Genomic DNA, 53,384 nt, shown 5'->3' with positions numbered 1-53,384 from the left:
AAATGCGCCCCTCCGACACCCCGTAAAACACGCCAGACACGCTGGCGCGCTCACGCAAGCAATTGGCGCGGAGGCGGAAAACTCCGTCCAGGGTCTGAGCCAGTATGCCCTTGTCGCCAGTCACTTCGGCGGACCGAACGGGGGGAAGAAGCATGTCGCACGTCGCGTATGGACCGGGCCGGGGGGCATCAGGGGGAAACACGAGGCTCGGTGCAGTGTCGCACGGCGACAAGGGGAGCAGGGCCACGGCTCAACGGCCGGGGCGCTTTTCCCGGGGGGAGTGGCTCGAAGCCACTGGGGGGGCTTTGGAGGGCATCGTCATTCCGGAGCTGGCCACCTTCGCGGGGGCGAAGCGGGCACAGCTGGCGGTCCTGGCGAATTCAGCCGTGACGGCAGCCATCCAAATCCAGTCGAGGGACGTAACGCGGGTGGCGTCCATGCGCCCGCAGACGTTCGGACGCGCTCAGACGCAGGCACGGCTGCGGGCCCTCTCAAGGCCCGCGGTGCCCTGGGACGCGGCAGGACAGGTGAAGGGGGGGCCTCGGCTCCCCCGAGTGACGGTGCTGGGGGGCGCCGGGCACGTACACCTGAAGGGGCCGTAAGCGGTGTAGGGGGAAGGTTTCACACGCAGTTTCGCTGGAGGGGTCCAAGGCCCTCCGGACACACACCAAGGGCGGGTAGGAGGACGGCGCCGCGGGGGCGGCAAAGTCTGTGGATGGGGGACCCGGGGTCACGCTCGCCAGAGGGGGAGGGCGAACCCGATAGATGGGTCGAAATCCGGGGGATGCTCCGAGTCCATCGGGGCATCCCTCGTTGCTTTGCGGGGTACCCGGCCCGTGTACTCACGCCGCCTGCAGCACGGGCGTGCCACGGGCGCGGAGGAGGGGGGATGCGGCGTCCGTCAGCAGGTCGGGCGTCATGATGGCCTTTCCCCCAGGCAGCGAGCCGCGCTGCCCCACCCTTCGTGCCAAACCGGCGTCCTTGAACGCAAGGACGGGCGGTGGGAGGAGGCGCTTCACCCGCCCCTCCCCGCGCTCGGGGGCTCGCTCAGCCCGCGGTGGCGGTGCCGCGCTCCTGGTGCCACGCGGCCAGCACTTCCTTCTCCCGCTCGGCGGACAGGCCGGAGCGCGGCTTCGCCTGCCGCTCGGGCGGCAGCGTCTTGAACCAGGCCAGCGTTTCGCGAATCGTCTCCGTGGCCGGGCGGAACGTGAGGCCCGCCGCCAGCGCCTTGGCGATGCTCACCTTGCCAATGCCTCCCTCTTCACCGTTGCGCGGCATCCAGGCGGGCATGTCCGACCACGCCTCCACCGTGTGCTTCGTGAGGAAGTCGGCGTCCACCCACGTGAAGCGCGCGTCGCTGCCCAGGGCCGTCTTGTTCGCCTCCAGGAAGTCCCGCATCAGCAGCTCCTGGCTGGGGCCGGTGGCGTTGAAGATGCCAGTGACGCGGCGCTCCACGGAGCGGATGACGAACGCCGCCAGGTCGTGGACGTCAATGAACTGCAGGGGGTCCTGCCCATCGCCGGGCGCCAGCACCTCACCGCCGCGGGCCACGCGCAGCGGCCAGTAGGTGAAGCGGTCGGACGAGTCATCCGGCCCGACGATGAGGCCCGGCCGCACGTTGAGGACGCGCCCCGGGAGGGCGGCCTCGGCGGCCTGCTCGCACAGCGCCTTCAGCGCGCCGTAGTGCTTGTCCACCTCTTCGTTCGCCGGGTCCTCCATCGTCGCGACGGCGGCCGTCTCGTCGAGCCCCTGCCGTGACAAGTCCTTGTAGACGGAGATGGAGGACACGAAGGTGTAGTGCTGGACGTGAGGGGCCAGCAGCTCCGCGGAGGCGCGCACGACGCGCGGCACATAGCCGGAGGTGTCCACCACCGCGTCCCACTCGCGGCCCTCCAGCGCCTTCAGGCCCGCGCCCTTGTTCGGGTCGCGGTCACCCGCGAGCTTCTCCACGTCCGGGAAGAGGCCCGGGTTCGTCTTGCCCCGGTTGAAGAGTGTGACGGTGTGGCCGCGCGAGCGCGCGAACTCCACCAGCGCCGGCCCCAGGAACGCGGTGCCGCCCAGGATGAGGAGGCGCAGCGGCGCGGCGGGCGCGGAGGCCTGCTCCCCCTGCCCCTGGGTAGACGACGCGGCGGCACCGGACGTGCCCGTGGTGGCGCACCCCATGGCCCAGAGCGAGCCGGCCGCGGCCGCTCCCTGAATCACACTCCTGCGAGACAGCGTCATGCGGGACTCCTCCTGCGTGTGTGGACTGACTGCGTGTGGATAACCGCTAGCGGGCCGCGGCCTCTTCGGACACCGGCGCCTCGGGCGCGGCGGCGGGGACCACCGGCTCCGCCTGCCGCCGCTGGTGACGCGCGAGGTACAGCGACACGCCCAGCCACAGCCCGGCCAGGGGCACCGCCGCCAACGACAGGCCCGTCATGCCCAGGCCCAGCTTCGTGAGGCCGCCCTGGAGCCAGGCGCTCACCGTGTCGCTGCCGCGGTACACCACCGTGTCGATGAAGCTCTTCGACTTGTAGCGCGCCTCGCGGTCCACGGTGGTGAAGAGGACCTCGCGCGAGGGCCGCTCCAGCGCATAGTGGCTGGCGCCGCGCACCGCCTTGAACAGGATGAGCACGGTCAGCACCGGCATGGCCGCCAGCCCCAGGAAGCCCAGGCCCGTCACCACCGGCGCCACGGCGAGCCCCGCCCCCAGCCCCAGCCAGGAGATGACGCGCCCGGTGACGAGCGTCTGCAACCCCAGCGTCGCCAGCTGCACGTAGAAGTCGATGTCACCGAAGAGGGCGGTGCGGCTGGCCGCATCGTTGCCCATGGCGGCGACGAGCCGCACCTCCTGGAAGTAGAGGAACGTGGAGGTCGCCGCGTAGAGCAGCACCTGGAGCCCCAGCGCCAGCAGGAACGGCGACGTCACGATGAGCCGCAATCCCGCGAGCACGCCGCCGCCCAACGGGCCCTGCGCCGCGGCGGGCTGATGCTGCACGTCCTGGGCCCAGCCGCTCAGCCGGCGCACGCACTGCGCGCTCACCTCCAGCAGCACCACCGAGATGAGGATGAGGTTCACCGGACCCACCGGCTCGGCGAGCCGTCCCACCAGGAAGGGCCCCACCAGCATGCCCGTGGTGCCCCCCGCGGCGATGAAGCCGAAGAGCCGCTTGCTCTGTCCGCTGGCGAAGACGTCCGCCATGAAGCTCCAGAAGATGGAGACGACGAACAGGTTGTAGACGCTCAACCAGACATAGAAGACGCGCGCCACCGTCTCCCGCGCCACCCCGAGCTTCAGCACCACGAAGAAGCCCAGCAGGTTGAGCAGGAAGAAGCGGTAGACGCGAGGAATCACCACCCGCCGGGGCCAACGCGACACCAGCGCGGAAAAGGCAGGCACCGCCGCGAGCATCACCAGGAAGGTGGCGGTGAAGAGCCAGTCCAAGCCCTTCACGCTGCCCGCCGTGCCCATCTCATTGCGGATGGGCCGGAGGATGGCATAGCCACACATCAGCGTGAAGAAATACAGGAACGACCAGCGGACGGCGCCGACCTCCTCGTCCCGAACATCCACGAATCGCCTGAGCATGGAGGAATTCACGTGAGCGGCCCAACGAGGCCCCGGGCAACGTATTCCCAGGACCGCCATGATGGAACGAGCGCGGCGGAAAGATGTTGCGAGGATTACGCGCCGGCGGAGAGGACCTCGCGGAGCGCCGCCTCCACCCGGGGCAGCGTCTCCTCGATTTCCTTCACCGACGTGGCCCCCACCGACAGGCGGAACCACCCCGTGTCCGCGTCCAGGCCGAAGGCCTGGAAGGGCACCACGCCCAGGTTTGCCTTCTCCAGCAGGAGCTTGCGGATGTCATCGTTGGAGCGCAGGCCCCCCTTGCCCACCAGGTCGAAGCGCACCGACAGGTAGATGGCGCCCTGCGGCGCGATGTGCTGGACCGGCAGCCCCGCCTCGCGCATGCGCGTGAGCCCCTGGTGCAGGGCCTCCAGCCGCGCCTCCACGGCCTTGCGCATCCCCTCCAGGAAGGTCTCCGTCGCCGCGGTGTCGTCGAGGTAGCGCGCCACCGCGACCTGCTCCGCCTTGGGGGCCCAGGCGCCCACGTGGCCGAGCACGTCCCGCATGCGGGCGATAATCGTCGGCGGCCCCACGCCCCAGCCCACGCGCACGCCCGTGGCGGCGAAGGCCTTGGAGATGCCATCCACGAACACCGTGTACGGCGCCACCTCCGGCACCAGCGACACCGGCGTGACGTGCCTGGCCGCGCCGAAGCTCAGCACCCAGTAAATCTGGTCGTACATGAGGATGAGCGGCTTGCGGCCCTGCTTCTCGCGCTCGCGGTTCTCCGCGACGACGCGCTCGCAGATGGCGCCCAGCGTGTCCGGCTCAATCATGGTGCCGGTGGGGTTGAGCGGGCTGCACAGGCACAAGAGGCGCGCGGCGCCCAGGTGCGGCGCCAGCTGCTCCACGGTGGGCATGAAGCCCCGCGCGGCGTCCGTCACCACCACCGCGCTCTTCGCGTCCATCATGTGCGCGTAGTGGTTGTTGTTCCACGAGGGCACCGGGTAGACGACCGTCTCCCCCGCGTCCAGCACGCTGCGGTACGTGCTGTAGATGATGGGCCGCGCGCCTCCCGCGATGACGATGCCCTCCAGCGGGTACTTCAGGCCCAGGGAGCGCTCGTAGAAGCGCTGCACGGCCTGGCGGAGCTCCAGCACGCCATCCGACGGCGGGTAGTTCGTCTCTCCCGCCTGGAGCGCGGTGGTGATGTGCGTCTTCAGCGCGTCGGGGATGGGGAACTCGCGCGGGTTGAAGTCGCCCACCGTGAGGTTGCACACCTTCTGGCCCTTGGCGACCCGCTCGCGAATCTCCGCCGCGATGCGGAGGATTTCGCTGCCGACGATGCCACGCGCCATCGTTCCCACGGTGGCGTCGTCCTTGGAGGGACGGGGAAGAGAGGTCAGGTCGAGGGGGGCCATGCGAGGGTGCTCTCCGGTTCGTGCGCGTTCGGGGGCCGCGCGGGCAACTTGCGGCGCGGACGATAGTCGCGGCCCCACCGTCCTGTGTCATGCATTCGTGGTGACGGAGACCCTCCGGGGCAACCGGCCCTCCGTGGAAATTTCCAGCGCTTCCGGGGCCGTCCAAAGGTGTTCGCCTTGCCCGCTTTCCCGTCGTGACACTGGCCCCCGGACCGCCGCCCGTGCGAGACGATGGGCCGAACTCGCAGGCCCTGGCAGGAGGGGAATGATGACGCGGTCCGGACGGAGGATGACGTCGCTGTGGTTGGCCGGGTGTCTGGCATTCGCCGGGTGCGCCAAGAAGGAGGAGCCCGCCGCGGCCCCCACCGGCGCGCAGCCCCAGCCCGAGGTCCAGGCGCCACCCACCTCGCCGCCCCCGGGCACCCTCCCGCGCGAGGGCGAAGCTGCCGCCAGGCCGCCCGTGCACACGGCCTCCATGGGTGACAATGAGACCGAGCCGCCTTCGCATGCGCCCGCGAAGAACCGCGAGTGGACCACCACCCCGGTGTCACTGAAGCGGCGCCCGGCCCAGTCGGTGACGCTGCGCTCGGTGCGCGCCGGCACGCATGCGGACTTCGACCGCGTGGTGTTCGAGTTCGACGGGCCACAGGTCCCCGGCTACCAGCTCCAGTACGTGGACAAGCCCATCATCCAGTGTGGCTCCGGCGACGAGACGCCCCTGGCCGGCAAGGGCTTTCTCCAAGTCACGCTCTCACCCGCGCGCGGCCATGACGACCAGGGCCGCGCCACCGTGGCCGCGCTGGAGCTGAAGCCCAGGCTGCCCACCCTGCTGGAGCTGGTGCGCACGTGTGACTTCGAGGCCGAGGTGACGTGGGTGCTGGGCACCAAGGCGCCCAACGACTTCCGCGTCATGGAGCTGAGCGAGCCCACCCGCCTCGTGGTGGACGTGAAGCACTGAAAGCCCAGGCGTCACCCGGCCCGCAGCGCGCGGGCCAGCGCGTCCAATCCCTCCAACAGGCGCTGGTGCCGCGCGCGGGCCAAAGCGCCCTGGGCCCGCAGCGCCATGGCGAGCGCCGCGGGCAGGTTCACCGCGGCGTCCGCCTTCAGCCGCTCGCGGTACTGCCGCGCCCAGTCCTGGGGCACGCGCAGGGACCAGTTGCGCTCGTCCACCGTGCCGGGCGCGTTGTACGTCTCCGGCATCCCGAGCAGGTCGGTGAAGAACATCATCACGTTGCGCGCGCGGCTGGCGAACAGGTCCGCCACCTTCGCCTGCGCCAGCCGCCCCGGGCTCGTGGACAGCTCGCGCGCGAAGGCCTCGCGCTCGGAGGGCTCGGGGCACAAGCGCGCGGCCAGGTACTCCGCCTGCGCGCGCAGCGTGCCCTTCCATTGCCAGTCCGCCACCAGGCGCCACAGGGACTTCGTGTCGTGGTTGCCCACCATCACCCAGTCCTCCGGGCCCACGTTCTCACTGCGGTACACGTCCGCCGGGTCGTGCAGGTCCGCCTTCTGCGTCACGCGGAAGCGGCCCAGGCCGTACTGCGCCAGCACGCGCTCCAGCGGGTACGGCAGCGTGCTGAGCACCTCCGCGAGCAGGTCCCCCAGCTGCCGCCCATTACGGCGCGACGCCTCCACCACCGTGTCGAAGAGGACGCTATAGCGGCGCACCTGTTCGGGCGAGAGGTCCTTCACCCAGCGGTCCGCGTAGCGCGACACGGCGCGGTCCACCTGCTCCGGGTGCACGAGCGCGAAGCGCGCCAGCGCCGGGTGGTCCGGCAGGTCCGGTGACGAGAAGAGCCGCGCGCCATGTTGCACGGACCACAGCGCGTCCGGCAGGTCCGCGCGGTACACCCACGGGCACACCAACCCGTGCGGGTGGTCCAGCCGCAGCCCGTCGTACTCGCCGAGCATCTTGTCCATGCGCGCGTTCATGAAGCGCAGCACGGGCCCGTTGCGGCTCCCGGCGTTCGCTCCGGCGTCGTCCGGCTCGAAGTACTGCTCCGGGTCCATCACCGGATAGTTCCACGGCTGGCCGTCCGGGTTCGTCCGGCTGGGCGGCGCGCCCATGAGGTAGGTGCGCAGGAAGAGGCCCTGCCAGGCCCACGCGTCGCGCGGAGACAGGCCAATCTGGAGGTCGCCGTACAGCTTCAGCCGCCACGCGGCCACGCGCTCGCGCAGGCCGTGGTGCTGCGCGTGGACCAGGAACTGACAGAAGGCGTAGCGCTCCAGCGTGTCCGCGTAGCGCAGCTCCAGCTGCGTCAGGCGCGCGACGGCCGCCGCTTCCTCCTCCGGGCGGGGATTCCACAACCGCCCGTCCAGCGAGTCCGCCCAGCGCCGCCAGTCCGGCTCGCGCTTCTCCTCGCACAGCACGTCGAAGAGGGCGTCCCGCACCAGCCAGGCCCGGTGCTGCTGACGGAAGGTGTCGAAGCGCGCGGCCAGCGCCCGGATGGACGGAGCGGCGTCCGGCGCCGCGCGCTTCTGCTGGAACGTGCGCCACGCTTCGTTCAGCAGCGTGGTCTGCGCGCGGAAGGCCTGGCGGAAGCGCTCGCCGGGGGGCAGCGCCTGGGGACGGCTGGCGGCGAGCTGCGCCACGCGGCCCGGGGGCAGCAGCGCGCCCCAGGGCTCGGCGGCCTCCAGCGGCGCGAGCGCCACGTTGAGGAGGTTTCGCGAGAAGAGCGTGCCGTCATACGGCGAGGCGTTGAACTCCGTCACCTGCCCCTGCGGCCCCAGTTGGATGCCGTTGAAGCCCAGCTCCCGGGAGAACGCGAGGAAGCGCGCCGCTCCTTCCGAGTACGGCGAGCCCCAGCCCGTGTCCTCTTCTGGAAGGCTGGGGAAGCTCGGGTCGTGGATGCTGAGCACCCAGTTGCGGACGTCGAGCGCGGCCAGGGCTTCAGTGACGAGTCGATGGTGATTTTCAGGCAGCAAGGCGCGAGACATGGCGGAAGGGGCTGACCCTACGGCCCCTGGCGCGCTGCGCCAACCGTCCTGTCGTCCTGAGTCCGCCCGTTCGTTGCCGAGCCCTCAATCGTGCCGGGCCTGAGGGGCGGGCCGGGGCTCTCCACGGCCGCCGCCTGGGGCGTGGGGCCGCTGTTCGGGAGGCTTCATCCGGAAGAGCTTGCGCAGCACGCGGGTGGCCCACGTCCGGCCGTCCACCAGGATTTCGTACACCGTGGGAATCACCAGCAGCGTCAGCAGCGTGGACGTCACCGTGCCGCCAATCACCGCGCGTCCCAGCGGCGCGCGGAAGTCGCCACCCTCGCCCGCGCCGATGGCCACCGGCACCATGCCCGCCACCAGCGCGAAGGTCGTCATGATGATGGGGCGCAGACGGATGCGGCCCGCTTCGATGAGCGCCTCGCGCAGGGGCATGCCCTTCTCGTGTGACCACTTGGCGAAGTCGATGAGGAGGATGGCGTTCTTCGCCACGATTCCCATCAGCAGCATGATGCCGATGAGGCTCATGAGGTTGAGTGTGTCGCCCGTGAGCAGCAGCGCCAGCACCACGCCGATGAGCGACAGCGGCAGCGAGAGGAGGATGGCCAGCGGGTCCAGGAAGGAGCCGAACTGGATGACCAGGATGAGGTACATCAGCATCAGCGCCATGCCGAGCGCGATGAACACGCGCATGAACACCTCGGCCTGGTCCGCGGACTCGCCGCCCGTCGTCAGCGTGTAGCCCGGCGGCAGCTTCACGCCGTCCAGCCGCTCCTGGATGTCCGCGCCCACCTCCGACAGCGAGCGCCCCTGCACGTTCGCCTGCACGTTGATGACGCGCTCACGGTTCAGGTGCGTCACCTGCGCCGGGCCCAGCGTCTGGCGGATGTCCGCCACCTGCCCCAGCGGCACCAGTCGGGGCGGTCCGCCCGCCGCCGCGCCCACGGAGATGGGCAGCCGCGACAAGTCGTCGGGGTTGTCACGCGCCGTTGGCGCCAGCCGCACCATGACGTCCCTTGTCTCGCCAATGGGGTCCACCCAGTCGCCCACGTCCAGGCCCGCGAAGGCTGGCCGCAGCACCTGGGCCACCTGCCCCACCGTCACGCCGAGCTGTCCGGCGAGCCCGCGGTTCAGCTCCACCTCCAGCTCCGGCTTCTGCCCTCGCGTGGACAGGCCCACGTCCACCGCGCCGGACACCTGCGCCACTTCCTCCTGGACCTGCTGCGCCAGCTGCGTGAGCACCCGCTGGTCCGGTCCGCGCAGCTCGTATTGGAGCTGCTTGAAGGCGCCGCCGAAGCCCGAGGTGAAGACGGAGACGGTGGCGCCGCCGATGCGCTTCATCTCCTCGCGGAACTGGACGCCCAACGCGTCCTGGCTCACGTCGCGCTCCGCCTTGGGCGTCAGCCGCACGTACACCAGGGCCTGGTCCACGCCGGGCGCGCTGAGCGCCAGGGGCACGCCGATGGTGGCGTAGGTGTAGTCCACCTCGGGATGGGCGCGCAGGGCGCGCGTCACCTCGTCCACCTTGCGCCGGGTGTACTCCAGGCTGGAGCCCGGCGGCGTCTCCACCAGCAGCTCCACCTCCGCGCGGTCGCTCACCGGTACGAAGCCCGCGCCGCCCACCGTTCCCTGGAGCACCAGCGCGCCCACCAGCGAGCCCACCGCCACCAGCACCATCACCAGCCGGTGGTCCAGCGCCCAGGCGATGACGTGTTTGTAGCGCTCCGCCTGCCGGTCGAACCAGGCGTTGAAGCGGCTCAGCGTCCGGGTGATGAAGCCCGGGTTCTTCTTCGGCGGCTCCGGCCAGTACGCGCTCAGCATCGGGTCCAGCGAGAAGGACACGAACAGCGACACCAGCACCGCGCAGGCGATGGTGAGGGCGAAGGGCTTGAACCACTGGCCGGCCACGCCGTACATGAAGGCCACCGGCACGAAGACGGCGACGATGGAGAAGGTGGTCGCCGACACCGCGAGGCCAATCTCCGAGGTGCCCTCGCGCGACGCCGTGTAGTGGTCCTTCCCCATCTCCACGTGGCGGACGATGTTCTCCCGCACGACGATGGCGTCGTCGATGAGGATGCCGATGGCCAGCGTCAGGCCCAAGAGCGACATGGTGTTGAGCGTGAAGCCAAAGGCCCACACGCTGATGAAGGACGCCAGCACGCTCACCGGCAGCGCCAGGCCGGTGATGACGGTGGAGCGCCACGAGTTGAGGAAGACGAAGACGACCAGCACCGTGAGCAGCGCGCCCTCCACCAGCGCGGACTGCACGTTGTCCACGGCGTTCTCCACGCGGACGCCGGCGTCGCGCACGATTTCGAGCTTCACGCCCGCGGGGAGCCGCCCCTGGAGCGCCCGCACCCGCGCACGCACCGCGTCCGCGACCTCGGTGGTGCTGTAGCCCCGGGTCTTGAGCACTTCGATGCCCACCGCCTGGGCGCCGTTGAAAAGCGCCAGCGTGCGCGGCTCCTCGGCGCCGACGAAGACGTCCGCCACCTGCTCCAGGCGGATGGCCTGACCGTTGCGCGAGGCCACCACCATGCGCCGGAAGTCCTCCACCTTCTCCAGCCGGCCCTTGAGGCGGATGGACTCCTCCCGCAGCGGCGCGTTGATGCGGCCCACCGGCGCCGCCAGGTTCTGCGCCTGGAGCGCCGCCACCACCTCTGCCACCGACAGGCCCGCGGCCTGGAGCGCCGCCGGCTTGAGCTGCACCGTCATCTCCCGCGCCACGTCACCCACGACCTCCGCCTGGGCGACGCCAGGCACCGAGCGCAGCTCGCCCACCACCGTCGGGTCCGCCACCAGCGACAGCGCCGCGACGTCCAGCCCTTCCGACGTGAGCGTCAGGGACACGATGGGCTGGTCCGCCGGGTCGAAGCGCGTGAGGATGGGCTCCTCCATCTCCTGCGGCAGGTCCGCGCGCTTGCTGGAGATGGCGTCCCGGATGTCCTGCGTCGCCTCCTGGATGTCCTTCTCGAAGTCGAAGAACACCGTGAAGGACGCCAGGCTGTCGGTGGCGATGGACGTCGTCTCCTTCGGGTCCACGCCGCTGATGGCGAAGATGGCGTCCTCGATGGGCTCGAGGATTTCCCGCTCCACCGTCTCCGGCGAGGCGCCGGGATAGACGATGGTGACGCTCACCACCGGGGGCTGGATGTCGGGGAACTCGTCGGTCTCCAGCAGTCCCAGCGACACGAGCCCGAAGACCACCAGCGCCAGCATCGAGGTGATGGTGATGATGGGACGCTTGATGGCGAAGTCGGAAATGAACACGGACGTGACTCCAGGCTTGGAGCAAGGGTGGGACGGCGCGGCCTCACGGCGTGGGCTGCCGCGCTCCAGACGAGGGCGGCGGTGCCTCCGAGCCGCCAACGCCGGGCCCCGGCTCCCCCACGGGCTTCGAGTCTGGACGCGGGGGCGACACCTTCACGCGCGCGCCCTCCGTCACCTCGCTCCGCGCGGCGCCCAGCAGCACCACGTCGCCGTCCTCCAGTCCTGAGCGGACCTCGACCTGACGCGCCACCTCGTCGCGCAGGCCCAGGGTGACCTTCACCCGCTGCACGCGCCCCTCCTGGATGCGCAGCACGGCGAGCTCGGTCCCTGTGTCGTCGATGGCGTCGATGGGAATCGCGACCGCCTGCGTGCCCTCCGAGGCGACGCACCCCTCCGCGAAGAGCCCCGCCAGCAACTGGAGGTCCGTGTTGGGGATGGCCACGTAGAGGCGAACCTGGCCGGTGGCCGGGTCCACCACCGGGTTGATGCGCTCCACCGTGCCGCGGAAGGCGCGGTCCCCGTAGCCCGTGACGCGGAACTCCACCGGCGTGTCCACCCGCACCTGTTCGAGCTGCGCGGCGGGCACGGAGGCCTCCAGGCGCAACGTGCGCGGGTCCACCACCGTGAAGAGCGGCGCGCCAGGCTGGACGACGTCGCCCGCGCTGGCCTGCCGCTCACTCACCACCCCCGCGAAGGGCGCGGTGACTCGCGCGCGGTTGAGCTGCTCCCGCGCCAGGGCATGCCGGGAGCGCGCCTCCGCGAGCTGTCCCTTGGCCTGCTCCATGGAGAGCTCCGCCCGCTCGAAGTCGCGCTGGGTGATGACCCCCGCCTTGGACAGCCTCGCGGCGCGCTCCTGCTCGGCCTCGGCCACCCGGAGCGCGCTGCGGGCCGTGCGGACCGCCGCCGACGCCGCGATGAGCTGGTCCTTCAGCGTGACGTCCTCGATGCGCGCCAGCTCCTCGCCCTTCTTCACCACCTGGCCCTGCTGGGCCTTGATGTCGAGGACGGTGCCGCCCACCTCCGCGCGCACCGCCGCCGCCGTGCGCGCCTGCAGGTTGCCGGAGATGCCAGGGCCGGAGCGCAGCTGCCGCACCTCGGCGCGGGCCACGTTCTCCTGGCCCAGCGTCACCTTCAGTTCCTCTTGCTGAGGCGCGGGCGCGGCTTCCTCGCCCTTGCGGCAACCGGACAGGGCGCAGAGCCCCATCAGCATCCCCGCCGAGGCTCCGCCGAAGACCTGTCGTATTCGAGCCCGTCTCACAGCGCGTCTCCCATCTCCGCCCCCCAACGGCGAGCCGCCTAACCATGGTGTCGGCCCCCTGCCCCCGGTAGCCGTTGACAACGACGTCTACCGCCAGCAAGCAGGCCGGGCTGACGGGCTGGCGAGCCTTCTCAGGCGCGCCAGGGCGGACCGTGCCTACGGCGCGGGAGGCACCTCGCTCATGATGAGCGTGCCGGCCTGGAAGTGGGCCCACTTGCCGCACTGGGTGCGCGGCGTCTGCTCCGGGCAGCTCACGGCCTGCGCCGCGCGCGTCGTCTGCGTGAAGCAGCGCGCACCATTGGCGTCCCACTCGGCCTCGTGCAGCCACGCCTCCGTATCCGTCTGCACGTTCACGCCGTCATGGAGGTTCACCCACTGGCCATCCGTGGTGTGTGACGTGCCGTCGCCGCAGAAGTCCGCGCGCACCATGCGCGTGCACGCCTGGTGGTGGTCCGCCAGGCTCAGGCCGTCCGCCGTGGTGCCCCAGGGCCGGTAGCCGAAGCGCACGCACTTGGCGATGGCCGCCCCCTCGCAGGCGAAGGTGAAGCGCGCGGCGTCATCCACCTTCGCGCCGCCGCCCGGCTCGCCCTCGCGATAGTCCCACCGACCCGCCACGGGGATGGCGCCCAGCGCGGCGCCGTCCGCCGCCGCGCACGCGGGCCTCCAGAGCGCATCCGCCGCGTCGTAGTAGGAGACCTGGTACGCCCAGACGTCCGCGTCCGCGCCCGCGCCAGGCTCGATGCCGTCGACGCGCAACTCCACGGTCTCCCCACTGCCCAGGTTGCCGATGAAGCGCGCGCCCAGGAAGGCCTGGCCGGACACCGGGCCGCTGGAGGCGACGCCGTGGAAGACGCTGCCCTCCAACCGCACCGCGCCCAGCACTTCCTCCGCGATGCGGGCACCCGCCAGGTCCACGGACACGAGCAGCTGTCCCAGCTCGGGGGTGTTCAGGTTGCGGCCATTCAGGTTGCGGCCATTCAGGTTCCGTCCGTTCGGTGCCGCCAGCTCCGCCACGCCTGAGCGCAGCGCCACCGGCTCCGACTCCGTCACGTTGCCCGCACACCCCACCATGCCCACCGCGCTGACCAGCGCAGCCACCGTCTGCTTCCAAGCGCCCATCACCGACCACCCTCCCGGCCCGACCACGACGGCAATGTCCGCAGCGGCCCCCCGCCCAGCAACTTGCGCGAGCCCCCGCAGGCACTTGCTTCGTCCACTGCGCATCACCCGCCCAAGACGTCAGGGCGGACACAGGGTTCCTCCGTCCGGTAGCGCGCGGAGCGGATGTAGGGCAGGCAGGCGGGTTTATGGGTGCGCGGTGGATGCCACGTCCGCGCACACCCGCATGCCCACCGTCACGTCACGCAGGGACGGCTCCGGCAGCTCGCGGTTGGAGACGCGCGCCGAGGTCGCCGCGAAGGCGAAGCTGCCCCCACGCGCCACGGCCTTGCCCGGCTCCAGCCAGGAGCGGGTCCACTCCCACACGTTGCCGGACATGTCGTCCACGCCGAAGGGACTGCGCGATGCGGGGTGACTGCCCACCTCGTCGGGGCCGAAGCCTCCGGGCTGCTTGCCGTAGGTGGTGTCGATGTTGGCGTCGTCCGGGGCCAGGGTGTCGCCGTGCGGGTACTCACGCCCGTCCACGCCGCGCGCCGCGCGCTCCCACTCCAGCTCCGAGCAGAGCCGAGCGCCGGGGACCCGGCCGCTCTCCGACAGCCACACGGCATAGGCCTCCGCGTCCGCGAAGGTGATGCCGCTGACGGGGAAGCGCAGCCAGTCCTGCGCCGCGCGCGAGGTGCGGCGGGCGTAGCGCAGCGGCTCCCCGGCCCGCGCCACGTAGGGCTCGCTCCCCGGCTGGAAGCGCAGCCGCCAGACGCCGTCCACCTGTCCCAGCGCGAGCAGCCCCGCGTAGCCGCCCGTGCCCACGCGCGGTAGCCGCTGTGCGCGTTGCTCGGACGGCAGCGACTCCACGTAGGCCAGCCACTCCGCATACGTCACCTCGTGCCGGGCCATCAGGAACGCGGGGACGTCCACGGGGTGCAGCGGGACGGCGTTGAAGAACTCACGCACGCTGGCCTCGGCCGCGCTGCCGAACTTCACCTCGCCCGGCGGCACGAAGACGAAGCCCTCCGGCACGCTGCCCACGCGCGGCAGCGGCACGCCGAGCCGCCGCGCCTCGCCTCGCCGCAGCAGCACCCACTGCACCACCGGCTCGTAGCCGAGCGCGCGCGCGGAAATCTGGTACGTGCCCGGCGCCACCTCCGCGTCCAGCCAGCGCCCCGGGTCCGCTTGCAGGGGCGCTCCCAGCCGATACGCGCCCTGCGCAGCTCGCGTCAGCGGGCGCAGCTCCACCTCCGCGCCTGGAACGGAGGTCTCCAGCGTGAGGCGGGCCGCTTCGTTCCAGCGCCGCCAGCGCGTGCCCGCCGTGTCGTAGAGCCGCAGCCGCTGGAGCAGCGCGGGCAGCGTCGCGGCGTCTTCGGCCTGCTCGGCCCACAAGGCGCGCTCGTAGAGGAAGTCCGCCAAGGCCTCGCGCACGTCGGCGCGGCCGGGCGCCAGCGCCAGGGCGCGCTCCAGCCGTCCGGCCACCTCGTCGAAGCGGCCTCGAAGCTGTCCCGCCTGCGCACCGGCCAGGCTCCAGTGCCGGTCCGCCTCGGCGCGCTGGCCGGTGTCGTAGAGACGGAAGGCCGCGGCGCGCTCGGCGCTCAGCGTGGCCCAGTCCTGACGGACGGCGCTCAAGGCCTGGGCCGCCTGGCCGAGCTCGTCGCGCACCTGCTGGTCCAGGCTCCACCGCTCCCTCAGCTTGAGCCCGCCGTAGACGAGCCCCAGGGACACGACGAAGCCCACCACCAGCGCATGCCGCGTCCGCCGGCTGCGCACCATGGTGCGGCGCGAGGCCTTCAGGAAGTCGCGCTCGCGGCGGGTGAGCTCTCCCGTGTCGAGCACCTGCGTCTCCTCCAGCTGACGCGGGCCCCACAGGGCTTCGCTCGGGAAGCCCAGCTTCTCCCAGTGCGCGGCGGCGGCCTCCAGCCGGGCTTGGACTTCGCGGCGCTCGGAGGCTTCGGTCAGCCAGCGCGCCAGCGTGCCCCAGCCGGAGAGCAGCGCCTCGTGGGCCAGCTCGTAGGACGTGCCCTCCTGGGCCTCGCGCGCCACGAGCAGCCGCGCGTGCACCAGCGCTTCCAGGGCGGCGCGGTAGCGCGCGTCGTCGCCCACCAGCTCGCGGTCCGTCTTGCGCGCGCGGGTGCCGTCCGCGGTGACGAGCCGCAGGAGCACGCCCCGGGCCGCCACTCGCTGGTCCGGCAGCAGCCGGGCCACCGCGGCATCCGCGTGCCGCGCGAGCGCGCCCTCCACGCCGCCCAGCGAGTCGAGCACCGCCTGCGTCATGACACCGGCCGCCGCGTCGCGCGCCTCCCACAGCTCGGCCAGCGCGAACTGGAGCACCGGCAGCCCGCCCTCCGCCGCGGACAGCGTGGAGGTGACGAGCGCGTCCACCAGCGCGTCGGACTCGAAGCGCACGCCCTTCACGCGGGCAGGGCCCGTCACCGCCTCCCGCGTCTCCTCGGGCGACAGGGCGCGCAGCAGGTACAGCGCGCGCGGCACCTCCGCGCCCAGCCCTGGCACGGCGGACAGCCGGGTGAGGAAGTCGCTGCGCCCCGTGGCGAGCAGGCGCACGCCGCTGGCACCCTCCGCGAGCGCGCCCAGGGCCTGTCCCGCGGCTTCCGCCTCGGCCCGCGGCGCCAGCGTCACCAGCTCCTCGAGCTGATCCACGTAGACGAGCAGCCCCTCCTGGGCGCCCAGCTTCACGCGGAGCCGGCGCACCAGGGACGTGGGCTCGGCGCGCAGGGCCTCGGCAAGGGGCTCCTCTTCCGTGTCCAGCACGGGCGCGAGCGCGGTGGCCAGGGCCGCCAGGGGCCTGCGGCCCGGCACCAGCCGCACGCCGCGCCAGCGACGCCCGTCCTCCAGGCCCCCTTCGGTGACAGCGGGGAGCAGCCCGGCGAGGCACAGGGAGGACTTCCCCACGCCCGAGTCGCCGGTGATGAGCAGGAAGGGCTCCGAGCGCATCCGCTCCAGCACCGCGCGCTGCTCGCGGCGGCGGCCGAAGAAGACGGCGCGGTGCTCCGCCTCGAAGGCCTGGAGACCACGATAGGGATTGCCCTCCGGCACCGCCTGGACGGTGTCGTCGCGCGTGAGTGCGTCCAGGGCGTCGAGCAGCTGCGAGGCGGTGGCGTAACGCTCGGCGGGCTCGCGACGCAGACACTTGTCGATGACGGCGGCGAGGTCGGCCTCCACGCCGGGCACCACCCGGGCCAGGGGGCGCGCATCCCGGTGGCGCACCCGCTCAGAGAGTTCGCGCCATGGCACGTCCCGGAAGGGGCCCTTGCCCGCGCACAGCTCGTACAGGACGACGCCCAGGGAGTACACGTCACTGCGCGCCGTCAGCGCCTCGCCCGCCCAGGCCTCCGGGGACATGTAATACGGCGTCCCCACCAGCGAGCCGCGCGGCAGCGAGGGAAGGAAGACCCCGTCCAGCGAGCGCGCGCCCAGGTTGGGGCTGGCCTCCGGGTCCAGGTCGGGAGGCAGCTCGGGTGGCGGAGTCCCAGAAGCGGGCGTCGCGACCTCCCCCGCCCCCGCGGCCCGGTCCAGGAGCTTCGCGAGGCCGAAGTCGAGCAGCTTCACCTCGCCAGCCTCGGTGAGCACGGCGTTGCCGGGCTTGATGTCCCGGTGCAGCACCCCGCGCCGGTGCGCGGCGCTCAGGCCCCGCGCCAAATCCCGCCCCATGGCCAGCACGCGCTCCCAGGGCTGGGGCTTGGGCAGCCGGTCCAGGCTCATCCCCCGGATGAACTCGGAGACGAGGTAGGGCTGCTCCTCCAATTGCCCCACCCGGTAGAGGGTGACGACATTGGGGTGCTGGATGCGCGCCGCCGCCCGGGCCTCCACCAGGAACCTCGCCAGGGCGTTGGGCCCCAGGGCGGGGATGAACTTCACGGCGACGGGGCGCTCGAGCAACGTGTCATGGGCCAGGAAGACCCGCCCCGTCCGCCCACGCCCGATGGCCCGCACAAGGCGGTACTCGTCGAACTCCTGGGGAGGAGTCCACGCATCAGGAGGCGGCGAGGCGGCCGGAGAGCCCACACCCCGTGCCTATGCATCCGTCCGCCAGGGGTCAACTGAACGGGCCGCGAGGGAGGAGACTCCAGGACGCCAGGGCCGCTGGAGTGTCCGTTGCCGAGCAGTGGCGGTGTCCTTGGGCGCTAGCCGCCCCGGACCTTCCCCTTGCTCGGCTTGAGCATGTTTCGGATCTTGTTCTCCAAATCCTGCGGCAGGCAGGGCTTGGCGACGAACTCGTCCGCCCCGGCGTCCCGGGCGTGCTCCGCGTTCCCCGCGAGCACATGGCCGGTGAGCGCCATGACGGGGATGTCCCGGGTGCGGGAGTCCTGTTTGATGCGCCGCGTCGCCTCCCAGCCGTCCATGACGGGGAGGGACAGGTCCATCAGGATGATGTCGGGCTCGCCCTCGCTGGCCTTCTCCACCGCCTCCACGCCGTTGCGGGCGGTGTCCACCTCGAAGCCGACGAACTCCAGGTACTCCGCGTACATCTCCCGGGCGTCATCGAAGTCGTCCACCACGAGCACGCGCTTCTTGTTCCCGCCCGCCGCGGGCTCCTTGGCGGCTGGCAGGTCTTCTGCCTGGACTGTCATCGCCGTGCTCTTCATGGGACAGACGCCTCTCGGGGTTGGAACGGGCGTTAGGCAATCTATACACGCCCCTCCCGACGTGCCCACCCCACCCCGCTCTTCAACGAATGCGGACCGGAGTGCCAGCGCGTGTTCATTGGAGGACAGGTGGAGTGGACGGTGGAACGTCGGCTGGGGCTCAGTTGTTGGAGCGGTAGACGTAGAGGTAGCTCTGGCCGGGAGTGCCTTCGGACTCTTCGATGCGGGCCAGGACAAGTTGGCCCTGAGCGTCCAGCGCGACGACACTGTGACCGACGGGGACCCTTCCTGGCACTGGGCGCAGCAAACCACCCAGTGGTCCCCAGGCAACGCCGTCCCAGCGGCGGACGTAAGAAACCCAAGGCCCATCGGCAATCTCAGGCTCGCCGAGCACCGCAAGCAACCGGCCCTGCACATCGACACTGAGCCCCCCGATCAGGGCATCCGTGGCACCAGGAAACAAGCCGCCCGCATGCGTACCAAGACGAGCCCACTCAGTCCCATCAAGTCGCTGGACGCCTCCAGCCCGAGCTCCATGCATATCCGAATACGTGACGACCTGAATCAGGTTGTCCTCCCCATCAAGGCCGTGTCCGCGGAGCAGCCCATTGGTGGGCGTCACCAGGGACTCCCACGCGCCGCCATTCCACCTGTGAATGTACGTCTTCGTATCGATCCCGCCCGGATTGGACTCAGCCCAGACAACGATCGGCCGTCCCTGCGCATCCAGCATCAACTCCACATGAGAGACATTCCAGGCGGCGTCGACCTTGAGAGCCCCTCCGAGCGGCACCCAATCAGTTCCTCCCCAAGCCAGGACGGAAACCTGGGATTCCTGATTCGATTTCTTCTCCCGGAAAGCCATCGCCATGTCGCCACGGGCGTTCGCCTTGAACTGTAGAATTTCGATGATTCCCTGCGACAGGCGCGCCTCGACTGGCCTCCCCACGAGAGTCCACTGGCTTCCCGACCAGTGGCGGACATGAACATTGACATACCCGGCCGCCGTCCCTTCCGTCCAGGCTACGACTGGGTTTCCGTCCGGAGAGCTCTGGAGCACATATGAGTAAACATATGTCTCACCGCCATTCGCATCCAGTACATCTCCCAGCCGCTCCCATGAAGTCCCATTCCACCGCCTGACATGGACGCCCCAATTTCCTGGCCTGGCGCCACTAACAAACGAAACAATCGAGCTGCCAGTTGCGTCAAACGCAAGCGATGGAAAATACACAGTGGGGTATTCAGCAGGCTCAGCAACAAGACCGCCACCCATGGAGAGATAGGCCGGGTACGTCCAATCCCAGGAGTCCACAGGGCCAACAAGTGCGTTTCCTGCTACGTCCGCCACCGAATCAGTGAGCGTCACGGACATCGTCGTATCGACCGGAACCGCGTCCAGAGGCCGCAACGTCAGCGAAGTACGTTCTGCAGAAAGCAGCAATTCCACAGGAACCTCAATGCCATTCGACCAGAGCTTCACGGACTCGGTCGTGACAGAGCCAGGCTCAATAGGCTCGGAAAATACGGCCTGGATGGGATGGCGAACCAAGGCCGTCTGAGTCCCTGGCAAGGGTGATTGTAAAAGAAGCCTCGGTGCCTTCCGGTCCACGGTGAGCGTGCTCGCATCGCTCATGAGCCTGCGTTCTCCGATGGTGACCCTCGCAGCGAAGCTATGAGTCCCCTCGTCCAATGCCTGCGTGCTCCAGCGCAGTTCGTAGCGCGGTGGAGGCAGCAAGGCGACCGGATTCCCGTCGATGAACAGCTCAACAGCGTCCGGAGCATCCCCTGTCACGGAGGCACGAACCCCTACGTCTCCATTCGTCACGGTCCGCGACAGCTCAAGCGTCACTGCGGGAGTGGATGACCCCGCATCCGCCACAGGACCTGCGTCAGGCGAGTTAGCAACAACATCGACTTCAGGCACATTGATACATGCCAAGAACAGGGAACTGAAACACACTGCCCAAATTCGTATAGAGCCCATTTGTCCTACTCGGGCATGCAGCAGCCATTCCCAGGAAAGGCGGGCTTTGCTGCCCCAAAGGCTTGGATATTCGATGACTTACAGGGCAGGAGCCGTCCGAGCCCACCCGAGGCACACCACACCTTGGACCCTGGGTCCGGGTAGGTGGACTCTTTCTCCGACCGGTGTACTTCAAAGCCGAAACACAACACCCCCGCGGGGCAATGCCCCACGGGGGTGTCTGTTCAAGCCCAAACGTCTAGCGAAGCAGACGTGCCTGAGAACTCACGGCAGGGCGGGAGGAGCAGGATGCACGCCAATCCCCGTGATGGCCACATCGCTCGCAAGAGGCTGGCCCCAGACGTTCTCGTAGGTCCCGCTGATCCCGCGACTCCCCAGCTTCGAGAAGCCCACCGTAATCTCGGTTCCAAGCAGATTGGGGTTGTTCGGCCCAGCATAAATGAAGCGGAACCGAGAGCTGTATCCCGACCTGATGATTGGGAACACAGGGTTTTGGATAGGCGTGGTGGTATACAGCGGGACTATCGGCTCGGCCTCGAGCAGGTCGAATCCCGTCAGGAAGCCCTTTTCACCTTGCGAATCGCCGAGCGTGCCGCTGTTGTTCAAGTCGATGTTGAAAAAGACTTGAACGAGCTCCCCAGTCGCGACTTTGCTCGCAATTGGATGCGTGAAGTAAACATAAACATATTCACCGACATTCAATTGACCCGAAGTCGGGAGTGTCAGTGATGTTTCATGGTACCGCACCTCCGCGATAGCCGTCGGCTGCTGCGGTCCACGCGGCTCACCCGCGAAGAAGAAGCCCCGCGAGCTGAACAGTGAGCCGCCCTCGGCGGACACCGCGCGCACGTCCAGGTTGTACTCCTTCCCCTCGACGATGGGCCCGGGGTTGACAGTCGCGCTGTATCCGCCGTTGTTCACGGTCGCCGTCACGCCCAGCGATTCACGCGCATCCTCGTTGGTCATGCGCACGAGCAGCGAGTCCTGCTGGATCGGCTGGTTGAAGAACACGTGGATGGGCTCGCCGGGGCGGACCAGGTTGCGCAGCGGGTGCAGGTCAGCGGCGGCGCCCCGCAGGCTGGCCACGTTGCTGCTCTCGATGCTCAGCGGCACGTTCTGCGGCCGCGAGTACGGCAGGCTGATGAGCCGCGTGGTGCCGTTGGCCACCACCTCGGCCCCAGAATACGTGCTGACGTAGCCGCCCGTCTCCGGGACGCCGTCGCCGTTGCTGTCCATGGGCGACACCCACAGCTTGTACTGCCCGGCGCCGTTGCGCAGGCGCGCCAGCTCCGACGCGCTCGGGATGCCCGTGAAGGAGAGCAGGCCCTGCTCGTTCGCGGTCGCCTCCACCACGACGGAGCTCACCATGGACGAGGATTGGTCACCGTTGTTGATGGACCCCGCCGGCGTGGCCTCCAGCGTCGCCCGGGTCCCCGCCGCGGGACGGCCCGTCGGCGTCACCACCAGGAAGTTCAGCGTGCCGTCCAGCCGCGTCAGCGTGATGGGGCCGAAGCTCGCGTTGCCGTTGTTGATGGGGACATTGCCCGCCGTCGTCGGCACCGTCGCCTGCGCGCGCAGCGTGGCGTAGCCCGCCTTGGAGAACGTCAGCAGCACCTGCGCGCCGCCCGGCACGTTCGTGTAGGTGAAGTTGCCCTTCGCATCCGAGAGGGCCGCCACCGGCTCCGCGGAGCTGCCGATGGTCATCTCCACCGTGACATCGCCCAGGGGCTGCAGGTTCGTGCTCAGCACCTGACCCGACACCGTGCCCTTGGGATTGGCCGGCGTCACCACCGTCACCGAGTCAGGTTCACGCACGCCGTCCGCGATTCCGTCTCCGTCCGCATCAACCAGGTCGTCGCCACAACCGAACGCCAGGAACGGAACCACGGCCATTACCAGATGCTTCTTCATCTTCCCCGCCTTGAAAGAAAAGTCCCCAAGTATCACCGCCTCGACATTCCACGAGGCACCAGCCGGACACTCTCCGACACTTGCCCGTTCCGTCAAGAAGCCCCCCTTGATTCAGGGCCGGTTCTCATCCGCCGAGACGCCCGGGGCCGGGTGTGTCACGGATCACTCGGAGAACCCCGTATGCCCTCAGCGACATGAGTCACCGTTGACCCAATCGCGTGACCCACCCGGGCCTTCCCCGGGCTGCTAGCGTGAGCCCATGCCGGATGTCTTGGATGTGAATGCCCCCTGTCTCGGCTGCGCCATCGTCCGCGGCGCGACGAGGCCCGTGGGAGGCGTCATCGCGCGCGCGCCGGGGCTGGTGCTGCATGGCGTGGCGGGCCCCAGCCCCGTGCCCGGCTGGGTCGTCCTCTCCAGCGCCCGGCATGCGCGCGCCTGGTATGACCTGGAGCCGGACGCGGCGAGCGAGCTCGGCCCCTTCGCCGCCCGGGTCATGCGCGCCCAGCGCGAGGCGCTGGGCGCCGAACACGCCTACGCCTTCGCCATTGGCGATGTGCTGCGCCACTTCCACCTGCACCTCGTCCCCCGCTATCCCCACACGCCGCAGCGGCTCTGGGGCCGCGCCGTCTTCGACGCTCCCTCCGCCGACCACCTCCCCGCGCGGGAGCTGGAGGCCGCGGCCCAGTCGCTCGCCGCCGCGCTGGCGGAATGAAGGCCCGGGCCCAGGGCCACCCTCGCGTGATAGAGAGAGCGGCCTCCCCTCCCGTCGAGAGGTGCCGCCTTGTCGCCCGAGCCCCGCAACCGCGTCCTGGAAAAAATGCTCGAGCGGCTCTACGCCGCGCTCGCATCCGGCCCCAGCCTCAACAGCCGGCCGCACAACAGCCGCCAGCGCGTGGACCTCGCCACGCTGAGCCGGCTGGATGGCACCGCGCCGCACACCGTGCTGGCCGCCCTGCTCGGAGAGAAGGCCCAGGCCCGGCTCGGCGTGAAGCCGCCCCCGCCCGAGGCCCGCAAGGGCTCCGCCCAGGCCCGCACCGCTCGCTCCCGGGACGACGAGGCCACGGAGACGGATGCCGACGACATGCTGGACGCGGCACCCACGGCCGCGCACGCGCTGGACGACGATGGCGTCCGTTCCCGCGACGTGCCCTCCGACGCCGCGCTTCCGCTGAACGCCCCCCAGGCGCCTCCTCGCGACGTGGCCTCCGACGCCGCGCTTCCGCTGAACGCCCCCCAAGCGCCTCCTCGCGACGTGCTCTCCGACGCCGAGGCACCGCCGCTGGACGAGGCCCACGCGACCTCCCGCGCGGAGGAGGAACAGCAGGCCCTGCTCCGCAAGCTGGCCGCCATCGTCGAGGACGCCCGCACCTTCGAGCAGGACACCGGCGCCCACGTCCTCCACGTGGGCTTCCCCCTGCTCCACCTGCCGCCGGGCGCCAAGGACAAGCGCGGCTTCGGCACCCGGCGCATCCTGGCCCCCATCGCCTTCATCCCCGTGCGGCTCACCCTCAAGAAGGGCCGCATGCCGTCGGTGGAGCTGGAAAGCGCCGAGGCCGGCGTGGACCGCGTGGCCCCCAACACCGCGCTGCTCGCCTGGCTGGAGCAGCAGACCGGCCAGCGGCTGGGTGACCTCTTCGCGGATGAAGCAGGCGCGGACCCGTGGCGCGAGCTGAACGAACTGGTGGCCGCCGTGTGCAAGGCCCTGGAGCTGCCCGCGCCCTCGCCGTTCACGCCGGAGACCCTCCTGGCCGCCGTTCCGCGTGGCGACGATGCCCAGCCCCAGGCCGCCATCCTCCCCAGCGCCGTGTTGGGTCTGTATCCCCTGTCCAACCAGAGCCTCGTGGACGACATGCGCGCGCTCCTGGACGGCGAGCCCATCTCCGGCCCGCTGGAGAGCTTCCTCCGCGTGGACGTGTCGCTCGGCCTGCCCCCGGGCCACGGCGGCGGCGAACCCAACCTGGAGGGACTCAAGCGCGCGGACGAGGAGCGGCTCGTCACGCTCGCGGACCCGTGCCAGGCGCGCGCGGTGCGGCTGGCTCGCAGCAGCCGAGGGCTCGTCATCCATGGGCCTCCGGGCACGGGCAAGTCGCAGACCATCGCCAATGCCATTGGCGACCACCTGGCGCGCGGGGAGCGCGTGTTGCTCGTCTGCGACAAGCGCACCGCGCTGGACGTGGTGAAGCACCGCCTGGACCACCTCGGCCTGGGGCACCTGTGCGCCGTCGTCCATGACGCCCAGCGTGACCAGCGCGACCTCTACATGGGCATCCGCGAGCAGCTCGACGCGCTGCCGGAGACTCGCACCGACGCGGCCGTGGCCAAGGAGCTGGCGCGCATCGACACGGAGCTCCAGTCCCTCCACGACGAGCTGACGTCCGCCGACCGCGCCCTCTCCGAGCGCCCCGACGGAGGCACCGCGCCGTCCTTCCACGAGCTGGTGGGCCAGTGGTTCTCCGTGGAGGCCCCCGACTCGCTCACGCCCGCCGTGTCGAGTCTCTCCGATGCGCGGCTGAGCGACGTGACGACGCGCGAGCGCGAGGTGCGCGAGGTGCTGGAGCGCGGTGGCAAGGAGGGCTACCCGGAGAACCCCTGGCGTGAAGCCCTGGGCGGAGACCTGGCCAGCTACCTCGCGACGCCCCTGGCCACCTATCGCGAGCGGCTGAGCGACATCGACAGCGCGGCCCAGGAGGCGGATGCCCTCGTGTCACCGGACGTGCCCGTCTTCGGCGCGGACCCTCGGGCGGAGGGCGCGGCGCGCGCCGCCTTCGCGGAGAAGCTGGCGCCGCTGCTGGAGTCGGCCCGCCCGGACGTCCTCGCGCGCTGGGGCTCGGCGGCTCCGGACGGGGTCCAGGCCGCGCGGACCCAGCTCGACGGGCTGGCGGCGCACCGGCAGGTGCTCGCGGAGGGGCCGCTGGACGCGGAGCTGGCGCTGGTCCACCGCGAGCAGCCCCAGGCCTTGAGTGTGCTGGCCCCCGCGATGGCCGCGCTGGGCTCGTACCTGGACATCGCGCGCAAGTGGTACGCGTTCTTCTACTTCGCGCGGAAGGCCGGGGCCCGCCGGGTGCTCCAGCAGTTCGGCCTGACGCTGAGCATCCTCGCCGCCGAGCGCGTCACGCGGTTCTTCACGGGCGTGAAGGCCCGCGCGCTGCTCACCGAGTACCACCGCGCCACGCTCGTCCCGGGAGACACCTCGACGCTCACCGACGAGGCCCTGTCCCAGACGCTTCGCACCCACGCGGCCCTCTTCGAGTTGCTGCAGGAGCTGGAGCGCACGCCCTTGCTCGCGTCGTGCCGGGACGCGGTGCGGGCTGCCTTGACGGCGGACGCGGGGGCTCGCGCGGCGCTGCTGGCGGGCCTGCGACTGTCCGCGGCCCGAGGCGACGCCGTCGCGCGGCTGGAGGTCCGGCTCGCCGAGGCGGGGCTCTTCTCCGCGCCGTGGTTGGACGCGCGCTCGCGCGGGCTGCGCTCGGGCGAGCGCCTGGCCTCGGTCACCGCAGCCCTGGCGTCACGGCTTCCCACGGTGGAAGGGCTGCTGCGCATGCGCGCGGTGCTGGCGGCCATGCCTCCGGCGCTGGAGGCCGCCGTGGAGCGGCTTGCACGTCAAGGCGCGGAGACCGAGGCGGGCTGGCGCGCGGTGCTGAAGGCGACGCTGGCGGCGGAAGCGTCCGCGAGACTGAGGGAGGCCCCGGCGCTCCAGCACATCGACGCCGAGCGCGTGCGCACCACCCATTCGCACTACCGCGCGCTGGAGGAGAAGAAGCGAGTCCTCGTGCGCGACGCCCTGGTCCACCGCTGGACGCAGCGCCAGCGCGAGCGGCTGCTGGCGGGCACGGGCGGACGGCTCAACGGACAGGGCGCGGAGCTGCGCCGGCGGCTGATGCTGCGGGGCGAGCGCGCCATGCGCGTGCGGCAGGTCATCGCCACCGGGCAGGGCATCGAAGGAGGCGACCCGCTCTTCGACCTCCGCCCCGTGTGGATGGCCAGCCCGCAGACAGTGGCGCAAATCTTCCCCCGCCGCCCCATCTTCGACGTCGTCATCTTCGACGAGGCCTCGCAGTGCCGGTTGGAGGAGGCCCTGCCCGTCCTCACCCGCGCGCACCGCGTGGTCATCGCCGGGGACCCGAAGCAGCTGCCACCCACCCGCTTCTTCGAATCCGCCGTGGTGCAGAGCGCGGAGCTGGAGGCCGAGAGCGAGCAGGGCCTCTTCGAGGAGCAGCAAGCCGAGGTGGAGGACCTGCTGTCGGCGGCGCTCAACCTCGACATCGACCAGTGCTACCTGGACGTGCACTACCGCTCGCAGAACGCGGACCTCATCGCCTTCAGCAACGACCACTTCTACGACAAGCGGCTCCAGGCCATCCCCGCCCACCCATCCCACCAGGTGCCCCACGCCCCACTGCGGCTGCTCCCCGTGGGCGGCACCTACGAGAAGCGCACCAACCTGGTGGAGGCCCGCGCCGTGGGTACGCTGGTGAAGGAGCTGCTCTCACGGCCCGAGCCGCCGTCCATTGGCATCGCGTGCTTCAACCTCACCCAGCGCGACACCCTCAACGACGTCCTCGACGAGATGGCCGCCAGCGACGCGGCCTTCGCGTCGCGGCTGGCCGAAGCGCGCGTGCGCCGGGGCTCGGGCTCGTTCGAGGGGCTCTTTGTGAAGAACCTGGAGAACGTCCAAGGCGACGAGCGGGACCACCTCATCATCAGCACCACCTACGGCCCGGACCGGCACGGCCGCTTCTACCGGCGCTTCGGTCCGCTGGGCAGCGCGGGCGGCGGCCGGCGCCTCAACGTGCTGGTGACGCGGGCGCGGGAGCAGATTCACCTCGTCACCTCGATTCCGCGCGAGTCCTACCTGTCCGCGCCCCCCATGGAGGCGGGCCGGCAGCCCAACGGCGGCTGGCTCCTCTTCGCCTACCTGCGCTTCGCGGAGGCCCTGGAGTCGGCCTACGCCCAGGCGGCCCAGGGCCAGCCCGAGGACACGATGTCCCAGACGCCGCGGCCCGCCCAGACAGCGGAGGTGTTCGTGCGGCCCACGGACGCGGGCTCGGCCTTCGCGCGGGCCCTGGCCGGACACCTGGCCACGCAGCACCGCGTGTCTTCGGACGTCCACTGGGGCAATGACGGCTTCTGCGTGGACGTCGCGCTCCGGCACCCCACCCGGCCAGGCGACGTCACCGTCGGCGTGCTGTGTGACGGCACGCGCTACCCCAAGGCCGCGGACCGCGTGGAGTGGGACCTCTTCCGCACGGGCGTGCTGGAGGGACAGGGCTGGCGGCTCGTGCGGATGTGGACGCCCTCCTTCTTCCGGGACCCCGAGGGTGCCACCACCCAGGTCCTCCAGGCCGCGGGCGACAAACTGATGCGCGAGCCTTCCGCCTCCCCCGAGGCGGCCATGTCCGCGCGAGACGTGGTTCACTGAGGCGCAGGCGACGTCACTTCGCCTTCGCCTCCGGCAACCACAACACGCCGAGTTCCAGCTCCAGCGCCTCGAAGGGCTCGGCGCGGACGCGCTCGTCACCCGACCACGTGCCCTGTTCGAGCCACTGGCCACCGCTCAGGCGGAACACCTCCAGCGTCCGCGCCTGGGGGTCCACGAGCCACACGTGCCCGACGCCCTCCCGCGCGTAGATGCGCTTCTTGCGCGAGCGGTCCAAGGAAGCCGTGGAGGGCGAGAGCACCTCGCAGACCCAGTCCGGTGCCAGCGTGAAGTAGGGCGTATCCGGGACCTCCGGCATCCGGTCGCGGCGCCAACCCGCCAGGTCCGGCACCAGGACATCCGCGCCGAAGTGCAGCTCCGGCTCATCCAGGAAATACCAACCTCCAGGTCCGCCGCGACCCCGTTCGAAGGGGCTGTACAGCTCTCCCCCCAGCCGGGAGCTCGCCCGCGCGTGCCGGCTGGCCGGACGCGGCTGGGCAATCAGCTCCCCGTCGATGATCTGCCCCACCTGATGCTCCGGCAGCGCCACCAGGTCCTCGTAGGTCGCCGGGCGCTTCGTCTCGTGGCCCATTCCCGTGTCCCGTTCCTCTCTCACCGTGATGACCGGCTGCACCTGAATCATGGCCCCCGCCTCCCCGGAGTGGAACCCCACTCCTCGTTGCATGTCCAGACCCGACATTACCTATCAGGTCTGACACCCAGCGCCCAACCTTCAAGCCCCCATGGACCTCACACCCCGGAGAGGGAAGAATGCTCGGCGCCCCATGCGTGCCTCCCGTTCTTTCGCGTTCGTCCTCTCGCTGTTCCTCCTGTCCGCGCCCGTGCTCGCGGACAACAACGCGGATGAAGCGGACATCGCGTTCGAGCTCGGCAACGATGCCTATTCCAAGGGGCAGTACGCCGAGGCGCTGCGCTCCTACTTCACCAGCTACCGGCTGGTGCCCAACCGGAACGTCCTCTTCAACATCGCCCGCTGCTTCGAGGCGCTGGGCAAGTTCAACGAGGCGTACCGCTACTACAACGACCTGCTCGCCGAGGACCTGCCCAGGGACGACGCCGCCGAGGTCTCCCGCTCCGTGGACCGGCTCCGCCCCAAGGTCGCGCTGGTGCGCGTCACCACCACCCCCAAGGGCGCCGACGTCTATGTGGACCGCATGGACCTGGGCAGCCGGGGCCGCTCTCCGCAGACGCTCGCGCTGACGCCCGGCCGTCACAAAATCATGGTGAAGAAGGACGGCTACCGCCCCGCGGAGGCCACCCTCACCCTGGTGCGCGGCCGTGAGACGGACCAGACCTTCGACCTGGCCCTCATCACCGGCGGCGTGGAGGTGACGGGCACGCCGGCGGGCGCCGAGATTCGCGACGCGCCCAACGGCAACATCCTGGCCCGCGTGCCCGGCCGCGTGCGGCTGCCTCCCGGTCAGCGCGTGCTGTACGTTCGCGCCCCCGGCTACGCACCCGGCCAGTACGTGGTGGACGTCCCCGCCGACGGCAACGTGCCTGTCGCCGTGGCGCTGCGACCCCAGGACCGGCCCACCGGGCGGCTCGTCGTCACCGCCAACCGCGACGGCGCCACGGTGCGCGTGGATGGCAAGCCCGCGGGCTTCACCCCCACCGTCGTCACCCTCCCCGAGGGTGAGCACACGCTGGAGGTGGAGAGCCGCGAGGTGCGCCCGCTGCGCCAGACGGTGAAGGTGGTGGCCGAGGAGGAAGTGAAGGTCCACGCCGAGCTGCGCTACGCGCCGCCTCCGGTGCGCGCCGCCTCCAAGAGCCTGGTCGCCGTCGACGAAGCGCCCGCCTCCACCACCGTGCTCTCGCAGGAGGAGCTGCGCGCCTTCGGCTGGCGCACCGTCGCCGAGGCCGTGGCCGGCGTGCGCGGCTTCTACCTCACCGACGACCGGACCTATACATACATGGGCGTGCGCGGCTTCTCCCCGCCGGGGGACCTCAACACGCGCATCCTCATCCTCTGGGATGGCCACGCCATGAACGACGTCTGGGCCGGCCAGGGGTTCGCCGCCCGCGACCTCAGCGTGGACATCCAGGAGGTGGAGCGCATCGAGGTGGTGCGTGGCCCTGGCAGCGCCCTGTACGGCACGGGCGCCTTCTTCGCCGTCATCAACGTGGTGCCCCGCGAGTCCCTGGGCGCGGACAAGCACCTGGAAGTCACCGGCGCGGTGGGCGCGCTCGGCACCACGCGAGGCCACGCCGCCGCGTCGTGGGAGGACGGCAACCGGTCGGTGCTGGTGAGCGCCGCCGCCTTGACGGCCACGGGCGCGGACACCACCCGGCTGGGCGCCAACGGCCCCATCATCACCGGACTGGACGCGGAGCGCGCCGCGGGGGGCTCGCTCCGGGCCCGCGTGGGCGACCTGTCCTTCCAGGCCCAGTTCAACGTGCGCACCAAGGAGCTGCCCACCGCGCCCTACGGCACCGTGCCCGGCACGGAGGGCAACGTCGTGGAGGACCTGCGCGCCTTCGCGGAGGCCCGCTACGAGCGCCAGTTCACCGAGCGCTTCAGCCTGTCCGTGCGCGGCGCGTTCGACATGAGCCGCTACGAGGGCACCTACGTCTACCCGGAGGAGGACGGCGGCGCCCGGACCGAGGGCGGCGCGGCGGACTGGCTCACCGGCGAGGCCCGCGCGCGCATCGGCCTGTTCGAGGGCAACGTCTTCACGCTCGGCGTGGAGGGCCAGGCGCAGCTCCGCGTCCGGCAGGACGCCGGCGACCTGCCCCTGGAGACGCAGGCGCGCACGCTGCTGTCCGCGTACCTGCTCGACGAGTGGAAGCTCCACCCGCGGCTGAGCGTGTCCGCCGGCCTGCGTCTGGACAAGTACGTGGACCTGGACAGCACGCCCATCACCCCGCGCCTGGCCGTCATCGCCCGGCCCTACGAGCAGGGCCTCACCAAGCTGGTGGCCGGTAACGCCTTCCGCGCGCCCAACGTCTACGAGCTCTACTACGCGGACGGCATCTCCCAGGGCGCGGCGCTGGGCCTGCGGCCGGAGACCATCACCACCTTCGAGCTGGAGCACTCGCACGACCTGACGGACGAGCTGCGCCTCACCGTCGCCGGCTACCACAACCGCATCTCCAGCCTGGTGCAGCTCAGCGCGGAGGACGCGCCTTCAGGCGACTGCGGCACCGCCGCCTGTCTGCGCTTCATGAACGACGACGGCACCACGCTGGCCTGGGGCGCCGAGGCCGGCGTGCACTGGCAGCCGGGGCGCTGGCTGCTGGTGGACGTGAGTTACTCCTACGTGACGCTGCGCAACGCCTCGGAAGAGGTGGCCTCCGCGGCGCCCGCGCACCTGGTGGCGGGCCGGATGATGCTGCCCATTGGCGCTGGCGACATGCGCGTGGCCACCCAGGCCATCTACCAGAGCGCCCGGCCCACCGGCCCGGGCGGCGCGGACAGCGGCGAGGCGCTGCTGGTGGGCTTCGGCCTGTCGGGTGACTACGGCCCCCTGCGCTACTTCGCCGGCGTGCACAACCTCCTGGACGCCCGCTACGCGCTGCCGGTGTCGGACGAGAACTCCATCGCCCCCGTGCCGCAGTACGGCCGCACCTTCACGCTCCAGCTCACGGGGACCTTCTGACGTGACGGCCGGCGCCACCTTCACCTTCATCTCCCCCGGGCATCCGCTCTACGCGGGGGAGCTGGAGCTGCGCTTCCGCGTGCTGCGCGAGCCGCTCGGCTACACGCGTGACGACGTGGCCTTTCCCTTCGAGGCGGACAGCCTGCACCTGGTGGCGCACCAGGAGGAGGCGGTGCTCGGCTGCGTCCTCTTCAACCCCGAGGACGCCCACGGCGGACGGCTGTTCCAGATGGCCGTGGCCTCCCACCTCCAGGGGCAGGGGCTGGGCGCTCGGCTGGTGCGGACGTTGGAGGTGGAGCTGGCGCGGCGTGGCTTCACCCATGTCCACCTGCACGCGCGCGAACCGGCGGTCCCGTTCTATGAGCGGCTGGGCTACGCCGTCTTCGGCGACCCCTACACCGAGGTGGGCGTCCCCCACCGCAACATGCGCAAGACACTCGGGACCTAGCGGACCTGCGAGCGCCTGGACCTCCTCGAACGCTGCTCCCGTGACGTTCGCGCGCGCCATCGCCGTCTTGAGGTCCTCATTCACGCCTCGGCTGATGTGATTGGGTTCCAGAGAGCCGAGAAGCTTGAGCACCGCCTGGGGCCGCGACGCCCTCAGCCAGCATCTTCGAAGCCACCCGGGACGCCCCTGCAAGCCAGGACCCGATGCTATGACAGACGCATGACGACGCTGAAGGAGTGGCTCCTGGCGGTCCTGCCGTTCACGGCGCTGGTCCTGCTCTGGCGCTTCTCGGTGTCGCGCGAGAAGCGGCACACCCAGACGCTCTACCGCGCCGTCGACGAAGGGGCCGTGAGCGAGGTCCAGGCCATCCTCTCGAAGCAGGCCTTCCCGAACCTGCGCTCGGTGGTCGTCGCGAGCGCCATCGTCAGGGCCGTCGAATCCAGACAGGTTGCCGTGCTCGACTTCCTGCTCAGCCCCGAGCTGAAGCCCGTGACGCCCACCCAGAAGCTCGATTCCTTCCTTCACGACCAGGCGATGAAGGGTGGCTGGAGGGGCGTGGTGCTCTGGCGCTCGCGGAACTCGCACCTGTTCTTGCCCTGGAGGGACCTGAGCAAGCGGGACAAGCTCCGGCTGAGGGCCATGGCCACCCGCGTCGTCGAGGCGGAGCCGTCGAAGGTCTTTCTTCGCCACGACGTCCGAGGATGGACCGTCGCCTGAAACGACGAAGGGCCCGCGCGTGGGCACGAGCCGTCGTGGAACGTCACCCGCGCGAGGCGAGGCCCTCGCGTCGCCGCTCCTCCAGGGTCATCGACTGGACGCGGGCTGCAGGAACAGCAGGTAGTGGTCCGGAAGGCCGTCGTACTCGGACACGATGGAGTAGCCCGCCTGCTGGGCGGCGGCGACGAGCGGCGGGCGCATCGCCCGAAGGTGCGTCACCGCGATACGGCCATTCGGGGTGAGGGCGAGACGCAGCCTGGTCAGGTAGGCCACACGGTCCGAGAGGAAGTGGTCCACCTCGGAGAGAAGGATGAGGTCGTACGCGCCGGGTTCGAGGCCTGGCTCGTCCGGTTCCACCTTGCGCACCACGACGTTCTTCCGCTCGGACATCCGTGCGCGAAGCCGCTTGAGGGCCTCGTCGTTGATGTCGGTCGCGACCACCTGTCCCGCCGGACCAACGGCCTCCGAGAGTCGCTGCGTGAAGTAGCCCAGGCCCGCTCCGACATCGGCAATCCGCTGTCCCGGCGTAATCCCCAGCGCGGCGATGAACCTGGCAGGCTGACGGGACTGGTCATACGAGGCCCGCGCGCCTTCGACCCCTCCGAGGCCATGGAGGTCGGCGGGCTGCTCCGCCGCGGGGGCCTCCGTCGGCGTCCGGGATGGCTCGGGGCGCTTTTCCTCTCCGCCCTCGGAGCGACATCCGCCTGTCGCGGCCGTCACCAGACAGAGCAGCAGCCGCGCGAGACGACGGGGCGTTGCATGGGCACGAAAGAGAGTCATTCCGGGCGGCCTCTTCGGAGAGGGAGGAGCAACGGGTGCTCCTCCGAGGATAGCACCCGTGCCGCCGCGTAGGCCTCGAGCTGGAAGGCCGTGTGTCCCGGCTCCAGGCCATGCCGCTCCATGCGCAGGTGTCTTTGGGCTTCGCGTTCTCCAAGGACTCCGCGTGACCGCATGGACAGGACTGCCACCTTCTTTCAATCCCACCCGACGGTCCCAGCCGTTTCACGGCAGCTTTCCCGTGTCATGACAGTCGCTTGCGCTTCTCGCTTCGGGGTCCATCACATGGCCGATTCCCGGACCTCCAGTCCGGTGAGTCGGCACCCGATCGAAACCCCATGACCCCACTCCGAAGCCTGTGGATCGCGGCCGCCCTACTGATGGCCGCCTGTGGAACGACTGAGCTCTCGCAGCCCGACGACGTACAGGATGCGACGACGGCCCAGGGCCTCTCCACGCTCTCCGTGCGAGGAACCACCAGCGCGAGCGGCCTGGCCATCACGGCCCTCTCCATCCCCACCCCCGTCGGTACGGCCGCCGGAGATGTGCTGGTGATGCAGCTGAGCAATCGCGAGGCCGTCGCCGCCGTCGCCACCCCACCCGCTGGCTGGACGCTGCTGCGCTCCGAGCAGAGCGCCTCGGCCATCAAGTCCTGGCTCTTCCTCCGCGTGGCCAGCGCGGCCGAGCCGAGCAGTCACACCTTCACCCTCGACCTCGCCAGCGCCATGGCGGCCACCCTGGTCGCGGTGTCGGGCGCGGATCCGCTCCAGCCGATCGACGTGCACGTGGGCCAGAAGAATGGCAACAGCGCGAGCCTCGCGCTGCCCGTCGCCACCACGTCGTCCGCGAACGGCCTCGCGGTGTGGTTCTCGGCCCAGGTCTGGGGAGGCGCCGCGTGCCCCGCGGTCCACACCCCTCCGACGGGCTTCACCGAGCAGCTCGACACCTGCCTCGTCTCGTCGTCGCGCGGCGTGCTGCACAGCGCCGCCACCTCGGAGCTCGGGGCCGCAGGTGCCCAGCCCGCCTTCACCGGCAGCTCCACGCTCCCCAACACCAACATCACGCACGCGGTGGTGCTGCGTCCCCTCCAGCCGCCAGCCACCGGGGAGATCTCCCTCGTCGGCACCACGCACGCGAGCGGCAAGACGGTCACCAGCCTGACGCTCTCGACCCCTGCGGGCGTCGCCGCCGGTGACGTGCTGCTGGCGCACCTCGCGAACCGGAACCAGATCGGCGCCGAGCTCACCCCGCCTGCAGGTTGGACGCTGGTGCGCACCGACATGAGCACCTGGAGCATCCGCGGCTGGGTCTTCGTCCGCGTCGCCACCGCCAGCGAGCCCGCGAGCCACACCTTCCAGAGCTCCATCGCGAGCTACCTCGTCGGCAACCTCGTGGCGTATGCCGGCGTCGATCCGGCCAACCCGATCGACACGCACGCCGGCAAGAGCAACAGCGGCTCGACGGCCTTCACGACTCCGCAGCTGAGCACCTCGACCGCGGGCGGGGCCGCCGTCTGGTTCGGCGCGCAGGCGTGGACCGGCGCCGCGTGTCCGACCTCGGCGATCGAGCCCCCCGTGGGCTTCGCCGAGACCTCCGACACCTGCCTGGTGTCCTCGTCCCAGGGCCTCGTCTTCAACGCCGCCTTCATGCCCCTCGCCAGCGCCGGCCTCCAGGGACCGTTCAACGGGAGCTCGACGTTCGCCGAGACCAACGTCGCGCAGGTCGTCGCCCTTCGCCGCGCCGAGGCCGCGCCGTCCTCGGGGGTCGCGTTGCGTGGGAGCTCGCACCACAGCGCCTTGTCGGTCGCTTCGCTGTCGATCCCCAAGCCGTCGGGGACCGAGGCCAACGACGCGCTCATCGCGCGGGTGAGCGTGCGCAACAACATCTCCGCGACCGTCACGCCGCCCGCCGGCTGGACGTTCCTGCGCTCGGAGCAGAGCGCCTGGGCCATCCGCACCTGGCTCTTCTACCGCGTCGCGGGCGCCTCCGAGCCTGTGAGCTACGCGTTCGAACTGGACGCGACCACCCACATGGCGGGGAGCGTGGAGGCCTTCAGCGGCGTCGATCCGGTCCAGCCAATCGACGTGCACGCAGGCCAGAAGAACGGCGACTCCGCGTCGTTCACCGTGCCCGACGTGGTGACCGGCAGCGCGGGTGGCCTCGCCGTCTGGTACGGCTCACAGGTCTGGCCGGACGCCACCTGCCCTGCCACCGGCATCGAGCCGCCGCTCGGCTTCACCGAGGCCTTCGACGCATGCCTGGGTCACACCAACGGACTGCTCTTCAACGCGGCCTACCGGTCGCTCACCGCGCCGGGCCTCCAGGCGGGCCTCTCCGGCAGCTCCGCGTTCGTGCAGACCAACACCGCGCACGTGATTGTCCTGCGCGCCGCCAACGCCCCCACCTGCATGGTCGGCGACACGTACGCGAGCACCTTCACGCTTCAGGGCACCGTGACCGCGCCGGAAATCGTGGAGCCATCGGGCCTGGCCGCGAGCCGCGTGGTCGGCAACGCGCTCTACGTGCACAACGAGGACACCACCGCGATCGTCGCCATCGACACGCTCAACGCGAGCACGATTGGCACGTTCAACGTGACCAACGTGACGCCGGCCGACTGGGAGGACCTCGCCACCGGGCCCTGCCCGAGCGGCTCGTGCATCTTCATCGGTGACATCGGGAAGTGGAGCGCCAACTTCCCCGCGGGTGGCAGCCCCACGTCGTTCACGATCTACCGCGTGCCCGAGCCGGATCTCGCCAACGGCCAGACCTCGGGGGGGCTCGTCGCCGAGGCCTTCCCGTTCGTCTATCCGGACGGCGCGAAGGACGCGGAGTCGCTGATGGTGCACCCCACCACCGGGGACATCTACGTCGTCACCAAGAACGGGGGCACGGGGCAGAGCGGCGTGTACAAGTTCCCCCAGCCGCTGACGCCGGGCGTGCAGGCCACGCTGATCCACGTCCACACGATCCAGCTGCCGCTGAACGGAGACGCCAACTTCTCGGCCGCGACCGCGGCGGCGATCCACCCATGCGCGGATCGCTTCCTCCTTCGCACCTACCGCACTGTCTACGAGTTCCGTGCGACGCCGGGACTTGGCTTCGAGTCGGCCGTCTTCGCGACGCCCGTCACGCTGACCGACACCACCGAGGGTCAGGGTGAGGCGATCGAGTACGAGGCCAACGGCGCGAGCTACTTCACGATGAGCGAGAGCCCCTCGCCCTTCAGGCTCAAGCGCGTGCCCCTGCGGTAGGACCGCGTCGACCCGCCGAGGAGCAAGGCCGGTCGTGGGGCACGTCCCCATGGCCGGCCTTGCTGTTCCGAGCTGGGAGCTCGCGCTCGGTGCCGCCGTTCACGCGGTCGTACACACGGCGTCCCGCCTGAAGCCCGGGCACCCCCGCGGGCCGGAGCATGAGCACCGGTCCCCGCGCGCATCGCCGGGCCTGATGCCTCTCCTCGGACGCGACGTGCGGCACGGAGGTCTCCGCGTCAGACTCCTTGCGAACCCGCGGGGCAGCTGCGCCCGCTGCGAGGGAGTCCACGCGATGGAGACCATGGCCACGGCGCTGCGACGCTACTTCGACGAGAGCGGCTTCGGAGAGGACGGCGGGTACGCGTCCGATTGGGTCGACTTCAAGCTCGGCCCCCTCCCCTTCCCGCTCCCCAACACCGAGGCTCGCAAGCGCGCGGTGCGCTTCCACGATCTGCACCACGTCCTCACCGGCTATCGCACCGACCTCACGGGCGAGTTCGAGATCTCCGCGTGGGAGATCGGCGCGGGCTGCGGCGACTTCCACGCGGCCTGGGTGCTCAACCTCTCGGGCATGACCGGGGGGCTGCTGACGGCCCCGGTGCGCACCTGGCGCGCGTTCGTCCGGGGGCTCGCCGAGCAGTCCACCTACGGGCGCGACTACGAGGCGCTGCTCGAGCGCAACGTCGAGGACCTGCGCGCGGAGCTCGGGATCGGAGCGGGTCCCCACCGAGCGGGCCTCGGCGCCGCGCTTCGCTTCGCCGCGGCGCTCACTGCGGGCGCGGTGGTCGGCTCGCTGATGATGCTGGTGCTCGTCTCTCCCATCACCCTGGCGCTCTGGTGGCGGGGCCGAAGGGCCAAGGCCCAGGCGCTGGCCGCCGCGCCCTGAGGGAGGGTGCAGAGGGGCCGAAGAGGGCCGCTGACGGGGCCGCCCGGGCGATGCTCCCGGCTGGTGGACAGGCCGCTTGAGCCCCCTTGGGGCACACGCCCTGCCCAGGCCGCGCTCCCATCAGGTGCGTGGCAGGAGCCTTGGCTTGTTGGCTGTCTTGAGGCTCAACACCACACGGCCTGGGGTGGCCCTCGTGCCAGGGCCAACCTCGCACATGCCGTGGGCAAGCCCAGGTGCTCCAGAATCGCCCGCACCCCGGGGGCTCCCTTCACCGACGCCAAGACCCTTGAGCCTGCCTCTACACCTCACGCAGGCGAACACGTCGAAGTCGAACGTCCTCCTGAGCAACTCGGCGAAAGTCCACTCGCGGTGTCCTCTCCTTCACCCGCTCATTCCCGGCCGCTGCCTCAAGCCCCGCGCTCGCCTCCTGCGCACCTGCTTGAGGGAGCGTTGACGTCCAGCGCCACCCGCGCGGGAGGGATGCCCCTCCTTCCCGCGCGGGCATCGGTGCCGGGGTGTGCCGACCCGGCACCATGCCTCTTTGGTGCAAACCCTCCCAAAGCAGCAAATCCGTATTATTAGAACTTGAAGACTTGTCCTATATGGGCTCCAAATCCTGATTTCGAACAGGAGGGGTCCATGACAGCAGCTCGGCTGGGACGCGTCGCAGCGCTCGGCATGGCCATTGGCTGCGCCGGGGCGCCTGAGCCGAGTGGCACGCGGGACTATTGGCGCTCAGGCCCCCACGTCTACGTGCGCGGCCCCTGGGAAGCCGTCACCCCGTCTTCCGACGTGGACGAGGTCATCGACCAACTCTGCCCTGCTGTCATGGAGTTGCCGCGCGCGATGGAGCGCGACTACGGGCAGGAGTATTGCGGCGCCATCTACTCGCTGGGAGACGGCACCTACTACGCCAGCATGCCCTCCCCCCTGGGTGAGCCTGTCCCCGTGGGCCCGTCGAAGAAGAAGAAGTGCATCCCCCCGCGCTACGTCGTTGACGACAGAGGCCGGGCGATCGTCCTCGGGGACTTCCACAGCCATCCGTGGTCCCCGTCGTCCATGTCGCCCACGGACCGCTTCGCGGCGATGCAGATTTGGAGCATCCGCATCCAGTTCGACCGCGCCTGCACCATCACCAAGCTGGTGCCGAATCTCGGCAGCGAGCAACCCGGAGAGGTCTACCTCCGACAACACAAGCGCTGGAAGTTGGTGGGCATCATCAAGCACGAGGACAAGGGCCTCGGGTTCGTCACTGCGGTGGATGACTGAGGGCTGAGCGTGTCGATGCACATTCGGATTCGTGGCCCGCACGGAGGCCCCATGAAGCGCGTTCTGCTGCCCCTTTTCTGCATCCTCCCGGCATGCGCCCTATTCCAGAAACCGCCGCGCCCGGTCCACGCCCCGCCGGAAGAGGCCGCCGCCGTCGAAATCCCGCTCGCGTTTCCAACTGAGGGACGGCAGGTCATCAACGGAACCACCCTGCGCGCCATCCAGCTCGCCATGGAGGACTACCTCCCATGGGACCGGAAGCTGCCCAGCGACGCCACGCCGCTCTATGAGTGCCTCAACCGCCGCGAGTCCTATGTGGTCGCCGCGGCACCCGCCTCGCCGGGCGTCGTGCTCGTCAGCATCCTCCCGAACCCGGATGCATGCGACATCGCCACGGCACCCATCCTGGACGTGGGCGCCACCTATGCGGTTGATGTGAACGGCTGGCGCATCCTCGCGGTGCAGGAGTAGTCGCGCGAGGAGTCGCCGCCGGGAATGTCGGCATGGCCCGGCGAGGCAGCCGCATGCAACCGCCCCGCCAGATGCGCTACGCGACCTGGTCCTGCCCCTCGCGTAGCGCCCGCACCGTAACCGACCGGATTCCGCTGTCCTGAACGAGGAAGAGTTCCGCTCCGGACCATCAGCCGGGTCGCGACCATTGCGCTTGGCTCAATCCACCCTGGCCCGTACCCGCTGGCACTCGCCGCGTCGACTTCGCGCCAACTTACGCGCCGCCTCCCGCGCCACGCACTCCCAAAGGCGCGCGGCGTAGACCGCCGCGCTCGCTCCCTCGCCCCAAAAGGGCGAAAGTCGAGTCTGAGCAGCTCGCTCCTCGTGGCGCGCGCCGAGCACGGTCCTCGTCGGCCATCAAGCCTCTCGGCACGACGTCCACCGAACGGTTACCAATGGGCCACGTCTCGGCCTACAGCGTGCCGTGCGTCAGCGGGGCGTTCCTCTGGGGCTGCAGGGGGTACCGCTGAGCGGCGAGGGTGTTAGACCTCGACTTCGTGGCAGCTGTAGAAGTCAATGAGCCTGTAAATGCGCTCGGCATACACGATAAATTGCCCGATGTTCGCCAAGATGACGCCCTTGTCCAAGTCAGGCACAATCTGCGGATGCCCGACAAGATTTCGAGTATGACGATAAAAGTTAAAGGCGCCATCAAGGAGCTGTTCTAAGTCCTGTGCCAACGGCATATCCGTTGGCTTTGGTTTCGCTGATTTGTACGAACGCTTGAACTCGTCGTACTTGGCCGAGACCATGCGGTTATTGACACGTGTGAAGAACGCTTCTCGATTCTTCTCTTCTTTGATTCGCCTGCCATAGCTTTCAATCAGGATAAGTATGATTTTTTCACTTGCCGCGCCTAGCATAAACGCAGCGCCTGCTGGGCTGCCTGCCTTGTAGCAACGCAGCGCCTCTTGAAAAAACCACAGAACAACACCGTCGCAAGCTGGAACGCGCTCCTGAAGAGTCTGCGGAAACTTCTCGATTTCGGCTGGAAGGAGGATCCCTGGCGCAGCGTTTCCCCCTTCGATTGATGCTTTGAGCTCCTGTAGCCACTTCTTCAGCGAAGAGTCTGCGCCTTCAACGTGCATCTTTCCTGAGTTAAAGACGACGAGTCCTGCCTTGTTTGATCCTGACTTGGCGATAAATTTCGTAGCGTGCTGAATTTCTTGCTCGCCATCCAAAATAGCGTTCTTCATGAGCGCCTCTCGGACGCTTGTGCAAGCTTTTTCGTCGCCATTCGGCATGAACGGTCTCCCAACGCGGATTGTTGACGCTTAAAGTTCGAAGTGCAGCGGTGCCGACAGCGTAGGCCCGCGAAGTGCAGAGTAGACCACGGCGCTTCGCGGGAGAACAATATGAAAGGCTTGTAAAGGGGTGGCGGGATGGAGCGCAGAGGCCAAAGAGGACCGCAGACGGGGCCGGTCGAACAGTACGCCAAAGGAAGTGCACAGGTCGCGCAGCATCTTGGGCACGTCGCGGCCTGCTGCGTGCCGCGCGTTCCTCTGGGTGGCAAGGTGTATCGCTGGCGTGTCTGGGAGGGATCTAGGCCGGGCGGCTGATCTCCCGCGCGGGCGATAGTAGCCTGCTTATCTAGGAGGTCATGCACCACTGCTGCAACCTATGAGATTGGCCCTTGTGCTCGCGCTGTTAGGGGCAACTGCGCCGCGAACCGAAGAGGCCCCGGCGCGCACGAATGGGAACGCCTTACTCAGCCAATAACAGGAGGTAGGAACTGCGCCTCTGCTGCGCTATAGGGCCGAGCTGGCGCGCCAACGCCCGCCACACTGCGTCAGCCGCACAGCGCTCTGGGTGCGAACAAACCCCCTTTGCGCTGCGCCCCTTATAGGCGATGATGCCTCGCATAGCTGCTTCTTCTTGACTTCCCCAAGCATCGCATCCTCCCAATGATGCACGAGCAACTTGACCTTGCGAATGTCAAGCCGTCTGAGACGGGAGGGCCTCGTGCCTCCAACCGACTCGATTTCCAGAAAAACTGGACCCTTTGCCATCTAGTAGAGCGGCACAAGGAGGGCGCAGACTACGTCGTCGTCTGCGACTACCACGATGACGTTGTCGTACTTATCGGGGTGCCCTCGGCCGCAAAACTTCACTTCTACCAAGTGAAGACGCGTGACGGGAGCCATTGGACAATGGCCCGCCTCACTTCTTCCAAGAAGAAGAGGAAGAAGAAGGGCAAAGCGTCGGCAGAAACAGCTAAGTTGGCCGATGACGTAGTCGATACCAGCACCGCGGATGAAGAAGAAGGTGGGTCGATTCTAGGGAAACTCTACAAGCACAAACTCGGCTTCCTCGATCGTCTAGGGAGCCTAAACCTCGTGTCGAACTGCTGTTTTAAGTTGAGCCTGTCGGACGGGACGAGCAGCGAGTCGAAACCTCACTTCACCTTCGTAGAACTTGACGTCGACGAGAAGAAGGCCGCAGCCGAACGAGTCCAGGCAGAGCACAACCTCACCGAGCAAGCCGAGTTCCCTGAAGCCACGCACTTTATTGTGTCTGACATGACGACAACGGGACACGATAAATCCGCCATCGGCGTCATCGCCACATACCTTGAGTATCGCTATGGCACTTCGGAGAGCTTTCCAGTGGCCGCGATTCACCGGTCACTCTTCGATGAGATCCGCCGACGATCCAACAGGGAAGGAACCTGGGACGATCTTGACCTTCTTTTAAAGCAGAAGGGCGTAAGCCGTTCCGATTTCGAAAAACTGCTGAGCAAGGTCCATCCAAGACGCGACGCCGAGAGCCAGTGGTTAGAACTAAGCAAGGAACTTGAGTCGGCAGGAATTTCAATTCGTCGGCGAATTCGCATCAGCAATTCCTGGCACCGCTATCGCGTCGATCGAATTGACGAATCGAACGAAATCCTTCAGCGACGCAGAGATGCTGTTGTAGCCGTTATTGAGAAAATGATTGCGGACGGTATTGAGGACGTATCGACGGTATTGTCAGAGGTGTCCGTCAAGATTCCAGCGGACCAGGCTTTTGACCCCGAATACACCTGCGCCATGGCTCTATATGAATTCTGCAACATTGAAGACCCGGTCGTACAAAAGACTCATTCGCAACCTCCGGAAGAAGCGCCATGAAGACTTGGAAGCTGCGCGAGATGCTCGTGGTGTCGCCAGTCCAAAGGGCGGCCAGACGCCTAAAGTTCGACCCCGAACTGACAATAATCCGAGGCAAGAATGATACGGGCAAGTCCTCCCTTATCAAGACGATCTTCAATACATTTGGCGCTCGCCCGGCCAGAATAAGCGACCGGTGGAAGGCGCTAAATGTAACGTCACTCGTTCGATTCTCTGTAGGGACCAAAAACTATTGCATCCTGCGAGCAGGAGACCTCTTCGGGGTCTTTGATGACGAAGCAAGGCCGTTGCACAGAGCTGCATCGGTGGGCGAGCTTTCGCCCTATCTTGCTCAGCTTTTTGACTTCAAGCTGAAGTTGCCGGACAGAGCTACCGGCAAACCTGTCGTGCCCCCGCCAGCGTTCTACTTTCTGCCCTTCTATATTGACCAGGACGCTGGCTGGACCGCCACTTGGTCTTCGTTTGCCAATCTCCAGCAATTCCCCGGCGCAAAGAAAGATCTAGCTGAGTATCACGTCGGCATCTTCCCGAACGAATATTACCAACGAAAAGCAGCAAAGGCCGAGTTCCAGCAAAAACTGGAAGAACCTAGAGTAAAGGAGCGCGTGCTGCGCGGCCTTCAGGCCGACATCGAACAAAGGACAAAAGAGACAACCATTGAGTTTGACATTAAAGAGTTCAAGCTCATCATCGACAGACTACTGAAGCGAGCTGAGTCTCTCAAGCAGAGGGAGGACGAGTATCGGACTAACATTGTTGAGCTAAGGAACCGCCTCGACGAGGTGTCAGCACAGCGAGCAATCGTCGAAAGGACTCGCGACGAACTCAGGCTTGACTACAACTACGCCAACGCGGCGCCAGATGAGGTCCAGTGCCCGACATGCGGCGCCGGATATTCCAACCACATTTCAGAACGATTCGAGTTTGCAAACAATGAACAGCAGTGTGTTGACTTGCTTACGGGGCTTGTGAACAAAGCAGCAAAGCTGGAACGAGAAATTTCCACGACGCAGGAGCGATTGACACAGTCAACGGCCGAACTACGTGAGGTAGAGGAACTCCTCGAAGCGAGGAAGGGCGAAGTAACACTCGGCGAACTCATTGAGAGCGAAGGCAGAAAGGGTTTTAGAAAAGCCCTCGAAGCCGATGCATCTATCGTTCAGAAGCAAATCGGAGAACTCGAAGCGACGGTCCGGGGACACGACGAGGAGATGAAGAAGTTCGCGAGCAAGGAGCGTCGACAAGCCATTATCGATAACTACCGGCACCGCATGGAGCACCACCTTATGTTGCTGAACGTCAACAGCAATCACTCCACGCTGCTCAAGCGAATAGACGCAAAGGTCAACGAGACAGGGAGCGACCTGCCACGCTCCATTCTGGCCTACACAATGAGTATCTGGGGAGTAATGAGCAAATACGGATCATCCGAAGCCTTCGCCCCGACGGCCATTGATGCGATCAATCAGCAAGAGCAGGACGACCAGAATCTCGTCAAAATGCTTACGCTTATCCGAGACCATCGTCCCCAGGGCACCCAGTTGGTTATGGGCGTAGTTGACACTAAAGACGTCGAGTTCCCAGGCACGGAAGTGCGCATGACAAAGACGTACAGCGCCCTGCTGGCAAGCGAATTCCAATCCGTCAACGATGAACTATCTCCGTATTTGAACGCTCTTATTGCGAGCCCTCAGTTTTAGCAAGCCGTTGAAGAAGGCTGCGTTGAGGCCCGATAAGCAACCTCGTCGGCACCCGTGGCCCCCCCAGTGGGCCGCCTGCGGCAGTGGCGGACAGCCCCCTTGCCGCATATGCTGCTGCCATCCGAGCCATCCTCAGTAGGTTTTTAGGGCAGCTCCAACGAAGTGGGCGACCATCTGTGTCCTCGTGCAGTACCCCGATGGCCGCGTCACGCTCAGCGATGGAGCCGCGACACCCGCAACTGGACGCCCGCTGGCCCCGTCCGCCTCGGCCCCTCTCCCAACCTCACCCCCGCAGTGCAGGAGTTGAAGCGCATCGGATGAATCCTTTCACGCGACATCTACCTTGACGCTCACCGTTGGGGCAGGGCCTCAATCGGAGTTGCGGCATGGAGTTCCAGGCATGATCAACGCGGGCTGTGCGCCGACATGAACTGAGCGATGCCGAGTGGAGCCGCATCGAGCGCATAAGAGGAATGGGGGCCCTGTTGAGGGGAGGGAGAGTGCAGAGGGGCCGAGGAGGGCCGCTGACGGGGCCGCCCGAGCGATGCTCCCGACCAGTGGACAGGCCGCTTGAGCCCCCTTGGGGCACACGCCTGCCCAGGCCGCGCGCCCATCAGGTGCGTGGCAGGAGCCTTGGCCTGTCGGCTGTCTTGAGCCTCAACACCACACGGCCTGGGGTGGCCCTCGTGCCGGGGCCAACCTCGCACATGCCGTGGGCAAGCCCAGGTGCTCCACAATCGCCCGCACCCCGGGGGCCCCTTTCACGTACGCCAACACCCGCCGCCTGCCTTCACACCTCACGCAGGCGAACACGTCGAAGTCGAACGTCCTCCTGAGCAACTCGGCGGAAGGCCACTCGCGGTGTCCTCTCCTTCACCAGCTCCTTCCTGGCCGCCGCCTCAAGCCCCGCGCTCGCCTCCTGCGCACCTGATTGAGGGACCAGAAATGGCCGCAGTCTGGCGCCTGGAGCGAAGACGCCGTGGAATCTCGTGAGGTTTGCCCCGAGGCGGAGGTACCAGGGACGCTACACGCCGTAGCAGTTCCAGCCCGGTGAAGAGCAGGTGCGTGGTGCCGTCCGGCAGCGGGCGCTTCATCCGATAGGCGATGCGGCCGTCCTCCGCTCGTGACAGCCGCTCCAGCGCCAGCGCACCGCGCGCCCCGTAGCGGCATCGCCGTTCCAGTCCCTGCCTGTCGTTGGCATGCAGGTCCTTGCGTGGGCGGCGGCAACGCCTCGAAGCGCATGCCGCCCTCCCCCGGCACGAAGACGCCTTCCGGCACCAGCGCATCCTACCCCCGGGTTCAAGTCCCGTACTCGCACCAAGCCCCGCGCGCGGCTGTTGCCCGGCAACCAGCCTGGAAGGCCCTCTTCCGCTCCCCGCCTCTGGAACAGCGGGGTTGCTGGTAACCTTGGAGAAGCCGAAGAGCCCGCCAGCTTCAGGAGACCCGATGAACGGAGCGAATGACGGACGTTCCCCGCCCTCTTCCCGTGAATCCGAGCCCGAGGACGAGCACAGTGATGCGGGTCCGGAGCCCCGGCGGCCTCCGATTTATGTCCTGGAAGGCAACACCCTGCACACACGGCTGACGCGCGAGCTGGGGGTGAACTATCCGTTCGTCAGCGATGGCATGCCCTACGTGTCGCTGCCGCCGCTGGTCATCGCCGTGTCGGAAGCGGGCGGCGTGGGCATGCTCGGCGCCGCGCCGGAACCGGCGGACATCCTGGATGTCCGGCTGCAAACCCTCCAGGCAGGCACGCGGCGGCCCTTCGGCGTGAACTTCCTCATCGCCCCGCGGGACGGCCGGCACTCCACCACGCGCGAGCACATCGAGGCGTGCATCGCCCGGCGCGTGCCCATTGTCTCCTTCCAAGGCGGCCTGCCGCCCTCGGAGTGGGTGGCGGCGCTGCGGGCCGCGGGCAGCCGGGTCTGGGTCCAGGCGCCCTCGGGCGAGGTGGCCCGGCAGGCCCTGGCCCTGGGCGTGGACGGGCTCATCGCGCAGGGCCGGCAGGCGTCCGGACTCAACCAGAGCACCACGCCCACCCTGGCGCTGGTGCGTGAGCTGCGCGCGCTGACGGACTCGGTGCCGGTGCTGGCCGCGGGCGGCATCGCCGACGGGCTCAGCGCGGCGCGGGCCCTCTTCCATGGCGCGGACGGCGTCTGGGTGGGCACGCGCATGGTGGCCTCCGTGGAAGCACACGCCCACCCGGCCTACAAGCAGCGCATCGTCGATGGGGACGCGGGGGACACGGACGTCACCACGGTCTTCGGCCTGGAGTGGCCGGGCCACCGCATGCGCGTGCTGCGCAACCGCGTGGTGCGCGAGTGGACGGGACGCGAGGGCCGCGTGCCAATGCCCATGGCGACACCGGAGCGCATCGGCACCACCCGGCTGTTCCCCGGCATCCCAGGCGGCGGCCCCCTTGTCGACGTGCCACCACACAGCGCCTTCGTGCCCACCCCCGACACCGAGGGGGACCTGGAGGAGATGGCCATGCCGGCCAGCGGCGCCAGCATGGCGCGCATCGAGAGCGTGCTACCCGCCGGACAGATTGTGGTGGAGCTGATGGAGCGAGCGCGCCGGGTGCTCGCGGATCCGCATGGCCTGGACGCCGACGCGGATGAGGACGGGCGGGGCTGAATTGGAGTAGAGCGCCCTCATGGGTGCAAGGTGGCGTCGAACGGCGCAGGTCGGCTGGCTGGCTTTCGCGCTGTGCGGCGCCACCGCGGTGGTGCGCGCCTCCACGGCCGAGCTGCCGCCGCGTGAGCGCGCCCTGAACGCGGCCGAGCGCGAGCAGGTGGGCCGCGCCGCCGCGAGCCAGGAGCCGGAGTGGCGCCGCAAGTCGCGCCAGTCCTTTCCCGGCGACCGCTGGTCCCAGGACGATGACTTCGGCGCGTCCGAGCGCCAGTGGGCGCTGGACGAGGCCCGCCGCCGCCGCGTGCCGGTGACGGACGTCCTGGGCGCCATCGACGAGGAGCTGCACGGCCAGCCCGTGTTGCCCCCGCGCAAGGCCACCGCCAGCCCCTGCAAGCCCCGCCCCTTCTACGACTGAGCTCCGGCGCCCTTTCGCCCATGATGCCTCCTCCCCGCAGGCTGCTCCGCTTCTCCCACCGCGCCGCCACCCTCACCAGCGTGCGGTTGGCCCTGTTCGCCGCGCTGGCGCTGGCCGCCGCCTGGCGCCCGCTGCAGCAGGCCGGGGGCATGAACGACTTCCGCGACGCGCACCTGCTGCACTCGTACGAGGACGCGGGGACGCGCACGGTGACGCACTACGGGCAGCTCCCGCTGTGGAACCCGTGGGCCTGCGGCGGGCAGTACGCGCTGGGCAGTCCGCAGACGCGGGTGGCGTCTCCCACGCTGCTCGTGTCCGCGCTCATGGGCGCGCGGACGGCGGAGCCGCTGCTGCTCTGGGCCTTCCTCGTGCTCGGCATGGAGGGCTTCTTCCACTACGCGCGGCGGCGCGTGGGCTCCGCGCTGGGGGCGCTCGGCGCGGCGCCGCTGTTCGGCCTGGCGGGCTTCACCGCGCTGTCATGGTCCATCGGCTGGCTCAACTTCGCGGGCTTCCTGCTGCTGCCCTGGCTGCTGTGGGGCACGCGCCGCGCAGCGGAGGGACAGGTTCGCGGCGCCGCGGTGGTGGCAGGCACCTTCGCGGTGCTGCTGGGCTTCGGCGGCACGTATCCCGTTCCCATGGGCGCGCTCTTCGTCGCGCTGGAGGCAGGGCGCACGCTGTACGGACTGCGCGGGACGCCCCGGCGCAAGTCGGCCCTGTGGGCCCTGGGCGCCACCGCCGCGTTCATCCTGGGCGCCTGCGCGTTCCGGCTGTGGCCGCTGGTGGAGACCATGCGCTCGGCGCCGCGCATCATGGCGGGCACGCCGGGCAACTCCGCGGAGGAGCTGGCGCGCATGCTGCTCCAGATGCCGGCGCGCTCCGGCTACAGCGACCCGGGCAACTTCTTCCTCGCGCCCGCGGTGCTCGCGCTGGTTCCGCTGGCCGCGTGGGCCTGGCGCCGCGCGCTGTACCCGGCGGTGCTGGCGGCGCTGTGCGTGTGGATGGCGGCCGGATACGCCGCGGTGCCCTCGTTGTTCGGCGCGCTGCGGCTGCTGCCCATCTTCGGGACGCTGCGCTATCCGGAGCGCTTCCTCGTGCCCGCCGGGCTCTTCCTGGCGGAGCTGGTGGCGCTGGGGCTCGCCGTGCTGCTGGTGCGCGTGTGGCGCGTGCCGGCCGCGCGCGCGGGGACGTCCTGGTGGCCCACCGCGGCGGTGGTAGCCTGCGTCGTCATCGCCGTGGGCTGGGGCTTTGAGGTGCGCGCCTTCGACCGGCTCAGCCGCTGGTCGCAGTTGGTGCCCTCCCCCGGCCCCGTTCCCGAGGAGGCAGAGCGCCCCTTCGCCCAGGCGCGCGGCAACCGCTGGGCCCAGGGCTACTTCCTGGCGCTCAACCGGGGCTCCATCGCCTGTGGCGAGGCGTGGCCGGTGCCCATGTCCGAGCGCCTGCGCGGCGACCTGCCCCAGGAGGAGTACCTGGAGGACGCCTCCGCGGGCACCGCGCGCCGCGTGGAGTGGACCCCCAACCGCGTCACGGTGGACGTGACCGCCACCCGTCCCACGGTGCTTCTGGTGAACCAGAACTGGCACCCGGGCTGGAAGTCCTCGGAGGGCCAGGTGGTGTCCCAGGACGGGCTGCTCGGCGTGCGCGTGGCGGAAGGGACGCACCGCGTGGTGCTGCGCTTCCTGCCGCGCTCCGGTCTGGGCGGCGCGGGGGTCTCCGCGCTCGCGTGGCTGGGCCTGGGCTTCGTGGCCTGGCGGCTGCGCGGGCGGCTGGGGCCCGCGGCCATCGGCGTGGCCACCGTGCCGCTGGTGGCCTGGGGCGTGCTGCTGGCGACGTCCCCCGAGCCGCTGGCGCGCGCGGTGCCCCTCAACGCGGATGGCTCGCCGATGCGCGTCGCGTCGCTGCCGCCCACCGCGAAGCCCGTGGGCGCGCGGTTCGACGTGCCGGTGGAGCTGGTGGGCGCGGAGCTACCGTCGGCGCCGGACGCGGAGGGGCTGCTCCACCTGGTGCTCTACTGGCGCGTCACCGGGCCGGTGCCTCGCTCCGCGGGCATCTTCGTCCACTTCCCCGGCCCGCCGGGCAGCAAGCGGAAGAACGCGGACCACCCGGTGCTGGGCGGCACCTACTTCTTCGCCGAGGCGCCCCGGGACACGCTCGTGCGGGACGCCTTCTCGGTGTCCACGAAGGACTGGGACGCGGGCGAGCGGAAGGTCCTGGTGGGCCTGTGGCACGCAGGGGGAGATGGCTCACGCATCAACGGACGGGGCGCGGACGGAAAGCCGCTGACGCCGGACCATGTCGAGCTGGGCACACTCACGGTGCCGCCCAAGGCACAGTCCGAGGAGAAGCCCTGAGTCCCCGGGGCAGCGGGCGGCGGGGACGCATGACGCGACGCGATGATGGCGTTATGAAGCGCGCATGCGAATCCTGCACACCATGCTCCGCGTCGGTGACCTCGAGCGCTCGCTCGACTTCTACACCCGGGTCATCGGCATGAAGCTGCTGCGGCGTCACGACTACCCCGACGGCAAGTTCACCCTGGCCTTCGTGGGCTTCGGCCCCGAGGACACCCACCCCGCACTGGAGCTCACGCACAACTGGGGCGTCGAGAAGTACGAGCTCGGCACGGCCTACGGCCACATCGCCCTGGGCGTCAGCGACATCCATGGAACGTGCGAGGCCATCCGGCAGGCCGGCGGCAAGGTGGTCCGCGAGCCCGGCCCCATGAAGCACGGCACCACCGTCATCGCCTTCGTCGAAGACCCGGACGGCTACAAGGTGGAGCTCATCCAGAAGGACCGCTGAGCCCACCGCCGCGCCGTCCCAGGCTCGAAGCTCACGCAACGCCTGCACATCCGGCCCAGGCCCGTTAGTGTGGCGCCGTGAGCTCCGCACCCCTCTTCGTCCCTGAACACACCCCACCCGACCGGCCACGCGAGGGCGCCCTGCTCTTCCTCGCCCGGGGCATGGACGTGCTCGTCCAGGAGCACACGGACGGCATCACCATCCCCACCGGCGCGGCCTTCCCGGAGCTCGCCGCCGCCGCGCACTACCTGGGGGCGCTGGACGGCGTGGACTGCTACGCGGCGGGGTTCGCCAAGGACTTCGCCCCGCCCGACGGCTACAAGGTCGTCGCCGCCCGCTCGCTCTTCAAGCGCGTGGATGACGCCCGCTTCGCCGTGGCGGGCCGCGCGCTCGCGATTGTCGAGTGGGACCTCACCCACCGCTTCTGCGGCCGGTGCGGACAGCCCACCCTGTTGGTCCCGGGAGAGCGCGCCCGCCGCTGCCCGGTGGACAAGACGCCCTTCTATCCCCGCATCGCCCCCGCCATCATCGTCCTCATCACGCGCGGTGACACGATGCTGCTGGCGCAGAACGCCCAATTCCCAGAGCCCATGTTCAGCACGCTCGCCGGCTTCGTGGAGCCGGGCGAGTCGCTGGAAGAGTGCGTGGCGCGCGAGGTGAAGGAGGAGGTCGGCATCGACGTGAAGAACGTCCGCTACTTCGGCTCGCAGCCGTGGCCCTTCGGCCGCTCGCTCATGGTGGGCTTCACCGCCGAGCATGCGGGCGGCGACATCATCGTGGACCGCAAGGAAATCTCCGAGGCGCACTGGTTCAGCCCGGACAACCTGCCGCGCATCCCCCCGAAGCTCAGCATCGCCCGGCAGCTCATCGACGCCTTCGTCGAGCGCGTGAAGGGCCCCGCCGCCCCTTGAGTGCTCCTCGGGCGAGTCAGCAGGCCGCGCTTGACCTGGCGCGGCAGGTTGGGGTTGAAGCGCCCCTCCCCCGAATCAGCGAAGACGCCATGCCCGCAGCGCGCCCACACATCGAGCCCCGACGCGTCCCCACCGCGGACTCCGTGGTGGTGAAGGAAATCTACCTCAGCGTCCAGGGTGAGTCCTCCCACGCAGGGCTGCTGTGCGCCTTCATCCGCCTCACGGGCTGCCACCTGCGCTGCACCTACTGCGACAGCGAGTTCGCCTTCCACGGCGGCGCGCGCCGGAAAATCGCGGACATCGTCAGCGAGGTGCGGGGCCTGCGCACGCCCATGGTGGAAGTCACTGGCGGCGAGCCCCTGCTCCAGCCCGGCGTCTACCCGCTGATGGAGGCGCTGCTCGACGCCGGCTTCAAGGTGCTGCTGGAGACGAGCGGCGCCATCGACGTGCGGCTGGTGCCCCCGGCGGTGCACAAAATCGTCGACATGAAGACGCCCTCCTCCGGAGAGCACCTGCGCAACGACTACCGCAACTTCACGTCGATGAACGCCAACGACGAGCTGAAGTTCGTCATCGGCTCGCGCGAGGACTACGACTGGGCCAAGGCGCTCATCGCCGAGCACCAGCTGCTCCAGAAGCCCTACGGCACCCTGTTCTCCACCGTGTTCGACAAGCTCCACCCGCGCGAGCTCGCCGAGTGGGTCATCGAGGACAGGCTCGCCGTGCGCTTCCAACTGCAGATGCACAAGTACCTGTGGGACCCGAACGCGCGCGGCGTGTGAGCGCGGCGCTGGGGCCCTCAGGCCCCGAAGCCAAAGAAGACGACGGCCAGCCAGCTCGAGGCCAGCCCCAGGTTCAGCCAGCCGAGCCCCGTCGTCACCCGCGCCAGCGTCCTGCCGCGCTCGGCGCCCTCGCCCCGGGCAATGCGGCGCAGCTCCCGCATGCCCAGCACCACGCCGGCCAGCCCCGCCACCAGCGTGGGCAGCGGCAACGCCAGCGAGCACGGCAGGCACACCAGCCCCGCCACGTTGAGCGCCAGCGCCACCTGAATCACCCGCGACGGACGCGCCTCCCGGCGCAGCACCGCCACGCAGGGCGCGCAGTAGGGGGTTTCGCCCACCAGCTCCGTGCAGTCCCCGCACAGGAAGCCGCCGCAGCGCGTGCACGTGGCCACCGCGGCCTCGTCCGGGTGGGTGGCGCAGACGGCGCCGACGGGTGTGCGCACGCGGCCTTCCACGCCGGGCGCCCCGCCGTCAGAAGCCCGTGGGCGGCGTGCGCGAGGCCAGCGCCGACAGGCTGTGCAGGCCCAGCCCCAGGAACACGGCGGCCAGCACGGTGCTGGCCATGAAGCCCGCGACGATGAGGCCCTTGCGCCGGTGCTCGAACTGGCTGAAGGCGTAGAAGGGCATGTAGCAGGGAATCAGCAGCACCATCACCCCCGTGCCCACGCTCCGCCGGAAGGCGTGGACGAGCAGGGTGGCGGCGCAGCCCAGCGCGAGCGCGGCGAACAGAATGGCGAGCGGGAGCAGCGGCACGTTTCCCCCCTTAACACGTTCCACGCTTTGCGGCGCTGGCGTGCACATATTAAGCACGCCCCGACGTCAACCAGCCGAGGTGCCTGCCGATGAACGCCGCCAAGACGCTGCTCAACTTCGTCCTCGCCGGCGCCCTGCTGGGCGTCGTGGTCGCCTCCTGGCTGGGGCCCCACTACCTGGGCTGGAACAACGAGACGCCCTACGCCACCCAGACGATGTGCAACCTGCCCGAGGTCATCCGCCAGACGTCCGCGGACCTGATTTCGTACCAGGTCATCGGCGGGGGCGCGGGCGCGGGCCTCTTCCTCATCCTGGGCGGGCTCTTCGTGCGCCGCACACACCAGCGGGCGCGGGGGCAGGCCGGCCAGACGCCGCCCCCCACGGAGCCGCGCGCCACCTCCTGACGCGCGGCCCGCGGCGCTCAGGGCGACTGGGACGCCGCCGCGTGGACGATGACGCCGGGGCCCTGGGCCACGATGCCACCCCCCTCGCTGTCCAGCACGGTGACCATGATGGCGAAGTTCGTCGTCTCCGACACATCGGGCGCCACCCAGGTGGGGTTGCGCGCGTTCACATCGCTGAAGGTGCCCGCGGGCTCCGCCGGAAGCTGCTTCCACTGGTAGGTCATGGCGTCCCCGTCCGGGTCTTCGACCTCGAAGACGAAGGACACCTCGCCCCCCGCCGCGACGACCTGCGGCGAAGGCCGAGGCCCCGTGGAGACCGCGGGCGGGTGGTTGGCCCGGCAGGACACCCCGAGCCCCAACAGCACCAACGCCCCGAACACCTTCGAGTACGAGTGAGACATGAGCCGGCCCCTTTGCATGGTGGCGCCAGAGTAACGCGCCTGCATCGGGGGAGGTATTGCCCCACCGGCGTGATACAGCCGCTCAGGGGCGCCCCAGCATGCGCAGCTTCTCCGCGCGCGACAGCCGCTTGATGGCGGCCTCCCGCCGGAGCGCCGCGCCGCGGTCCCCCGCGGCCTCGCTCCACACCAGGGTGACGGGCAGCCGCGCCCGCGTGTACGCCGCCCCGCGCCCCCGGCCGTGGGTGGCCAGCCGGCGCGCCAGGTTGCTGGTGGCGCCGGTGTACAGCGTGCCGTCACGGCAGCGCAGGATGTAGACAGTCCACGAGGGCGATTCGTCCGGCACGGCGTGCCGCACTCTACCGCCCCCGGGGACCGCCGTCTCACCCCGCGCCGCGAGCCCGCAGGCCCCGAAGCCGCAACCGCGGCGCACGCGCCCACATCGCTCCGGGAGCCCCCGCCCGCGCCATCACGCCGGACACCGGCGCCAGCGGATCCCCCCTCCAGGCCGCGAGGATGTGCTCCTCGCTGACCAGCCC

At 69.5% G+C, this 53,384-nt stretch carries 39 protein-coding genes and 1 pseudogene; 19 read left to right on the top strand and 21 right to left on the bottom strand.

From position 1 onward, the window contains the following. Window positions 1-842: 842 nt before the first annotated feature. The 4 genes from HV826_RS25540 to HV826_RS25525 all read right to left on the bottom strand — a co-directional run bounded on the left by HV826_RS25540 (window position 843) and on the right by HV826_RS25525 (window position 4,971). A complete protein-coding gene (locus HV826_RS25540; RefSeq protein WP_176419555.1) occupies window positions 843-1,019 on the bottom strand; it encodes a hypothetical protein in 177 nt (58 codons plus the stop codon). A 28-nt stretch (window positions 1,020-1,047) separates the two neighbouring features. Continuing rightward, complete coding sequence (locus HV826_RS25535) at window positions 1,048-2,223, bottom strand: SDR family oxidoreductase (protein WP_176419586.1); 1,176 nt, start codon at window positions 2,221-2,223, stop codon at window positions 1,048-1,050. Between the two features lie 46 nt (window positions 2,224-2,269). After that, entirely contained in the window at window positions 2,270-3,571 is a 1,302-nt protein-coding gene (locus HV826_RS25530; RefSeq protein ID WP_255208341.1) for an NTP/NDP exchange transporter, read from the bottom strand. Between the two features lie 95 nt (window positions 3,572-3,666). Continuing rightward, window positions 3,667-4,971 carry a pyridoxal phosphate-dependent aminotransferase gene (locus HV826_RS25525; RefSeq protein ID WP_176419584.1) on the bottom strand — a complete coding sequence of 435 codons (1,305 nt, stop codon included), beginning with the start codon at window positions 4,969-4,971 and terminating at the stop codon, window positions 3,667-3,669. A gap of 265 nt (window positions 4,972-5,236) precedes the next feature. On the opposite strand from HV826_RS25525, the gene HV826_RS25520 reads away from it, so the two are divergent. Then, window positions 5,237-5,929: a hypothetical protein gene (locus HV826_RS25520; RefSeq protein WP_176419583.1), complete on the top strand. Its 693-nt coding sequence runs from the start codon at window positions 5,237-5,239 to the stop codon at window positions 5,927-5,929. An 11-nt stretch (window positions 5,930-5,940) separates the two neighbouring features. Here HV826_RS25520 and HV826_RS25515 read toward each other — a convergent pair whose 3' ends face one another. The 9 genes and pseudogenes from HV826_RS25515 to HV826_RS25480 all read right to left on the bottom strand — a co-directional run bounded on the left by HV826_RS25515 (window position 5,941) and on the right by HV826_RS25480 (window position 22,042). Next, window positions 5,941-7,905, bottom strand: a complete 1,965-nt coding sequence (locus HV826_RS25515) for a 4-alpha-glucanotransferase (protein WP_176419582.1) — start codon at window positions 7,903-7,905, stop codon at window positions 5,941-5,943. A gap of 84 nt (window positions 7,906-7,989) precedes the next feature. Then, window positions 7,990-11,175 carry an efflux RND transporter permease subunit gene (locus HV826_RS25510; protein WP_176419581.1) on the bottom strand — a complete coding sequence of 1,062 codons (3,186 nt, stop codon included), beginning with the start codon at window positions 11,173-11,175 and terminating at the stop codon, window positions 7,990-7,992. 43 nt (window positions 11,176-11,218) lie between these two features. After that, entirely contained in the window at window positions 11,219-12,433 is a 1,215-nt protein-coding gene (locus HV826_RS25505) for an efflux RND transporter periplasmic adaptor subunit (RefSeq protein ID WP_176419580.1), read from the bottom strand. 156 nt (window positions 12,434-12,589) lie between these two features. Next, window positions 12,590-13,660: an ADYC domain-containing protein gene (locus HV826_RS25500; RefSeq protein WP_176419579.1), complete on the bottom strand. Its 1,071-nt coding sequence runs from the start codon at window positions 13,658-13,660 to the stop codon at window positions 12,590-12,592. A 78-nt stretch (window positions 13,661-13,738) separates the two neighbouring features. Next, window positions 13,739-17,563 carry a protein kinase domain-containing protein gene (locus HV826_RS25495; protein WP_176419578.1) on the bottom strand — a complete coding sequence of 1,275 codons (3,825 nt, stop codon included), beginning with the start codon at window positions 17,561-17,563 and terminating at the stop codon, window positions 13,739-13,741. Between the two features lie 119 nt (window positions 17,564-17,682). Beyond that, entirely contained in the window at window positions 17,683-18,144 is a 462-nt protein-coding gene (locus HV826_RS25490) for a response regulator (protein ID WP_176419577.1), read from the bottom strand. 160 nt (window positions 18,145-18,304) lie between these two features. Beyond that, a complete protein-coding gene (locus HV826_RS25485) occupies window positions 18,305-19,780 on the bottom strand; it encodes an Ig-like domain-containing protein (RefSeq protein ID WP_255208340.1) in 1,476 nt (491 codons plus the stop codon). A 45-nt stretch (window positions 19,781-19,825) separates the two neighbouring features. Continuing rightward, window positions 19,826-20,131 (bottom strand): annotated as a pseudogene (locus HV826_RS38130) (hypothetical protein); the annotation flags it as partial. A gap of 264 nt (window positions 20,132-20,395) precedes the next feature. After that, complete coding sequence (locus tag HV826_RS25480) at window positions 20,396-22,042, bottom strand: carboxypeptidase-like regulatory domain-containing protein (protein WP_255217408.1); 1,647 nt, start codon at window positions 22,040-22,042, stop codon at window positions 20,396-20,398. Window positions 22,043-22,301: 259 nt separating this feature from the next. Between HV826_RS25480 and HV826_RS25475 the strand changes: the two genes are divergently transcribed. Together HV826_RS25475 and HV826_RS25470 are read left to right on the top strand one after the other, a co-directional pair. Beyond that, a complete protein-coding gene (locus HV826_RS25475; RefSeq protein ID WP_176419575.1) occupies window positions 22,302-22,754 on the top strand; it encodes an HIT family protein in 453 nt (150 codons plus the stop codon). Window positions 22,755-22,823: 69 nt separating this feature from the next. After that, complete coding sequence (locus HV826_RS25470) at window positions 22,824-27,461, top strand: AAA domain-containing protein (protein ID WP_176419574.1); 4,638 nt, start codon at window positions 22,824-22,826, stop codon at window positions 27,459-27,461. A 13-nt stretch (window positions 27,462-27,474) separates the two neighbouring features. On the opposite strand, the gene HV826_RS25465 is transcribed toward HV826_RS25470, so the two are convergent. Further along, window positions 27,475-28,101, bottom strand: a complete 627-nt coding sequence (locus HV826_RS25465; protein WP_255208319.1) for a Uma2 family endonuclease — start codon at window positions 28,099-28,101, stop codon at window positions 27,475-27,477. Window positions 28,102-28,243: 142 nt separating this feature from the next. Between HV826_RS25465 and HV826_RS25460 the strand changes: the two genes are divergently transcribed. The 3 genes from HV826_RS25460 (at window position 28,244) to HV826_RS25450 (ending at window position 32,243) form a co-directional block, all read left to right on the top strand. Then, window positions 28,244-31,078: a TonB-dependent receptor domain-containing protein gene (locus HV826_RS25460; protein ID WP_255217407.1), complete on the top strand. Its 2,835-nt coding sequence runs from the start codon at window positions 28,244-28,246 to the stop codon at window positions 31,076-31,078. 1 nt (window position 31,079) lies between these two features. After that, window positions 31,080-31,526, top strand: coding sequence for a GNAT family N-acetyltransferase (locus HV826_RS25455; protein ID WP_176419572.1), 447 nt, complete (start codon window positions 31,080-31,082; stop codon window positions 31,524-31,526). 219 nt (window positions 31,527-31,745) lie between these two features. Then, window positions 31,746-32,243, top strand: a complete 498-nt coding sequence (locus HV826_RS25450; RefSeq protein WP_176419571.1) for a hypothetical protein — start codon at window positions 31,746-31,748, stop codon at window positions 32,241-32,243. 87 nt (window positions 32,244-32,330) lie between these two features. Here HV826_RS25450 and HV826_RS25445 read toward each other — a convergent pair whose 3' ends face one another. Continuing rightward, window positions 32,331-33,023 (bottom strand): class I SAM-dependent methyltransferase, encoded by a 693-nt coding sequence (locus HV826_RS25445; RefSeq protein ID WP_217917700.1) that lies wholly within the window; start codon window positions 33,021-33,023, stop codon window positions 32,331-32,333. A gap of 335 nt (window positions 33,024-33,358) precedes the next feature. Between HV826_RS25445 and HV826_RS25440 the strand changes: the two genes are divergently transcribed. From HV826_RS25440 to HV826_RS25425, 4 genes are all read left to right on the top strand, one after another. Beyond that, the gene (locus tag HV826_RS25440) at window positions 33,359-36,274 is read left to right on the top strand and encodes a cell wall anchor protein (protein WP_176419570.1); all 2,916 of its coding nucleotides are present in this window, start codon (window positions 33,359-33,361) and stop codon (window positions 36,272-36,274) included. A gap of 292 nt (window positions 36,275-36,566) precedes the next feature. Continuing rightward, window positions 36,567-37,160, top strand: coding sequence for a Coq4 family protein (locus tag HV826_RS25435; RefSeq protein ID WP_176419569.1), 594 nt, complete (start codon window positions 36,567-36,569; stop codon window positions 37,158-37,160). 639 nt (window positions 37,161-37,799) lie between these two features. After that, on the top strand, window positions 37,800-38,429 hold the full coding sequence (locus tag HV826_RS25430; RefSeq protein ID WP_176419568.1) for a hypothetical protein: 630 nt from the start codon (window positions 37,800-37,802) through the stop codon (window positions 38,427-38,429). 51 nt (window positions 38,430-38,480) lie between these two features. Next, the gene (locus tag HV826_RS25425; protein ID WP_176419567.1) at window positions 38,481-38,900 is read left to right on the top strand and encodes a hypothetical protein; all 420 of its coding nucleotides are present in this window, start codon (window positions 38,481-38,483) and stop codon (window positions 38,898-38,900) included. A 521-nt stretch (window positions 38,901-39,421) separates the two neighbouring features. Here HV826_RS25425 and HV826_RS25420 read toward each other — a convergent pair. Next, window positions 39,422-40,183 (bottom strand): hypothetical protein, encoded by a 762-nt coding sequence (locus HV826_RS25420; protein ID WP_176419566.1) that lies wholly within the window; start codon window positions 40,181-40,183, stop codon window positions 39,422-39,424. 660 nt (window positions 40,184-40,843) lie between these two features. On the opposite strand from HV826_RS25420, the gene HV826_RS25415 reads away from it, so the two are divergent. Together HV826_RS25415 and HV826_RS25410 are read left to right on the top strand one after the other, a co-directional pair. Continuing rightward, entirely contained in the window at window positions 40,844-42,049 is a 1,206-nt protein-coding gene (locus HV826_RS25415; protein ID WP_176419565.1) for a DUF4297 domain-containing protein, read from the top strand. Next, entirely contained in the window at window positions 42,046-43,749 is a 1,704-nt protein-coding gene (locus HV826_RS25410) for an ATP-binding protein (RefSeq protein ID WP_176419564.1), read from the top strand. Before HV826_RS25415 ends, HV826_RS25410 begins: the two co-directional genes overlap by 4 nt. Before the next feature lie 899 nt (window positions 43,750-44,648). On the opposite strand, the gene HV826_RS37440 is transcribed toward HV826_RS25410, so the two are convergent. Further along, window positions 44,649-45,035, bottom strand: a complete 387-nt coding sequence (locus tag HV826_RS37440) for a transposase (RefSeq protein ID WP_255217406.1) — start codon at window positions 45,033-45,035, stop codon at window positions 44,649-44,651. A 160-nt stretch (window positions 45,036-45,195) separates the two neighbouring features. Here HV826_RS37440 and HV826_RS25400 point away from each other — a divergent pair, with 160 nt between their 5' ends. The 6 genes from HV826_RS25400 (at window position 45,196) to HV826_RS25375 (ending at window position 51,290) form a co-directional block, all read left to right on the top strand. Next, complete coding sequence (locus HV826_RS25400) at window positions 45,196-46,386, top strand: nitronate monooxygenase family protein (RefSeq protein ID WP_176419563.1); 1,191 nt, start codon at window positions 45,196-45,198, stop codon at window positions 46,384-46,386. 19 nt (window positions 46,387-46,405) lie between these two features. Continuing rightward, on the top strand, window positions 46,406-46,798 hold the full coding sequence (locus tag HV826_RS25395; RefSeq protein ID WP_176419562.1) for a hypothetical protein: 393 nt from the start codon (window positions 46,406-46,408) through the stop codon (window positions 46,796-46,798). Between the two features lie 20 nt (window positions 46,799-46,818). Next, complete coding sequence (locus HV826_RS25390) at window positions 46,819-49,146, top strand: hypothetical protein (protein ID WP_176419561.1); 2,328 nt, start codon at window positions 46,819-46,821, stop codon at window positions 49,144-49,146. A gap of 64 nt (window positions 49,147-49,210) precedes the next feature. Continuing rightward, complete coding sequence (gloA, locus tag HV826_RS25385; protein ID WP_176419560.1) at window positions 49,211-49,597, top strand: lactoylglutathione lyase; 387 nt, start codon at window positions 49,211-49,213, stop codon at window positions 49,595-49,597. A 77-nt stretch (window positions 49,598-49,674) separates the two neighbouring features. Beyond that, window positions 49,675-50,508: an NAD(+) diphosphatase gene (gene nudC / locus HV826_RS25380; protein ID WP_176419559.1), complete on the top strand. Its 834-nt coding sequence runs from the start codon at window positions 49,675-49,677 to the stop codon at window positions 50,506-50,508. A gap of 89 nt (window positions 50,509-50,597) precedes the next feature. Further along, the gene (locus tag HV826_RS25375) at window positions 50,598-51,290 is read left to right on the top strand and encodes a radical SAM protein (protein WP_163785640.1); all 693 of its coding nucleotides are present in this window, start codon (window positions 50,598-50,600) and stop codon (window positions 51,288-51,290) included. Window positions 51,291-51,307: 17 nt separating this feature from the next. On the opposite strand, the gene HV826_RS25370 is transcribed toward HV826_RS25375, so the two are convergent. Together HV826_RS25370 and HV826_RS25365 are read right to left on the bottom strand one after the other, a co-directional pair. Beyond that, window positions 51,308-51,733, bottom strand: a complete 426-nt coding sequence (locus HV826_RS25370; protein ID WP_255217405.1) for a hypothetical protein — start codon at window positions 51,731-51,733, stop codon at window positions 51,308-51,310. Between the two features lie 28 nt (window positions 51,734-51,761). After that, complete coding sequence (locus HV826_RS25365; protein ID WP_176419557.1) at window positions 51,762-52,100, bottom strand: hypothetical protein; 339 nt, start codon at window positions 52,098-52,100, stop codon at window positions 51,762-51,764. Between the two features lie 32 nt (window positions 52,101-52,132). Between HV826_RS25365 and HV826_RS25360 the strand changes: the two genes are divergently transcribed. Continuing rightward, window positions 52,133-52,447: a hypothetical protein gene (locus tag HV826_RS25360; protein ID WP_176419556.1), complete on the top strand. Its 315-nt coding sequence runs from the start codon at window positions 52,133-52,135 to the stop codon at window positions 52,445-52,447. Window positions 52,448-52,464: 17 nt separating this feature from the next. On the opposite strand, the gene HV826_RS25355 is transcribed toward HV826_RS25360, so the two are convergent. Then, entirely contained in the window at window positions 52,465-52,848 is a 384-nt protein-coding gene (locus HV826_RS25355; RefSeq protein WP_255217404.1) for a PKD domain-containing protein, read from the bottom strand. A gap of 82 nt (window positions 52,849-52,930) precedes the next feature. Then, entirely contained in the window at window positions 52,931-53,203 is a 273-nt protein-coding gene (locus HV826_RS25350) for a GIY-YIG nuclease family protein (protein ID WP_176419587.1), read from the bottom strand. Window positions 53,204-53,384: the final 181 nt, after the last annotated feature.

The sequence above is a fragment of the Myxococcus sp. AM010 genome (assembly GCF_013372585.1).
Classification (GTDB): Bacteria; Myxococcota; Myxococcia; order Myxococcales; family Myxococcaceae; genus Myxococcus; species Myxococcus vastator.
The sequence above is the reverse complement of the archived record's forward strand: the minus strand, read 5'-3'. Positions and strand labels throughout refer to the sequence as shown.

Coding starts and splice junctions, on each gene's coding strand:
- HV826_RS25535 (WP_176419586.1), bottom strand. CDS start 2,223: ATGACGCTGTCTCGCAGGAGTGTGATTCAGGGAGCGGCCGCGGCCGGC.
- HV826_RS25530 (WP_255208341.1), bottom strand. CDS start 3,571: ATGCTCAGGCGATTCGTGGATGTTCGGGACGAGGAGGTCGGCGCCGTC.
- HV826_RS25525 (WP_176419584.1), bottom strand. CDS start 4,971: ATGGCCCCCCTCGACCTGACCTCTCTTCCCCGTCCCTCCAAGGACGAC.
- HV826_RS25520 (WP_176419583.1), top strand. CDS start 5,237: ATGATGACGCGGTCCGGACGGAGGATGACGTCGCTGTGGTTGGCCGGG.
- HV826_RS25515 (WP_176419582.1), bottom strand. CDS start 7,905: ATGTCTCGCGCCTTGCTGCCTGAAAATCACCATCGACTCGTCACTGAA.
- HV826_RS25490 (WP_176419577.1), bottom strand. CDS start 18,144: ATGAAGAGCACGGCGATGACAGTCCAGGCAGAAGACCTGCCAGCCGCC.
- HV826_RS25485 (WP_255208340.1), bottom strand. CDS start 19,780: ATGAGCGATGCGAGCACGCTCACCGTGGACCGGAAGGCACCGAGGCTT.
- HV826_RS25480 (WP_255217408.1), bottom strand. CDS start 22,042: ATGAAGAAGCATCTGGTAATGGCCGTGGTTCCGTTCCTGGCGTTCGGT.
- HV826_RS25475 (WP_176419575.1), top strand. CDS start 22,302: ATGCCGGATGTCTTGGATGTGAATGCCCCCTGTCTCGGCTGCGCCATC.
- HV826_RS25465 (WP_255208319.1), bottom strand. CDS start 28,101: ATGATTCAGGTGCAGCCGGTCATCACGGTGAGAGAGGAACGGGACACG.
- HV826_RS25460 (WP_255217407.1), top strand. CDS start 28,244: ATGCGTGCCTCCCGTTCTTTCGCGTTCGTCCTCTCGCTGTTCCTCCTG.
- HV826_RS25450 (WP_176419571.1), top strand. CDS start 31,746: ATGACGACGCTGAAGGAGTGGCTCCTGGCGGTCCTGCCGTTCACGGCG.
- HV826_RS25445 (WP_217917700.1), bottom strand. CDS start 33,023: ATGACTCTCTTTCGTGCCCATGCAACGCCCCGTCGTCTCGCGCGGCTG.
- HV826_RS25440 (WP_176419570.1), top strand. CDS start 33,359: ATGACCCCACTCCGAAGCCTGTGGATCGCGGCCGCCCTACTGATGGCC.
- HV826_RS25435 (WP_176419569.1), top strand. CDS start 36,567: ATGGAGACCATGGCCACGGCGCTGCGACGCTACTTCGACGAGAGCGGC.
- HV826_RS25430 (WP_176419568.1), top strand. CDS start 37,800: ATGACAGCAGCTCGGCTGGGACGCGTCGCAGCGCTCGGCATGGCCATT.
- HV826_RS25425 (WP_176419567.1), top strand. CDS start 38,481: ATGAAGCGCGTTCTGCTGCCCCTTTTCTGCATCCTCCCGGCATGCGCC.
- HV826_RS25420 (WP_176419566.1), bottom strand. CDS start 40,183: ATGCCGAATGGCGACGAAAAAGCTTGCACAAGCGTCCGAGAGGCGCTC.
- HV826_RS25415 (WP_176419565.1), top strand. CDS start 40,844: ATGATGCACGAGCAACTTGACCTTGCGAATGTCAAGCCGTCTGAGACG.
- HV826_RS25410 (WP_176419564.1), top strand. CDS start 42,046: ATGAAGACTTGGAAGCTGCGCGAGATGCTCGTGGTGTCGCCAGTCCAA.
- HV826_RS37440 (WP_255217406.1), bottom strand. CDS start 45,035: ATGCGCTGGTGCCGGAAGGCGTCTTCGTGCCGGGGGAGGGCGGCATGC.
- HV826_RS25400 (WP_176419563.1), top strand. CDS start 45,196: ATGAACGGAGCGAATGACGGACGTTCCCCGCCCTCTTCCCGTGAATCC.
- HV826_RS25395 (WP_176419562.1), top strand. CDS start 46,406: ATGGGTGCAAGGTGGCGTCGAACGGCGCAGGTCGGCTGGCTGGCTTTC.
- HV826_RS25390 (WP_176419561.1), top strand. CDS start 46,819: ATGATGCCTCCTCCCCGCAGGCTGCTCCGCTTCTCCCACCGCGCCGCC.
- gloA (WP_176419560.1), top strand. CDS start 49,211: ATGCGAATCCTGCACACCATGCTCCGCGTCGGTGACCTCGAGCGCTCG.
- HV826_RS25375 (WP_163785640.1), top strand. CDS start 50,598: ATGCCCGCAGCGCGCCCACACATCGAGCCCCGACGCGTCCCCACCGCG.
- HV826_RS25360 (WP_176419556.1), top strand. CDS start 52,133: ATGAACGCCGCCAAGACGCTGCTCAACTTCGTCCTCGCCGGCGCCCTG.
- HV826_RS25355 (WP_255217404.1), bottom strand. CDS start 52,848: ATGTCTCACTCGTACTCGAAGGTGTTCGGGGCGTTGGTGCTGTTGGGG.